This is a genomic window from Malaciobacter pacificus (assembly GCF_004214795.1).
Lineage (GTDB): Bacteria > Campylobacterota > Campylobacteria > Campylobacterales > Arcobacteraceae > Malaciobacter_A > Malaciobacter_A pacificus.
The window spans coordinates 2,076,175-2,133,845 of record NZ_CP035928.1 but is presented as its reverse complement, the minus strand read 5'-3'; the positions used below and the strand labels follow the sequence as shown (position 1 = coordinate 2,133,845).

At 27.9% G+C, this 57,671-nt stretch carries 60 protein-coding genes and 1 tRNA gene (2 of these 61 only partly in view); 43 read left to right on the top strand and 18 right to left on the bottom strand.

Annotated elements, in window-relative coordinates; translation table 11 throughout:
- The 21 genes from tuf to APAC_RS10690 all read left to right on the top strand — a co-directional run.
- Window positions 1-649, top strand: partial view of an elongation factor Tu gene (gene tuf, locus APAC_RS10790; RefSeq protein WP_130234113.1) — the 3' portion only. Its footprint begins 560 nt before the window's first position; only the last 649 of its 1,209 coding nucleotides appear in the window; the start codon falls outside the window, past its left edge; its stop codon occupies window positions 647-649.
- 19 nt (window positions 650-668) lie between these two features.
- A complete protein-coding gene (gene rpmG / locus APAC_RS10785) occupies window positions 669-827 on the top strand; it encodes a 50S ribosomal protein L33 (RefSeq protein WP_130234629.1) in 159 nt (52 codons plus the stop codon).
- A gap of 34 nt (window positions 828-861) precedes the next feature.
- Window positions 862-937, top strand: a tRNA-Trp gene (locus APAC_RS10780).
- Window positions 938-1,144: 207 nt separating this feature from the next.
- Window positions 1,145-1,327, top strand: coding sequence for a preprotein translocase subunit SecE (gene secE / locus APAC_RS10775; RefSeq protein WP_130234112.1), 183 nt, complete (start codon window positions 1,145-1,147; stop codon window positions 1,325-1,327).
- 12 nt (window positions 1,328-1,339) lie between these two features.
- Window positions 1,340-1,867 carry a transcription termination/antitermination protein NusG gene (gene nusG, locus APAC_RS10770; protein ID WP_130234111.1) on the top strand — a complete coding sequence of 176 codons (528 nt, stop codon included), beginning with the start codon at window positions 1,340-1,342 and terminating at the stop codon, window positions 1,865-1,867.
- A gap of 103 nt (window positions 1,868-1,970) precedes the next feature.
- Window positions 1,971-2,396, top strand: a complete 426-nt coding sequence (gene rplK / locus APAC_RS10765) for a 50S ribosomal protein L11 (RefSeq protein ID WP_130234110.1) — start codon at window positions 1,971-1,973, stop codon at window positions 2,394-2,396.
- Between the two features lie 78 nt (window positions 2,397-2,474).
- A complete protein-coding gene (gene rplA / locus APAC_RS10760) occupies window positions 2,475-3,173 on the top strand; it encodes a 50S ribosomal protein L1 (RefSeq protein ID WP_130234109.1) in 699 nt (232 codons plus the stop codon).
- A 166-nt stretch (window positions 3,174-3,339) separates the two neighbouring features.
- Window positions 3,340-3,828 (top strand): 50S ribosomal protein L10, encoded by a 489-nt coding sequence (gene rplJ, locus APAC_RS10755; RefSeq protein ID WP_130234108.1) that lies wholly within the window; start codon window positions 3,340-3,342, stop codon window positions 3,826-3,828.
- A gap of 52 nt (window positions 3,829-3,880) precedes the next feature.
- A complete protein-coding gene (gene rplL / locus APAC_RS10750) occupies window positions 3,881-4,255 on the top strand; it encodes a 50S ribosomal protein L7/L12 (RefSeq protein ID WP_130234107.1) in 375 nt (124 codons plus the stop codon).
- A 171-nt stretch (window positions 4,256-4,426) separates the two neighbouring features.
- Complete coding sequence (gene rpoB, locus APAC_RS10745) at window positions 4,427-8,575, top strand: DNA-directed RNA polymerase subunit beta (RefSeq protein ID WP_130234106.1); 4,149 nt, start codon at window positions 4,427-4,429, stop codon at window positions 8,573-8,575.
- Complete coding sequence (gene rpoC, locus APAC_RS10740) at window positions 8,565-13,094, top strand: DNA-directed RNA polymerase subunit beta' (RefSeq protein ID WP_130234105.1); 4,530 nt, start codon at window positions 8,565-8,567, stop codon at window positions 13,092-13,094. The genes rpoB and rpoC overlap by 11 nt, the downstream gene beginning before the upstream one ends.
- A 31-nt stretch (window positions 13,095-13,125) precedes the next feature.
- On the top strand, window positions 13,126-13,512 hold the full coding sequence (locus APAC_RS10735; RefSeq protein ID WP_130234104.1) for a hypothetical protein: 387 nt from the start codon (window positions 13,126-13,128) through the stop codon (window positions 13,510-13,512).
- A 60-nt stretch (window positions 13,513-13,572) separates the two neighbouring features.
- Window positions 13,573-13,866 carry a YciI family protein gene (locus APAC_RS10730; protein WP_130234103.1) on the top strand — a complete coding sequence of 98 codons (294 nt, stop codon included), beginning with the start codon at window positions 13,573-13,575 and terminating at the stop codon, window positions 13,864-13,866.
- Window positions 13,867-14,013: 147 nt separating this feature from the next.
- Window positions 14,014-15,240: a tyrosine-type recombinase/integrase gene (locus APAC_RS10725; RefSeq protein WP_130234102.1), complete on the top strand. Its 1,227-nt coding sequence runs from the start codon at window positions 14,014-14,016 to the stop codon at window positions 15,238-15,240.
- A gap of 57 nt (window positions 15,241-15,297) precedes the next feature.
- On the top strand, window positions 15,298-15,693 hold the full coding sequence (locus APAC_RS10720; RefSeq protein WP_130234101.1) for a hypothetical protein: 396 nt from the start codon (window positions 15,298-15,300) through the stop codon (window positions 15,691-15,693).
- Window positions 15,690-16,256 carry a hypothetical protein gene (locus tag APAC_RS10715; protein ID WP_130234100.1) on the top strand — a complete coding sequence of 189 codons (567 nt, stop codon included), beginning with the start codon at window positions 15,690-15,692 and terminating at the stop codon, window positions 16,254-16,256. Before APAC_RS10720 ends, APAC_RS10715 begins: the two co-directional genes overlap by 4 nt.
- Entirely contained in the window at window positions 16,257-16,745 is a 489-nt protein-coding gene (locus tag APAC_RS10710) for a hypothetical protein (protein ID WP_130234099.1), read from the top strand.
- Window positions 16,746-16,944: 199 nt separating this feature from the next.
- Window positions 16,945-17,586, top strand: coding sequence for a cache domain-containing protein (locus APAC_RS10705; protein WP_170170160.1), 642 nt, complete (start codon window positions 16,945-16,947; stop codon window positions 17,584-17,586).
- Between the two features lie 179 nt (window positions 17,587-17,765).
- Window positions 17,766-19,130 (top strand): IS4 family transposase, encoded by a 1,365-nt coding sequence (locus APAC_RS10700; protein ID WP_130232179.1) that lies wholly within the window; start codon window positions 17,766-17,768, stop codon window positions 19,128-19,130.
- A gap of 87 nt (window positions 19,131-19,217) precedes the next feature.
- Window positions 19,218-20,687 (top strand): sensor histidine kinase, encoded by a 1,470-nt coding sequence (locus APAC_RS10695; RefSeq protein WP_130234097.1) that lies wholly within the window; start codon window positions 19,218-19,220, stop codon window positions 20,685-20,687.
- 122 nt (window positions 20,688-20,809) lie between these two features.
- Entirely contained in the window at window positions 20,810-22,363 is a 1,554-nt protein-coding gene (locus APAC_RS10690) for an IS1182 family transposase (RefSeq protein WP_130234096.1), read from the top strand.
- Between the two features lie 220 nt (window positions 22,364-22,583).
- On the opposite strand, the gene APAC_RS10685 is transcribed toward APAC_RS10690, so the two are convergent.
- From APAC_RS10685 to APAC_RS10665, 5 genes are all read right to left on the bottom strand, one after another.
- Window positions 22,584-23,786: an IS256 family transposase gene (locus APAC_RS10685; protein ID WP_130234095.1), complete on the bottom strand. Its 1,203-nt coding sequence runs from the start codon at window positions 23,784-23,786 to the stop codon at window positions 22,584-22,586.
- A 134-nt stretch (window positions 23,787-23,920) separates the two neighbouring features.
- A complete protein-coding gene (locus APAC_RS10680) occupies window positions 23,921-24,568 on the bottom strand; it encodes a hypothetical protein (protein ID WP_130234094.1) in 648 nt (215 codons plus the stop codon).
- 41 nt (window positions 24,569-24,609) lie between these two features.
- Window positions 24,610-25,971, bottom strand: coding sequence for a PIN-like domain-containing protein (locus APAC_RS10675; RefSeq protein WP_130234093.1), 1,362 nt, complete (start codon window positions 25,969-25,971; stop codon window positions 24,610-24,612).
- 21 nt (window positions 25,972-25,992) lie between these two features.
- Entirely contained in the window at window positions 25,993-26,718 is a 726-nt protein-coding gene (locus tag APAC_RS10670; protein WP_130234092.1) for a toll/interleukin-1 receptor domain-containing protein, read from the bottom strand.
- Window positions 26,719-26,764: 46 nt separating this feature from the next.
- Window positions 26,765-28,495 carry an LPD7 domain-containing protein gene (locus APAC_RS10665; protein ID WP_130234091.1) on the bottom strand — a complete coding sequence of 577 codons (1,731 nt, stop codon included), beginning with the start codon at window positions 28,493-28,495 and terminating at the stop codon, window positions 26,765-26,767.
- 299 nt (window positions 28,496-28,794) lie between these two features.
- On the opposite strand from APAC_RS10665, the gene APAC_RS10660 reads away from it, so the two are divergent.
- From APAC_RS10660 to APAC_RS10630, 7 genes are all read left to right on the top strand, one after another.
- Window positions 28,795-29,160 (top strand): hypothetical protein, encoded by a 366-nt coding sequence (locus APAC_RS10660; RefSeq protein ID WP_130234090.1) that lies wholly within the window; start codon window positions 28,795-28,797, stop codon window positions 29,158-29,160.
- A 117-nt stretch (window positions 29,161-29,277) separates the two neighbouring features.
- Window positions 29,278-30,177, top strand: a complete 900-nt coding sequence (locus tag APAC_RS10655) for a zeta toxin family protein (protein WP_130234089.1) — start codon at window positions 29,278-29,280, stop codon at window positions 30,175-30,177.
- On the top strand, window positions 30,174-31,013 hold the full coding sequence (locus APAC_RS10650) for a metallophosphoesterase (RefSeq protein WP_130234088.1): 840 nt from the start codon (window positions 30,174-30,176) through the stop codon (window positions 31,011-31,013). Before APAC_RS10655 ends, APAC_RS10650 begins: the two co-directional genes overlap by 4 nt.
- A gap of 1 nt (window position 31,014) precedes the next feature.
- On the top strand, window positions 31,015-31,494 hold the full coding sequence (locus tag APAC_RS10645) for a hypothetical protein (RefSeq protein WP_130234087.1): 480 nt from the start codon (window positions 31,015-31,017) through the stop codon (window positions 31,492-31,494).
- Entirely contained in the window at window positions 31,495-32,211 is a 717-nt protein-coding gene (locus APAC_RS10640; RefSeq protein ID WP_130234086.1) for a metallophosphoesterase, read from the top strand. It begins immediately after the preceding gene.
- Window positions 32,212-32,230: 19 nt separating this feature from the next.
- Window positions 32,231-32,455 carry a hypothetical protein gene (locus APAC_RS10635; RefSeq protein ID WP_130234085.1) on the top strand — a complete coding sequence of 75 codons (225 nt, stop codon included), beginning with the start codon at window positions 32,231-32,233 and terminating at the stop codon, window positions 32,453-32,455.
- 236 nt (window positions 32,456-32,691) lie between these two features.
- Entirely contained in the window at window positions 32,692-32,883 is a 192-nt protein-coding gene (locus APAC_RS10630) for a hypothetical protein (RefSeq protein ID WP_130234084.1), read from the top strand.
- Window positions 32,884-32,892: 9 nt separating this feature from the next.
- Here APAC_RS10630 and APAC_RS10625 read toward each other — a convergent pair whose 3' ends face one another.
- From APAC_RS10625 to APAC_RS10575, 11 genes are all read right to left on the bottom strand, one after another.
- Window positions 32,893-33,897: a hypothetical protein gene (locus APAC_RS10625; RefSeq protein ID WP_130234083.1), complete on the bottom strand. Its 1,005-nt coding sequence runs from the start codon at window positions 33,895-33,897 to the stop codon at window positions 32,893-32,895.
- Between the two features lie 9 nt (window positions 33,898-33,906).
- Window positions 33,907-34,398, bottom strand: a complete 492-nt coding sequence (locus APAC_RS10620; protein WP_130234082.1) for an SHOCT domain-containing protein — start codon at window positions 34,396-34,398, stop codon at window positions 33,907-33,909.
- A 9-nt stretch (window positions 34,399-34,407) separates the two neighbouring features.
- Window positions 34,408-34,830, bottom strand: coding sequence for a hypothetical protein (locus tag APAC_RS10615; protein ID WP_130234081.1), 423 nt, complete (start codon window positions 34,828-34,830; stop codon window positions 34,408-34,410).
- Between the two features lie 37 nt (window positions 34,831-34,867).
- Entirely contained in the window at window positions 34,868-37,366 is a 2,499-nt protein-coding gene (locus tag APAC_RS10610) for an interferon alpha-inducible IFI6/IFI27 family protein (RefSeq protein ID WP_130234080.1), read from the bottom strand.
- Between the two features lies 1 nt (window position 37,367).
- A complete protein-coding gene (locus tag APAC_RS10605) occupies window positions 37,368-38,021 on the bottom strand; it encodes a hypothetical protein (RefSeq protein ID WP_130234079.1) in 654 nt (217 codons plus the stop codon).
- Entirely contained in the window at window positions 38,018-38,359 is a 342-nt protein-coding gene (locus APAC_RS10600) for a hypothetical protein (RefSeq protein ID WP_130234078.1), read from the bottom strand. Before APAC_RS10600 ends, APAC_RS10605 begins: the two co-directional genes overlap by 4 nt.
- Window positions 38,352-38,609, bottom strand: a complete 258-nt coding sequence (locus APAC_RS10595; protein ID WP_130234077.1) for a hypothetical protein — start codon at window positions 38,607-38,609, stop codon at window positions 38,352-38,354. Before APAC_RS10595 ends, APAC_RS10600 begins: the two co-directional genes overlap by 8 nt.
- A gap of 17 nt (window positions 38,610-38,626) precedes the next feature.
- Window positions 38,627-39,280, bottom strand: coding sequence for a hypothetical protein (locus APAC_RS10590; RefSeq protein ID WP_130234076.1), 654 nt, complete (start codon window positions 39,278-39,280; stop codon window positions 38,627-38,629).
- Window positions 39,277-40,092, bottom strand: coding sequence for a hypothetical protein (locus APAC_RS10585; protein ID WP_130234075.1), 816 nt, complete (start codon window positions 40,090-40,092; stop codon window positions 39,277-39,279). The genes APAC_RS10590 and APAC_RS10585 overlap by 4 nt, the downstream gene beginning before the upstream one ends.
- 122 nt (window positions 40,093-40,214) lie before the next feature.
- Window positions 40,215-40,706 carry a hypothetical protein gene (locus APAC_RS10580; protein WP_130234074.1) on the bottom strand — a complete coding sequence of 164 codons (492 nt, stop codon included), beginning with the start codon at window positions 40,704-40,706 and terminating at the stop codon, window positions 40,215-40,217.
- A 150-nt stretch (window positions 40,707-40,856) separates the two neighbouring features.
- Entirely contained in the window at window positions 40,857-41,093 is a 237-nt protein-coding gene (locus APAC_RS10575; RefSeq protein ID WP_130234073.1) for a hypothetical protein, read from the bottom strand.
- Window positions 41,094-41,312: 219 nt separating this feature from the next.
- Here APAC_RS10575 and APAC_RS10570 point away from each other — a divergent pair, with 219 nt between their 5' ends.
- Window positions 41,313-42,101: a helix-turn-helix domain-containing protein gene (locus tag APAC_RS10570; protein WP_130234072.1), complete on the top strand. Its 789-nt coding sequence runs from the start codon at window positions 41,313-41,315 to the stop codon at window positions 42,099-42,101.
- 270 nt (window positions 42,102-42,371) lie between these two features.
- Complete coding sequence (locus tag APAC_RS10565; RefSeq protein WP_130234071.1) at window positions 42,372-42,650, top strand: hypothetical protein; 279 nt, start codon at window positions 42,372-42,374, stop codon at window positions 42,648-42,650.
- Window position 42,651: 1 nt separating this feature from the next.
- On the opposite strand, the gene APAC_RS10560 is transcribed toward APAC_RS10565, so the two are convergent.
- Together APAC_RS10560 and APAC_RS10555 are read right to left on the bottom strand one after the other, a co-directional pair.
- On the bottom strand, window positions 42,652-42,915 hold the full coding sequence (locus tag APAC_RS10560) for a hypothetical protein (protein WP_130234070.1): 264 nt from the start codon (window positions 42,913-42,915) through the stop codon (window positions 42,652-42,654).
- Window position 42,916: 1 nt separating this feature from the next.
- Window positions 42,917-43,513, bottom strand: coding sequence for a nucleotide-binding protein (locus APAC_RS10555; RefSeq protein ID WP_130234069.1), 597 nt, complete (start codon window positions 43,511-43,513; stop codon window positions 42,917-42,919).
- 161 nt (window positions 43,514-43,674) lie between these two features.
- Between APAC_RS10555 and APAC_RS10550 the strand changes: the two genes are divergently transcribed.
- From APAC_RS10550 to glyQ, 13 genes are all read left to right on the top strand, one after another.
- Entirely contained in the window at window positions 43,675-44,490 is an 816-nt protein-coding gene (locus tag APAC_RS10550) for a DUF2971 domain-containing protein (protein WP_170170159.1), read from the top strand.
- A gap of 3 nt (window positions 44,491-44,493) precedes the next feature.
- Entirely contained in the window at window positions 44,494-44,940 is a 447-nt protein-coding gene (locus APAC_RS10545; RefSeq protein ID WP_130234067.1) for a YaiI/YqxD family protein, read from the top strand.
- A gap of 155 nt (window positions 44,941-45,095) precedes the next feature.
- A complete protein-coding gene (rpsL, locus tag APAC_RS10540; protein WP_130234066.1) occupies window positions 45,096-45,470 on the top strand; it encodes a 30S ribosomal protein S12 in 375 nt (124 codons plus the stop codon).
- Between the two features lie 16 nt (window positions 45,471-45,486).
- Window positions 45,487-45,954, top strand: a complete 468-nt coding sequence (rpsG, locus tag APAC_RS10535) for a 30S ribosomal protein S7 (RefSeq protein WP_130234065.1) — start codon at window positions 45,487-45,489, stop codon at window positions 45,952-45,954.
- A 115-nt stretch (window positions 45,955-46,069) separates the two neighbouring features.
- The gene (gene fusA, locus APAC_RS10530; protein WP_130234064.1) at window positions 46,070-48,178 is read left to right on the top strand and encodes an elongation factor G; all 2,109 of its coding nucleotides are present in this window, start codon (window positions 46,070-46,072) and stop codon (window positions 48,176-48,178) included.
- 128 nt (window positions 48,179-48,306) lie between these two features.
- Window positions 48,307-49,176: an NAD(+)/NADH kinase gene (locus APAC_RS10525; RefSeq protein ID WP_130234063.1), complete on the top strand. Its 870-nt coding sequence runs from the start codon at window positions 48,307-48,309 to the stop codon at window positions 49,174-49,176.
- On the top strand, window positions 49,177-50,706 hold the full coding sequence (locus APAC_RS10520; RefSeq protein WP_130234062.1) for an AAA family ATPase: 1,530 nt from the start codon (window positions 49,177-49,179) through the stop codon (window positions 50,704-50,706).
- 151 nt (window positions 50,707-50,857) lie between these two features.
- The gene (locus APAC_RS10515) at window positions 50,858-53,758 is read left to right on the top strand and encodes a methyl-accepting chemotaxis protein (protein WP_130234061.1); all 2,901 of its coding nucleotides are present in this window, start codon (window positions 50,858-50,860) and stop codon (window positions 53,756-53,758) included.
- Window positions 53,759-53,878: 120 nt separating this feature from the next.
- On the top strand, window positions 53,879-55,162 hold the full coding sequence (locus APAC_RS10510) for a peptidase U32 family protein (RefSeq protein WP_130234060.1): 1,284 nt from the start codon (window positions 53,879-53,881) through the stop codon (window positions 55,160-55,162).
- A 6-nt stretch (window positions 55,163-55,168) separates the two neighbouring features.
- A complete protein-coding gene (locus APAC_RS10505) occupies window positions 55,169-56,434 on the top strand; it encodes a glycosyltransferase family 9 protein (protein ID WP_130234059.1) in 1,266 nt (421 codons plus the stop codon).
- A gap of 41 nt (window positions 56,435-56,475) precedes the next feature.
- On the top strand, window positions 56,476-56,970 hold the full coding sequence (purE, locus tag APAC_RS10500; protein WP_130234058.1) for a 5-(carboxyamino)imidazole ribonucleotide mutase: 495 nt from the start codon (window positions 56,476-56,478) through the stop codon (window positions 56,968-56,970).
- Window positions 56,970-57,203, top strand: a complete 234-nt coding sequence (locus APAC_RS10495) for a glutaredoxin family protein (protein WP_130234057.1) — start codon at window positions 56,970-56,972, stop codon at window positions 57,201-57,203. The genes purE and APAC_RS10495 overlap by 1 nt, the downstream gene beginning before the upstream one ends.
- Window positions 57,204-57,671: the 5' portion of a glycine--tRNA ligase subunit alpha gene (gene glyQ, locus APAC_RS10490; RefSeq protein WP_130234056.1), read on the top strand. 414 nt of this gene lie beyond the right edge of the window; only the first 468 of its 882 coding nucleotides appear in the window; its start codon is at window positions 57,204-57,206; its stop codon lies beyond the right edge, outside the window.

Genomic DNA, 57,671 nt, shown 5'->3' with positions numbered 1-57,671 from the left:
TGGAGCTGCTGGTGAGTGGTCTGAAAAAATTTATAACTTAATGGCTGAAGTTGATGCTTACATTCCAACTCCAGAAAGAGATGCTGATCAAGATTTCTTAATGCCTGTAGAAGATGTATTTACTATTCAAGGTAGAGGTACTGTTGTAACTGGTAGAATTGAAAAAGGAACTATCAAACTAAACGAAGAGATTGAAATCGTTGGTATGAAAGACACTATGAAAACTACTGTAACTGGTATTGAAATGTTCAGAAAAGAAATGGACGAAGGTCAAGCTGGAGACAATGCTGGTATCTTATTAAGAGGTATTAAAAAAGAAGAAGTACAAAGAGGACAAGTTCTTGTTAAGCCAGGATCAATTACTCCACATACTGAATTTAAAGGTGAGGTTTATATCTTATCTAAAGAGGAAGGTGGTAGACATACTCCATTCTTCTCAGGATACAGACCACAATTTTATGTAAGAACAACTGACGTTACTGGTTCTTGTACATTACCAGAAGGTACTGAAATGGTTATGCCAGGTGATAACGTTGAGATGACAGTTTCATTAGTTGCTCCAATTGCTCTTGAAAAGGGAACTAAGTTCGCTATTAGAGAAGGTGGTAGAACTGTAGGTGCTGGAGTTGTTGCTGAAATTATCAAATAAGGATTAATTTATGGCAGGAATTAGAATTAAAATCGGACTAAAATGTGAAGAGAGTGGAGATATTAACTACACTACTTGGAAAAACCCAAAAACTCACACTGAGAAATTTGAGGTTAAAAAATATTGTCCAAGATTAAGAAAGCACACAAATCACAAAGAAGTGAAATTAAAATCATAAGAATTCGGGTTTAACCCGAATCTTATATTCCCACAGGTCAGTAGCTCCAATGGTAGAGCGCCGGATTCCAAATCCGATGGTTGGGGGTTCGAGTCCCTCCTGGCCTGCCACTACAAAAATCAAACCTCTATTTTTCAAATTTATCTAAATTTTTTTATTATAAGCATAATTAAAGCTTTTTTCGATATAATTCGTGTCCAAGTTAATCTATGCATAAGATCTATTTTATCTTGGTAATATCTGAAGTTTTTTTAAAAGAAGTTAAGGCTCTTTTTAAAAGAATTTATAGTATTTTGTAATAATTATTGGAGTCGATTGTGAGTAAATTAAGAAGTTATTATTCTAGTGTTAAAGCAGAACTTGGTAAAGTTATTTTTCCTATTAAAGAGCAAATAAGATCAGCATATTTATCTGTATTTATTGTTGTTACAGTAATAACTTTGTTTTTAGCACTAATTGATACAATCATGTCTTTAACACTATCTTCAGTAATAAACTAAGGAACTAAAAAAATGGCACAAAAATGGTATGCAATACAAACTTATTCTGGTAGTGAGTTATCAGTAAAAAGAGCACTACTTCAATTATCAGAAGAAATGGCTGATGGAAGAATTTCAGAAGTATTAGTTCCTACAGAAGATTTAATTGAAATAAAAAAAGGTAAAAAAGTTATTGTTGAAAGACCTTTATATCCAGCTTATGCATTTGCAAAGATTGATTTAGATACTGCTTTATGGCATAGGATTCAATCAATGCCTAAAGTTGGAAGATTTATTGGTGAATCAAAAAAGCCAACTGCATTATCTGATAAAGATATTAACATGATATTAGAAAAAGTTCAAAATAGGGCTGCAGCTAAACCAAAAGTATCTTTTGATGAAGGTGAGATGGTAAGAATTAATGAAGGACCATTTGCAAACTTTAACGGTGTGGTAGAAGACTTTGATATGGCTTCTGGATTGTTGAAATTAAATGTTTCTATATTTGGAAGAAATACTCCTGTAGAAATTTCATATACTCAAGTAGAAAGAGTAGTTTAAATTATTTATTTAGGCATTAGACAAGTAAAACTAGCTTCTTTTATAGTTTATTTGTCTAATGCCTAAAAATCATTAACAACAATATATTTTAGAAAGGAAAAACATGGCAAAAAAAGTAACTGGTTACTTAAAATTACAAATTCCTGCTGGTGCTGCTAACCCATCACCTCCAGTTGGTCCAGCTCTTGGTCAAAGAGGTCTTAACATTATGGAATTCTGTAAGGCATTCAACGAAAAAACTAAAGATAAAGGTGGATTTAACATTCCTGTAGAAATTACTATCTATTCAGATAAGAGTTTTACATTTGTTACAAAGCAACCACCAATGACTGATTTAATTAAAAAGATTTCAGGAGTTAAAAAAGGTTCTGATAATCCATTAAAAAATAAGATTGGTAAATTGACTAAAGATCAAATTATGGAAATCGTAGATATGAAAATCTCTGATTTAAATACTGATGATAAAGAACAAGCTGCTAAGATTGTTGCAGGTTCTGCTAGATCAATGGGTGTTGACGTAGAATTATAATATTCTAAATCAATAAATAGTCTAACCACCAGACTTAAAAGGCGGTAGCAAAATATATAATAAATTGCGGAGAAAAAAATGGCAAAAGTTTCAAAAAGATATAAAGAATTAGCACAAAAAATTGAAGACAAGCAATATGCATTAAATGAAGCTTGTTCAAAAATTAAAGATTTAAAATCTGCTAAATTTGACGAAAGTGTAGAAGTAGCGTTAAACTTAAATGTAGATCCTAGACATGCTGACCAAATGATTAGAGGTGCAGTTGTTCTTCCAAATGGTACTGGTAAAACTGTAAGAGTTGCAGTATTTGCAAAGGGAACAAAAATGGACGAAGCTAAAGCAGCAGGTGCTGATATTGTTGGTAATGATGATTTAGCAGCTGAAATTCAAGCTGGAAACATTAATTTTGATGTTTTAATAGCAACTCCAGACTGTATGGGTGTAGTTGGTAAAGTTGGTAGAATTTTAGGGCCAAAAGGTTTAATGCCAAATCCAAAAACTGGAACTGTAACTATGGACGTAACAAAAGCAGTTAGTGATGCTAAAGGTGGTCAAGTTACTTATAGAGTTGATAAAAAAGGTAATATGCAAGCAGCAGTTGGAAAAATTTCATTTACTGAACAAGCAATTGAAGAGAATGTAAAGGCTTTCGTAGCAGCTATTAATAAAGCAAAACCTGCATCTGCAAAAGGTAGATATATTACTAATGCAGCAATTTCATTAACAATGTCTCCATCTATTAAATTAGATAATTTAGAGTTAATGGACATTAAATAAGGATACTTTCCTTATTTAATATAAAACATTCAAAAGTGTTGATTTTAATCAATATTTTTGAGTGTTAATCAAAGCACTGAAATAAAACTGAAGACAGCTGGTTAGAAACACCTCCGTTTCTAGTAAGTCCCGCCTAAGTCGATGTTTTGAAGGGAGGAAAAGATAAATGACTAAACAACAAAAAGCTGAAATCATTGATTTTTTAACTGGTGAATTTAAAGGTTCACAAGCAGTAGTAGTATGTGATTATAAAGGTCTTTCTCATAAAGAGTTAGAGTCTTTAAGAAAAGATGCAAAAGCGAATAATACTAAAGTTCAAGTTGCTAAAAACACATTAGTTACAGTTGCAGTTAAAAATGCTGAATTAGGTGATATTGAATTAAATGGTACAAATATTTTCTTATGGTCTGAAGATCAAATCTCTGCTTGTAAAGTAGCTGATAAATTCGCAATGGCTAATAAAGATAAATTCTCAATTAAATCAGGAATTATCGAAGGTGAAATTTCTGATGTTAATAGAGTTATGGCATTTGCTAAATTACCATCTAGAGAAGAGCTTCTTGGTATGCTTGCAGCTACTTGGATGGCTCCTGTTGCTAACTTCACAATTGGGCTTGATGCTCTTAGAAGAAAAAAAGAAGAAGAGGCTGCTTAATAATATAAGCAATTTTAATAAATATAAATAAAAATAATTTAAGGAAAATGAAATGGCAATTTCTAAAGAAGACGTATTAGAATACATCTCTGGTTTATCTGTATTAGAGTTATCTGAATTAGTAAAAGAATTCGAAGAAAAATTTGGTGTATCTGCACAACCTGTAGCTGTAGCTGGTGCAGTTGCTGGTGGAGCTGCTGAAGCTGCTGAAGAAAAAACTGAGTTCGATGTAATCTTAAAAGATGCTGGAGCTAAGAAAATTAATGTTATTAAAGTAATTAGAGCATTAACTGGTTTAGGATTAAAAGAAGCTAAAGCAATGGCTGAAGAAGCTGGTGCAAAAGTAAAAGAAGGTATCTCAAAAGAAGATGCAGAAGCTGCAAAAGCTGAATTAGAAGGTGCTGGAGCAGTTGTAGAATTAGCATAATTCTCCTCCCACTTTTTCATGTACGCAGGGTATAAACCCCCCTGTGTAACGACTAGCATCTTTGAAGGTTAAGGTTAGAATTCATAGGAATTTTAACCCTATCCTTTATGGATGCTTTTGTGCTTTCTACTGAAAAGCAAAATTAAACCAAATTTTATAACAAGGCCTGAAATGTTAAACTCTTTAAAATCTGGTAATAGACTTAGAGTTGATTTTGCAAAAAATCCACAACAAATTGAAATTCCAAACTTATTACAATTACAACAAAATTCGTATGATTCATTTTTAATGATTGGACAAAATGAAAGAACTGATGCTGGTATAGAAAAAGTATTCAAGTCAATTTTTCCAATTCATGATACTCAAAATAGAATCACTTTAGATTACTTAGGCTCAGAAGTAGGAAAACCTAAATATGATGTTAGGGAATCTATGGTTAGAGGTCTAACTTATTCAATTCCTTTAAAAATCAATATTAGATTAACTTTATGGGATTTAGACGAAAAGACTGGTGAAAAAATTGGTGTTAAAGATATGAAAGAACAATCTTTATTCATCAGAGAAATTCCACTTATGACTGAAAGAACATCATTTATCGTAAATGGTGTTGAAAGAGTTGTTGTTAATCAATTACATAGATCTCCGGGTGTTATCTTTAAAGAAGAAGAATCAAATACATCTGATAATAAATTAATCTATACTGGTCAAATTATTCCAGATAGAGGTTCTTGGTTATACTTTGAATATGATGCAAAAGATGTATTATATGTAAGAATTAATAAAAGAAGAAAAGTTCCTGTAACTATTTTATTTAGAGCATTAGGATATTCTAAAGAAGATATTATAAAAATGTTCTACCCAGTATTAAACATTAAAATTAAGAACAACAAGTTTTTAACTGAATTTAATCCAGATGATTTTACAGGTAGAGTTGAATTTGATATTAAAGATGATAAAGGTAATTTAGTTATTGCTGCAGGTAAAAGATTAACTGCAAGAAAAGCTAAAGCTTTAGTTGATGGTGGTTTAAAATTAATTGAATATCCACTTGAACTATTAATGGATAGATCTACTGCTAATACTATTTTTGATCCAGAATCTGGTGAAGTATTATTTGATTCATTAACTAATTTAGATGAATTAAAATTAAAAAAACTTTTAGATTTAGGATTCGATTCATTTGATATAGCAAATGATTTAGCTTCTGGAGTTGATAATTCAATTATTAATGCATTTAAAGCTGATGCTGAGTCATTAAAACTTCTTAAACAAACTGAAGGTATTGATGATGAAAATGATTTATCTGCAATCAGAATTTATAAAGTTATGAGACCGGGTGAACCTGTAACTAAAGAAGCTGCTAAAGAGTTTGTTAAAAAATTATTCTTTGATCCAGAAAGATATGACTTAACTAAAGTTGGTAGAATGAAAATGAACCACAAGTTAGGTGTAAATGTTCCTGAGTATGTTACTACATTAACTTATGAAGATGTTATTAAAACAGTTCAATACTTAGTAAAAGTAAAAGCGGGTCATGGTCATATTGATGATAGAGACCACTTAGGAAACAGAAGAATTAGAGCAATTGGTGAACTATTAGCAAATGAGTTACACTCTGGTTTAATCAAAATGCAAAAAGCAATTAGAGATAAAATGACTACTTTATCTGGTACATTAGAAGATATTATGCCACATGATTTAGTTAACTCTAAAATGATCACTTCAACAATTACTGAGTTCTTTACATCTGGTCAATTATCACAATTTATGGATCAAACTAACCCATTATCAGAAGTTACTCATAAAAGAAGACTTTCTGCACTTGGTGAAGGTGGTTTAGTAAAAGAGAGAGCTGGATTTGAAGTAAGGGACGTTCACCCAACTCACTATGGTAGAATTTGTCCAGTTGAAACTCCAGAGGGGCAAAATATTGGTCTTATCAATACTTTATCTACATTTGCAAAGGTAAATGATTTAGGATTTATTGAAGCTCCATATAAAAAAGTTGTTGATGGAATTGTAAGTAATGAAATTTCATACTATACTGCAACTCAAGAAGAGGGATTAGTAATTGCTCCAGGTTCAACTAAAGTTGATGAAAATGGAAAAATTGTTGAGCCATTAATTGAAGCTAGATTAGATGGTGAAATTCTACTTATGGAAAGATCTAAAGTTGATTTAATTGATATCTCTTCACAAATGGTTATGGGTGTTGCTGCATCTTTAATTCCATTCTTAGAACATGATGATGCCAACAGAGCACTTATGGGATCGAATATGATGAGACAAGCGGTTCCATTATTAAGACCAAGTGCTCCTGTTGTTGGAACTGGTTTAGAAAAAATCGTTGCAAGAGATGCATGGGAAGCAATTAAAGCTGATAGAGCTGGTGTAATTGAAAAAGCAGATGCAAAAAATATTTATGTAAGAGGTGAAGATGAAAACGGTGCTTTCATTGACCACTATACAGTAAATAAAAATGTTAGAACAAACAATAATACTTCATTTGGACAAAGAATTGCTGTTAAAGAGGGTGATATTGTTGAAAAAGGTCAAGTAATCGCTGATGGTCCATCTATGGATAAAGGTGAATTAGGTGTTGGTATCAATGCAATGGTTGCCTTCATGCCTTGGAATGGATATAACTATGAAGATGCGATTGTTTTATCTGAAAGATTAATTGAGGAAGATGCATTTACTTCTGTTCATATTTATGAAAAAGATGTTGAATGTAGAGAGTTAAAACATGGTAATGAAGAAATTACTAGAGACTTACCAGGTGTTAAAGAAGAATCAATTACTCACTTAGATAACTCAGGTATTGTAAAAGTTGGTACATTCGTTAAACCAGGTATGATTTTAGTTGGAAAAGTTACTCCAAAAGGTGAAATTAAACCAACTCCTGAAGAGAGACTTTTAAGAGCAATTTTCGGTGAAAAAGCAGGTCACGTTATTAACAAATCTTTAGTATGTCCAACTTCAATGGAAGGTACTGTTGTTGATGTTAAAGTATTCACTAAAAAAGGATACGAAAAAGATGAAAGAGCTATTGCTGAAATAGAAGCAGAAAAAGCTGAATTAGATGTTAAACATCATGATAAATTATTAATGTTAGATAGAGAAGAAATCTTAAAAATTAATGATTTATTATCTAAATCACCTTTAGATAAAGATGTAGAAGTTGATGAAGTAACATACAAAAAAGGTGAAACTATTCCTTTTGATGTTTTAACAAATGTTAATAGATTTGCTATGAAAAAAGTAGTTTCATCTTATTCAAAAGAAGTTGAGAAAAAATATAATGAAATTAAAGAGCACTTCATTAAAGAAAAAGCAACTTTAAGAGATGAGCATGAAGAAAAACTTCAAGTTTTAGAGCATGATGATATCTTACCAAGTGGTGTAATTAAACAAGTTAAAGTTTATATTGCAACTAAGAGAAAAATTAAAGTTGGGGATAAAATGGCTGGACGACACGGAAACAAAGGTATTGTTTCTAATATCGTTCCTAAAGTAGATATGCCTTACTTAAATGATGGTCAAACTGTTGATGTTATTCTTAACCCATTAGGGGTACCTTCAAGGATGAATATCGGACAAATCTTAGAAGTTCACTTAGGATTAGTTGGTAAAAAACTTGGAGCACAAATTCAAGATATTTTTGAAGCAAAAAGAGAAGAGTTTGTATCAGAATTAAGAGCTAAAATGATTGAAATTGCAGATGTTGCAAAATTAATGAATGGTAAAGAATTCTTAGAATCATTAAGTGATGAAGAATTAATTAAATATGGTCAAGATTGGACAACAGGTGTAAGATTTGCTACTCCAATTTTTGATGGTGTTAAAGAAGAAGAGTTTGCAAAACTATTTGAATTAGCAAAAATAGATTCAGATGGTAAAACTCAACTTTATGATGGAACTACAGGTGAACCTATGAAAGAAAGAGTAAACGTAGGTTATATGTATATGCTTAAACTTCACCACTTAGTTGATGAAAAAGTTCACGCAAGATCTACTGGTCCTTATTCTTTAGTTACTCAACAACCAGTTGGTGGTAAAGCATTATTTGGTGGTCAAAGATTTGGAGAAATGGAAGTATGGGCTTTAGAAGCATATGGTGCAACTTCTGTGCTTAAAGAGATGCTTACAACTAAATCTGATGATGTTGAAGGTAGAACAAGAGCTTATAGAGCGATTGCAAATGGTGAAAATGTACCAAGATCTGGTGTTCCAGAAACATTCTTCGTATTAACTAAAGAGCTTAAAGCTCTTGGATTAGATGTTGAGATTTTTGAAGAGGTAGAAAACGATGAGCAATAATGAAAAAATTTTATCACCAATAGAAATTAAAGAGTTAGAAAGACCGCAAGATTTTGCTGCTTTCCAATTAAGATTAGCAAGTCCAGAAAAAATACTTTCATGGTCTTGTGGTGAAGTTAAAAAACCAGAAACTATTAACTATAGAACATTAAAACCTGAAAGAGATGGTTTATTTTGTGCTAAAATTTTTGGACCAGTAAAAGATTACGAATGTCTTTGTGGTAAATACAAAAAGATGAGATACAAAGGTGTTGTATGTGAAAAATGTGGTGTTGAAGTAACTTCTTCTAAAGTTAGAAGACACAGAATGGGTCACATTGACTTAGTATCTCCAGTTGCTCACATTTGGATGGTATCTTCATTACCTACAAGAATTGGTACATTACTAGGTGTTAAATTAAAAGATTTAGAAAGAGTATTATATTACGAAGCATATATTGTATCAGAACCAGGTGAAGCTTTTTATGATAATGAAAAAACTAAAAAAGTTGAAAAATTTGATATTTTAAATGAAGAACAATATAGAACTATTTCTGATTTATTTGAACACACTGGATTTTCTGCAAATATGGGTGGAGATGTAGTTAGAGAACTACTAGAAACTTTAGACTTATTTGAATTATTAACTGTTCTTAAAGAAGAAATGGCTGGGACTAAATCTGAAGCAAAAAGAAAAACTATTGTTAAAAGATTAAAAGTTGTAGAGAACTTTATTAACTCTGGAAATAGACCAGAATGGATGATGTTAACACAACTTCCAGTTCTTCCTCCAGATTTAAGACCACTTGTATCATTAGATGGTGGTAAGTTTGCAGTTTCTGATGTTAATGACCTTTATAGAAGAGTTATTAACAGAAATAATAGACTAAAAAGACTTACTGAACTTGATGCACCTGAAATTATTATTAGAAATGAAAAAAGAATGCTTCAAGAGGCAGTTGATGCTTTATTTGATAACGGTAAAACAGCAAATGCAGTTAAAGGTGCAAATAAAAGACCTTTAAAATCTTTATCTGAAATCATTAAAGGTAAGCAAGGTAGATTTAGACAGAACTTACTTGGTAAAAGGGTTGACTTCTCAGGAAGATCTGTTATTGTTGTTGGACCTACATTAAATATGGATCAATGTGGTATTCCTAAGAAAATGGCTTTAGAGTTATTTAAACCACACTTAATGGCTAAGTTAGAAGAAAAAGGTTATGCAACAACTTTAAAATCTGCAAAGAGATTAATTGAATCACAAACAAATGAAGTTTGGGAATGTTTAAATGAGATTGTTGATGAGTATCCTGTATTACTAAATAGAGCTCCAACTCTTCACAAACTTTCTATTCAAGCTTTCCACCCAGTACTAATTGATGGAAAAGCTATTAGATTACACCCATTAGTTTGTGCTGCATTTAATGCCGACTTCGATGGTGACCAAATGGCGGTACACGTGCCATTATCACAAGAGGCTGTTGCTGAAGCTAAGATTTTAATGATGTCATCTATGAATATTCTTTTACCTGCTTCTGGTAGAGCTATTGCTGTACCATCACAGGATATGATTTTAGGTATTTACTACTTATCATTAGAAAAAGATGGTGTTCAAGGTGAACATAAACTATTTACAGATGTAAATGAGGTAAAAATTGCATTAGAGTCTGGAAAAATTGACTTACATGCAAAAATTAGATCTAAAGTAGATAATAAAGTAATTCATACAACTGTTGGTAGATTAATTATTAAAGAGATTTTACCTCCATTTGTTCCAGTTGAATTATGGAATAAAATTTTAAAGAAAAAAGATATTGGTACATTAGTTGACTATATCTATAAGCATGGTGGTTATGAAGTAACTCCTAAATTCTTAGATAACTTAAAGAACTTAGGTTTCAAATATGCTACACAAGCTGGTATTTCAATCTCTATTGATGATATTAGAGTTCCTGATTCAAAAGAAGGGCACATTGCTAAATCTAAAAAAGAAGTTATTGAAGTTCAAAAACAATTTGGTCAAGGTTTATTAACTGAGCAAGAAAGATACAATAAAATTATTGATATCTGGACAGAAGTTAATAATAAACTTGGAACAGAGATGATGCAACTTGTTGAGTCTGATAAAGGTGGATTTAACTCTATATATATGATGGCTGACTCAGGGGCTAGAGGTTCTTCTGCTCAGATTAGACAGTTATCAGGTATGAGGGGTCTTATGGCTAAGCCTGATGGTACTATTATTGAAACACCAATTATCTCGAACTTTAGAGAAGGTCTAAATGTACTTGAGTACTTTATTTCTACTCACGGTGCGAGAAAAGGACTTGCCGATACAGCACTTAAGACAGCAAATGCTGGTTACTTAACAAGAAAGCTTATTGATGTTTCTCAAAATGTTAGAATTACTAATGAAGATTGTGGAACTCATGAAGGTGTTGAAATTACAGATATCTCTTCTGGTAATGAACTAATTGAGTCATTAGAAGAAAGAATCACTGGTAGAGTTATTGCTGAAGATATTATTGATCCAATTTCAAATGAAATTTTATTTACTGAAGGTTCATTAATTTCTGAAGAAGATGCAAAAGTTGTTGCTGATGCTGAAGTAAAAGCTGTTACTATTAGAACACCATTAACTTGTAAAGAAGAGCATGGTTTATGTGCTAAATGTTATGGTCTTAACCTTGGTGAGCAAAGAAAAGTAACTCCTGGTGAAGCTGTTGGGGTTGTTGCTGCGCAATCTATTGGTGAGCCAGGTACTCAGCTTACACTTAGAACATTCCACGTTGGGGGAACTGCAAGTGCAACTCAAACTGAGAGAGAATTAAGAGCTGATAAAGAAGGTTTCATTAGATACTACAATATTAAAACATATATTGATAGAAATGGAAAAGCTATTGTAGCAAACAGAAGAAATGCTGGTATTTTATTAGTTGAACCAAAAATTAATGCACCATTTAAAGGTAAAGTAACTGTTGAAACTATTCACGAAGAGACTATTTTAACAATTACTAATGGTACTGATACTAAAAAATATTACTTAAGAAAGAATGACGTTGCAAGAGCTAATGAGCTTGCTGGTGTTTCTGGAAAAATTGAAGGTAAATTATACTTACCATACACTGATGGTGTTGAAGTTGAACAAAATGAGTCTATCGTTGAGATGATTAAAGATGGATGGAATGTTCCTAACAGAATTCCTTTTGCATCTGTATTAAGAGTTGAAGATGGTGCTCCAATTACTTCTGAGATTGTTTCAGGAGCTAAGGGTGTTGTTAAATACTACAAATTACATGGTGATTATTTAGAAAGAAGAGAAGACTTCAAAGCTGGTGATGTTGTAAATGACAAAGGTGTATTTGCTGTTGTTGTTGATGCTGAAGATAGAGAAGCATTAAGACACTATATTGCAAGAGGTTCTGTTGTAGAATTTGATGATAATTCTGAAATTGAAAATAATTCAGTATTAGCAAAACCAGCATCTGGTGAGCAAGTTGTTATTGCTGAGTGGGATCCATATTCAAACCCAACAATTGCAGAAAAAGCAGGAACAATTACATTTGAAGATGTAGTTCCAGGTGTTACTGTTTCTGAGCAATTTGATGAATTAACAGGAACTTCTAAATTGGTTGTTAATGAATATATCCCAAGTGGATATAAACCAACAGTTATATTAGCAACTGAAGCAAAAGAGTTAATTAGATATTCATTAGAGCCTAAAACATCTATTAATGTTTCTGAAGGTCAAAAAGTAGAGATTGCAGATATTATTGGTAAAACACCAAAAGCTACTCAAAAATCTAAAGATATTACTGGAGGTCTTCCAAGAGTATCTGAGTTATTTGAAGCTAGAAGACCAAAATCAATTGCTGTTTTAGCATCATTTGATGGTATGGTTTCATTTGGTAAACCACTAAGAAATAAACAAAGATTAATTGTTACTGATGAAAATGGTGTTAAAGCTGAGTATTTAGTAGAAAAATCTAAACAAATTTTAGTACATGAAGGTGAGTTTGTTCACGCTGGTGAAGCATTAACAGATGGTCAAGTTTCTCCTCATGATGTATTAAAAATTCTTGGTGAAAAAGCACTTCATTACTTCATTGTTTCTGAAGTACAACAAGTATATAGATCTCAAGGGGTTAATATTGCCGATAAACATATTGAGGTTATTACATCTCAAATGTTAAGACAAGTATCTATTATTGATGGTGGAGATACTAAGTTTATCATTGGTGATATGGTTTCTAAGAAAAGATTTAAAATTGAGAATGAAAGAATTATTAAACTTGGTGGACAACCTGCAATTGCTGAGCCATTATTACTTGGTATTACAAGAGCAGCTGTTACATCAGATTCTATTATCTCTGCTGCATCTTTCCAAGAGACTACAAAAGTATTAACAGAAGCTGCAATTAGTGCAAAAATGGATATGCTTGAAGACTTAAAAGAAAACGTTGTTATTGGTAGAACTATTCCTGTTGGAACTGGTCTATACAAAGACAAAAAAGTTAAATTTGCTGATTATGAGCAATAATCAATAAGGCTTTTGCCTTATTGAAACTTTTATGGATTTAATTTTATTACTTATAATTTTTATCTCACTTGAGCTTTTTGAATCAAATTGGCAAAAAGCTGACTCTTTACATAGCCTAATTTTAAATAATTTTTATTTATATCAAAAGAATCTTCTTTTATATTTTACATTTCATGCAAGTTTTATATACACAATTTTTTTATGTTTTTATCTAAATAACTTTGGTTTTTGGATGAGTTCTATTTTAATAATTAAATTTTTAGATATCAGTTTTAAACTTTCAATGATGAAAAAACTATCTAATGGTGAAGAGCTTATAAATGTTATGCCTATGAATATTAAAATGACCCCAATATTTAGATATATGAATGTTTTAATATATCCTATATCTTTCTTTTTTGCAGTTAATCTTTTTTAATCTAATTTTATCATTTGGATATTATGATAAAATATTATAATAAAAACAAAAAGGATAATAATGCAATATTTAGTAATAGCTTATGATTATGATAATGCACTAGATAAAAGAATGGAAAATAGACCAGCACATGTTGAAGGAACTCAAAAATTAATGGCCGAAGGTAAAATTATTTCTGCTTGTGCTTTAATTGAAGAAGAAAAAATGGTTGGATCTTCAGTGTTAACTAACTTTGAAGATGACAATGAATTTGATGAGTGGTTGGAAAATGAACCATACGTGACAGGTGGTGTTTGGAATATGGATGAAATCCAAGTCGTTCCTGTTAAGGTTATGCCAAATCCAAGTAAATAAAATCAAATAAGCCCTTTTTGTAGGGCTTTGTTAAACTTCTTAATCTCAAATCTAATCATATAAAATCAAATAAAATCAGGTCAAATCAAGTTTTTTTGCGGTATTATTTGCGGTAACTTTAAAATATAAAAAAGGCATTACCGTAAAATGGCGAAACTTGTTAAACCTTTATCTGACATAGTAATCAAAAAAGCTGAAATTAAAGATAAAGATTATAAATTAAGCGATGGTCAAGGATTATGTTTAATTGTAAGAGCAAATGGAACAAAATATTTTAGATTCGATTTTGTTTATGGTTCTAAAAGAAAATCTACCAGTTTTGGAGTTTATCCTGAAGTTACTTTAAAAGAAGCTAGAGAAAAGAGAGAAGAAGCTAGACAATTATTGGCTAATAATATTAATCCTATCTCGCAAAAAAGAATTAAAAAAGCTTCAGAATCATTGACTTTAGGAAATGTTATTGATGAATGGATAGAACTTAGAAAAAAAAGTGCAAGTGTAGCAACTGTTACTCAAAATAAAAGAATGTTTAAAAATATTACTGATTGGTTAGGTACCATTGCTATTAAAGATATTAAGCGAGTTAATATCATAAATATTTTAGAAAAAGTGCAAAATAGGGGAACTATTGAAACTGCACATAGACTATTATCATTAATAAATAAAGTATATATGTATGCGGTAACAAAAGAATATATTGAACATAATATAATTGCAGATATAGATAAAAAAGCTGTTTTAGTACCAAATAAAAAAGATTCACATTTAGCAGCTATTACAGAAATAAAGGATATTAAACAGTTGTTAAATGATATCAATACTTTAGGGGATAGATTTAGAAGTGATATCAGTACAGTATTTATTTTCAAAATAATACCTTATGTATTTGTAAGAAGTGAAAACATTAGGTTAATGGAATGGGATGAATTAGATTTAGATAATGCAATTTGGGATATTCCAAAAGATAAAATGAAAATGAATGTAGATTTTGTTTTCCCTTTACCTAAACAGGCAGTCAAAATAATTAGAGAAATAGAACCATATTCAAGACCTAGAAGTAAGTATGTATTTCCTTCTAATATAAGAATAAATCAAGGTGTTTCAAGAGCAGTATTATCTGATACATTAAAAAGATTAGGTTATCAAGATGTGCATTCATTTCATGGTTTTAGAAGTATGTTCTCAACAATTGCAAATGAATTATATAAGGAACATGGTTTTCATTCAGATATTATTGAAGCCTGTTTAGCTCATAAGGAAAAAAATAAAGTAAGAGCTGCTTATAATAGAGAATCAAAATATAAATATTTTGAAGAAAAGAAAGAATTGATTCAATGGTACGCTGATTGGTTGGATAAGTTAATTGAAATTTAATAATAACTACAGTTTTATTTTACTAAAATCATAATTAAGAAATAATAGGTGATATAGTTGATAGAGTATAAATATGATCTGACTGGAAGTTGTCCAGATGAAAAAAAAGTAAGTATTTCATATGATAATTATTATAGAATAACAAAAAATAAAGAATTAAATAATGAAGATTTTATACCACAATACTGGACTCAGCCACATCATAGAGCTGTAAAGTTTAAAGGTAAAGAATGTGAGTATCAGGGGTTATCTTGTTTTGCTACATTTGAAGAAGCAAAAAATATGCTTGATAGATATGGTGCTTTAGGTAATCATATTTACAAAGCTGAAAATTTGGAAAGATATGCTACTATCAAAGATATAGGAAAAGGAAAATATCCTACTCATGTAAATGTTTATGTTTATAAAAACGTAGAAGAAGCAAAAGACATTGTTTGGGAATTAAAAGAATGAAAATAGAAAAAACATATTTAGAAATTGATCATAAAAAAATAAATACTTATTTAACAGTTTATTTTGAAGGGAATAAAGAAGAAATTTCTTTAGAAAATAAAACGATTTATCTTTGTTGTGGAGAAGAAGATACCTTTGAGTATTGGATAAAAATACATAATATAGATGAAGATATGTTTCTTAAGTATATTAGCAATGAAGAAAAATTATATAACGTTATTAAAAATTCAGAAATTTTATTATATAAAAGATTTTATGAATCTTATCATCTTTTAATATTTTCAGAAGATTTAAGATTTGATGAGTTATATAAAAAAGAAGAACTTATTTTACCAAATGAATTTGCTACTTTAGGCTATAACTTTTATAATTTATATAGAAAACAAGAGGCAGAATTATATGATATTTTCAAGACTGTAATTAATCAAGAATACAATCAAACAATAATTAGTAAAAAAAGAGAAATGTCAGGTACTATAAATGTCAATAAAACAATTAATTATAATAGTTTTAATAGTGTAACATTATATAGTAGTAATTTTGATTTTAAAAGAGTAGCTTAAATGAATGAAAAAAAATTTGAATGTAAAGAAGAGTTTGATAAGTTTATATCAAAAATTAATTTAGAAGATGTAGTTCTTTTAGAGAGTAGTAGTAAAGTAATATCTATTTCAGGACGAATAGAAAAGCACTTAGAGTCTGATATTTCTTTAACTGAAATGGATGTTGATGTAATACATAATCCTGAAAATAAGAAAGATTTTTTACTTATTTGTACAATGGGATGTAATTTTACTATAAAAAAAGAAACTGAAGATTTTTTGAATGTTTTTGCTAAAGTTCAAGCTGTTTATAAAGTATTGGATTTAAATTTATTGGATGATTGTATAAAAGAAACTGTAAGTACATTTGCCTCTGATTCTGCTTTTACTCACATTATATCTTATTTAAGAGTTTATATTATGGATGTTGTTAATAAAAGTGGTTTCCCTCGATATACAATGCCTTTATTTAAACAATTAAAAGATTCTGAATTTATAGAACAAAGGTAAGTTAATATTTCTAAGTATATCTTGTATTAATGAGACTGTTCAGAGTTTTGTGTCAGTAACTGATAGTTCTTAGAATTTTAGCATATTTAATCTTACTAATCCTAATTTGCGCCAAAAACTACAGGATGTGGGACTATTTATTTAAGCTAAATAATAATTAAGATACAATAATTAAAGTTAAATAAGAGGTACTCTTTTCTTGAAAATAAAAAATATTATATTATTAATATTACTTTTTATATCTATAAATACCATAGTATATTTCATTACAGAGATAAACTCAAAACAAAGAATAGATTTAGTTCTAAAAGAAGATTTAAACAAACTACAAATCCATTTTGAAATTTTAAATACAACACAAAAAAACATTGCTTATGCTATTTCTCAATCAATAATGAGAAATACAGATGCTATTAAATTTTTAAGTGAGTCCTATACAGCAACTGAAGAGCAAAATAACATCAATAGAGAAAAACTAAATACCCAACTACAAGAACAGTACAGAATCGCTAAAAAACAAGGTGTATTGCAACTACAATTTGTAAATAGAGATAATATATCTTTTTTAAGAGTACATAAACCATCAAAGTTTGGTGATGATTTAACTGAAATAAGAGAAGACTATAAAATAGCAAATGAAACAAAAGAACCTATTAGAGGTTTTACTCAAGGAAGAACTGCTCATGGATTTAGAAATACTTTTCCTTTATTTGATAAAAATAATATCCATATAGGTGCAATGGAAATCTCTTTTTCTAGTGCAAAATATCAAATTTACTTAAATAATGTAAGTAATATGCATTCTCATTTTTTAGTAAATAACTTAACTTTCGCACGTTAAATTGATTAAAATTGTAGCTAAATCTCCCTAAAACATTACTCCTTTAGTTAATAATCTTATCCTTGTTGACATAAAAATAATTTAGTTGTTTTTCTATGATATTTTTCTATTTTGAACTCTCAATAAAGCCCTTAAATAGGCACTTTTAGCTATAATATCTATTATATTAAAGGGTAAGAATGCAGATAGAATCCAAGATCATCGGTATTATAAACGATAAGTTAAAAAATCCAATCTATGAAACATTACGTTTGTTAAATATGAAAACTATTTTAACCAAGAGCAATTTTTCTAAAAAAGAGGGAGTTGCTGTTCATATGGTTGTATTACATTTTGTATATATGCTGGTTATGAATAAAAAAATATCAACCTTTATGGATCAAAGTAATGATAGTTTCAAAAAAGATGTATATTATCGATTACTTTCCAATACTTCTTATAATTGGAGAAAACTATTATCTCTTAGTTCTTTAAAGATCTTATCACTACTTCATAAAGTGCAAGATTCAAAGCTAGTAAGAGTTCTTATACTTGATGATACTGTTGAAGATAAAGTTGGTAAAAATATAGAGGGAAGTTGTGACAACCTTTGGAGCAATAAAGCAAAGAGAAAAATCAGAGGTGTAAATGTTGTATCACTAAACTATAGTGATGGTTATTCAAATTTTATGTTGGACTTTGCAATTGCTATGAACAGTTATGCAAGGGTAAAGATAGAAGAGTTTACAAATATTATTGATCATCGAACCAATGCACATAAGCGAAGATTGGAAAGCTTAAAAGGGAAATCACAAATTGCTATAGAGATGATTAAAAGAGCAGTAGCTAGTGGTATATATGCAGATTATCTGCTTGTAGATAGCTGGTATTCTAAACCTGTATTTATAGAAACTATGAATGAACTTGGATTGCAAGTCATTTCAAGAATGGTAAACAATGACAGGATATGGAATTTTACAGGAGAGAAAAAGACCCTTGATGGCATCTATAACAAATTTAAAAAGCTTAAATCTATCAAGATGGGTCAATATGGCAAAAAGATAAAGTTTGAGTATTTTTCAACCATAGTTGAACATAAAAAAGCTGGTAAATTAAAAATTGTTTTTATAAAAACAAAAGAGAATTTAATACCAATCGTATCAACCAATCTTATACTTAGTGATGAAGAGATTATAGATATTTATAAAAGACGATGGGATATAGAACAAGGGTATAAAGAACTTCGTGAACACTTTGGATTCGGAAAAGAAGAGAATCGAATCTATGAAGCTTTGATAGCCAGAATTACACTATCTTTTTTTACATACAATGTTGTTAGCTATATAAATCGTATCAGCAATGAACCTAAAACAATTGGTGGATTGTTTAAAGATTTAGAATGTGAACTTCATACTCTAGCAATAGCTATGCAAGCATTTTTAGCTATTTTAGATGAGATTGCAAAAATTGAAGAAGTTGTCAATAGAAATGAGGATTTTACAGCTATCATTGATCTATTAAGAGATGTGACTGGAAAATTGCTTGGTTTTAGGTGCGAAAGTTAAGTAAATAAACATATATTTGATATAAAAGCTTGGGAAACAAAAAATTTAGTAATAAACTATGAACAATCTGCTGAAGATGAAGATTTTATGCTTAACTTAGGTCCATTTCATTCAAAACAACTATGTATAGTAGAAAATAAAAAGAAACTTGAACCAATGAGAGAAATAATACATACTAATACTCAAAAAGGTGAGAAGTTTAATTTTTATATTAAAAATAATAAAAATATTGAAATCATCTCTTTTTTACCAATCAAAAACTTATCAAATAAAACAGTAGCTTATATTGTCTCCCACTCAAAATCAGATATTATAAAATCATCACTAACTAGTACTATGACTATTAGAATATTATCTTTCTTTATATCACTAGTGATAATATATCTCATCTATAGACAAATCAAATCAAATATTCAAATTAAAATTGAAAAAGAAAAGCTTCAATACAAAACAAATGAACAGACTATCTTACTTTCATTATTTGACCAAGGAGATTCAGTACTTTTTAAATGGAATAATGATGATAATTGGAGTATTAATTATGTATCACAAAGTGTATCAAGACTCTTAGGATATACACAAGATGAGTTTTTAAATGGTGAAGTTCATTATGCTGATTGTATTGATAAGCAAGATTTACAAACTGTAATAAGTGAAGTTGAAGAGGGAAGTAAATCAGATAGCAAATTTTTCCAACACAAACCATATAGGCTTATAGCAAAAGATGGTAAGTCAAAATGGGTATTAGATTATACTGTGGTATTAAGAGATGATAATGGAAATACTACACACTATTTAGGATATATAACAGATATAACTGAACAAAAAGAGAATGAAAGATTAATTGCAGAACAATCAAAGCTTGTAGCAATGGGTGAGATGATAGGGAATATTGCACATCAATGGAGACAACCACTATCAGTTATATCAACTGCATCTACAGGGTTAAAACTTCAAAAAGAATATAATACACTTACAGATGAAATATTTATAAGAACCTGTGATTCAATAAATGATAACGCACAGTATCTATCAAAAACTATAGATGACTTTAGAAACTTTATAAAGGGTGACCGAAAAGTAGTTGAGTTTAAATTGGCTGATACTATTGAAAGCTTTTTACATCTTGTAGAGGGTAGTATAAAGAGTAATGATATAGAAATTATAAAAGATATAGATGAGAATATAATTATAAATGGCTATCCAAATGAATTGGTTCAATGTTTCATCAATATATTCAATAACTCAAAAGATGCTTTTAAAAATAAAGAAGATGATAAGCTTATTTTTATATCTACAGAACTAAAAGAAGATAAAGTTACTATTATATTTAAGGATAATGCAGGAGGTATACGTGATGATATACTTCCTAAGGTTTTTGAACCATACTTTACAACAAAACATCAATCTCAAGGGACAGGTCTTGGACTTCATATGACTTACAACTTAATAGTAGATGGGATGAATGGAACTATTGAAGCTCATAATATAAATTATAAGTACAATGGAAAAGAGTATTCTGGAGCTGAATTTAAAATAATCTTACCATTAAAGTAAATATTTTTTATAGTTCATGTTAAATGTGTCACAACCTCTAGAGACTGTGAAAGAACTAAAGCCGTTGATAACAGAAAATTAGCTAAAATATAGATATCATAGATTAATAAAAAGGCTTTACAATGCCGAACTACAAAGAAGGTTTAGACCGTAATCAACAACTTCTTTTTCCTCCTAGTTTAGATGAATATGTTGATGAAAATAATCCAGTAAGAGCTATTGATAGTTATGTTGATAGTATTGATTTAGCTTCTTTAGGAGTATTTACTAATAATGGTGGTTTGGAAGGTCAACCAGCATATCATCCAGCACTACTTTTAAAAATTTATCTCTATGGATATCTAAATAGTATTAGAAGTTCTAGAAAGCTTGAGCGTGAGATTAAACGTAATGTTGAAATGATGTGGCTATGTGAAGGATTAACTCCTGGATATAAAACTATTGCTAACTTTCGTAAAGATAATCCTTCAGTGTTAAAACAACTATTTCGTGACTTTGTAATATTATGTCGTTCTGTTGATTTAATTGATGGAGAAGTTGTTGCTATTGATGGAGCTTTTTTAAGAGCTAATGCCTCAAAGAATCAACTTATCTCTGAAAAAATGACTCTTAAAGATATGGAATCAGTTGATGAGAAAATAACAGAGTATCTAAATTCCCTAGAATACAGTGATAGTTGTGAGAATAAAGAAACTAAACCTCTTGTTTGTAAGCAACATATTGACCGACTTAAAAAGCGTAAAGCCAAACTAAATGATGATCTGAATATTCTCAAAGAACATCAAGTAAAACAGTATTGTAAAAGTGATCCTGATGCGACCTTAATGACTAAACCAGCACATCACTTGGTAGCTTATAATTCTCAAATTGCTGTTGATGGAAAATATAAGTTCATAGTTGCTACTGATATTTCTAGTAAAGGGGTAGACCACGATCAACTTTATCCAATGGCAACACAAGCTAAAGAAGTTATTGATAATGAACAAATGAAAGTAGCAGCTGATGCAGGTTATTATAATTCCAAAGAGATCAAGCGATGTAGTGATGAAGGGATTGATGTTTATATTCCTGAACCAGACAAGCAAAAGAAGCAAAAAGATAAAGGGAAGTTTCCAAGAGATTCATTCACTTATGATGAAATCAATGACTGTTATATTTGTCCAAATGAAAAAGTGATGAAGCGGAAAAAAACTACTTTTGAGCAAAATGGTATAAAACGCTTTATGTATTTTGGTACTGGTTCTGTATGTAAAGTTTGTCCAATACGTTCACAATGTATTCCTGAAAAAACTCCTGCAAAACGTCTTTGGCGTTGGGAACATGAAGAAGTTGTCACTGCACACCGTGCAAAGATGAATACACAAGAAGCTAAAGTGATGATTCAACAGCGTGCAGAATTAGTTGAACACCCATTTGGGACAATCAAACAAAATCTTGGCTGGAGTCATTTTCTAGTACGGGGTAAAATAAAAGTTGCTGGAGAGAATGCTCTTATTATGCTTACCTATAATTTTAGAAGATTATTAAATCTAATTGGTATTACACTGTTTAAAAAGCTAATAAAAGCCAGTAAAAGTGGCAATATTGAAGATATAAAACAAGAAATAGCAGAGTACATTGCAGTTCTAGTCTTTTTTAAAGCTTTTTATCATCGAAAAATGAGTTTATACATTTAAATATTGAAAAATATTCTTTAACTCGATTCTTTTTACTTACATAGGAGTTAGTTCTTTCACAGTCTCTCTAGATTTTGGAACAAAATTAGAAAATCTAACTTATTGGCTTTATAACCTTTGTTTAGAGATATAATTTGTTCCAAAAAGTGTTCAAGAAGTAGAATTTAGTGATTCTCTCAAATCCTAAGGACTTTTTGAACAACAAAAATCACTTTTTAAGTCATAAGTTTAAAGATTCATCTAGTCTGCCCTCAAATAATATTGCCAACTGTGAAATAGTTAAAGACCAATTCCAAATAGGCATTGTCCATTTTTTAGAAGCATTCTGAATACCCATATACAAAAGTTTGAGAAGACTATTTTCATTTGGGAAAGCACCTTTAGTTTTAGTAAGTTTTCTAAACTGTCTGTGAACTGATTCAATAATATTAGTGGTGTAGATGATGCGTCTAATCTCTTCAGTATATTTAAAATATGCAGATAGATGTTCCCATTTGTTCCTCCACGACTTAATTACAATAGGATATTTTTTACCCCACTTAGACTCAAGATTGTCAAGTTCCATTTCAGCAGCTTCTTTGGAGATAGCTTGATAGATAAGCTTCAAATCTTTCATAAACTCTTTTTGGTTTTTAGAAGCTACATAGCGTATTGAATTTCTAATTTGATGTACGATACACAATTGAACTTCAGTATTTGGAAATATTGCATTTATAGCTTCAGGAAAGCCTTTTAAACCATCAACTGAAGCAATAAGTATATCTTGTACACCTCGATTATTTAAATCAGTTAAAACTTGTAGCCAAAAATTTGCTCCTTCATTTTCAGATAAATAAAGTCCAAGTATCTCTTTTTTACCGTTTAGTCCTACTCCTAAAATAGTGTAGACAGCTTTTGAAATATATTTGCCATTCTCTTTTATTTTATAATGTATTGCATCAAGCCATACAAATGGATAGATTGATTCTAACGGTCTTTGTTGCCACTCTTTGAGTAATGGTATAATTTTGTCTGTAACAGCACTTATTGTTGCTTTAGAAAACTCAATACCATATAACTCTTGAATATGTTCAGATATTTGAGAGTAGCTATTACCAAGAGCATATAAAGATAAAATCTTTTCCTCAATATGGTCTGATATATGGGTTTGATGTTTTTTAACTATTTGTGGTTCATAAGAACCGTTCCTATCTCTTGGAATTTCAAGTTCAAATTCTCCAACACTACTTTTCATAGTTTTAGTAGATTTACCATTTTTACGATTTTTATTTATCTCTGTTGTAAGATGAGATTCAAGTTCTGCTTGTAATGCAGCTTCGGTTAGTTGTTTGATAAGTGGAGCTAAAACTCCATCCTTACCATCTATTTTTGCACCAGCTTTAATCTGATTAAGTGCATCTGTTAAATCAAGTGTTTGATTCATTGTTCAATCCTTTAGAATAAATTCTATCAGACTGACACAAAATTTCTAACACTCCCGTATTAATTAAAGAGGGTATTTCACTTTCTTTAATTTTTACAAATTATAATTTTCATTTTGTTTATTCTTATATTTAATTAATATGTAAAATTTATTTTTAAATGGGAAAAATCAATATTATATTTTTTACCAAGTGACTCAAGAAGTGAATACATTTTACTATAAGATTCTTCTATTGATTTGACTAAATCTTCTTTATTTGGATATTCTTTTTTATTTAAATATCGATCTGTATAATTTATATTCATTTCCATAAAAACAATATACTGTCTAATTTCTTTATCATTTAATGCTTTAATCTCATTATCATTTAATATTAATTTTAAATATTCTTCCAATTTTATTTTAAAATCTTCCATTAAATCATCATCTAATATAGTTTTAAAATCTTCAATATACATTTGTATATAACTTTGAACAAGATTTAAATAAAATGATATTTTATTTTTTTTCAATTCTAATTCATTTGTTTTCTTCTTCTGTTCAATTTTATTTGTATTTTGAATTGATTTCATTAAACTTGTTGAAGCTAATAATGCAGACAAAGTAATTCCTAATGCAGGTAACATTTGAATAATTATTTTATGGTTTTCTTCTTTTAAATTAGAATCTATAACTCCTAATATAAATGATATAACTATTATTATTGAAATTAGTGAAATATAAAATAATATACTATATATATAAGTGAAGCTTTTTTCAAAATATTCAAATAAGTTTTTCATTAAATTACCTTTGTTGTTTTAACTTTTATTAATTTATAATATCAATCATTATGATGTTTATTTTGTGGATTAATTTCATGATTTGGACATATATATCCAACATCTTCCATATATATCATATTATCTCTATCACATTCTGAACCACAAATATCACATTCAATTTCTTCTCGTTCTTCTTCATTAAAAAAGTTTATCGTAAAATGGAAAGAATCAATTAAATCTCCTCCATACAATTCTATAGAATCATAGTTATGAATACCTACTGGATATTCCCATACTGTAAATATAGCTTCTATATTATTTCCACAATCACATTCAAAATATTCCCTTGCTTCATATTGATTTTCAGAACCCATATTACGATCATCACTAGCAACACATTCAAAATCTAAATCCAAATCATTTTTATATACTGTATTTATGCTATTACACTGTGAACATTTATAACGTAAAAAACTTTCTCTCTTATTTCTTTGAGAAAGCATTAATAAAGCATTTTGAATACTTGTTTTTTCAATAGTTGATTGTAGGTACTTATTAGCTTTATATAAAAAATTAGGTTGACTATAAATCCAAAATTCAACTTTTGAAGAATCATATAATTCTTTAATTAACTCTTCTCTTGGACTAATTATTTTTTTATTTTTATCTAAATAGCACCAATCATCATCTTTAGAAATATCATTTGTTATAAAAATAATTGGTAATTTTTTTTCTTTGCTGTATTCAATTATTTGCTTCCAAATTATCAAATCACCAAAAATCTGAATTCCTTTTTTTTCTTTTTTATAATAATCACCGTATCCTGGAGGGATTTTAAATTCATAACGATGTTTTCCTTCTGTTGTAATTTCCATAATTTGATTAAAGGTGAATTCAGGTCCTATTTTAAAATATTTTTTGATAGCTTCAAAAATATCATCATTATCTTCCACACTTAAAACATCATTTTTTGCAGATTCAACCTGAATAAGAAATTCTTTTTCAAAATCTTTAGATTTTTGAATAAATTTATTTATTTCATCAACAAAAATAGAAATTTTTGTTTGTTCTACATGAGGATGCTTATCATCTTTTTTTGTTTTATCTACAATAGAAGTTACATGCTTCAATATATCATTAACTTTAGTTGCTGTTCTCTTAACTTCATCTTCAAGCGGAATAAATTTTTCTGCAATAGGTTTTTTAATAATTTTTTCTCTATTTTTTAAATATTCAAATTGAACATGAGCTGGAATCCAAAATCTATCAGGTATTTTTTCAAAAACTTCATTGTAAAGTTTTTTTCGTGTTTTTTGGGGTAAATAATATAAATCAAGAAGAGCTGATGAATCAAAAACAAATATTGCTTTTCCCCACAATTCTTCTTCCCTTTTTTCTGTCATTTTATAATTATCAATCATACTAACCCTTTAAAAGAATTTTTATAATAATTCTTCAATTCTTAATGCTAACTTGTTCCATAGAAGTTCACTCTCGTGTTCATCCATGCTTGATATAGGATTACTTGGAGGGTTTAATGCTTGGAATTGAGATAATTCTTTTTCTCTATCAAATCTTGAGACTTTTAGAATAACTGGTAAAATTGTAGTACCCTTATCTTTTACATTATTTAATAATGGAGGGAGTTCATTTTCTATGATAAAATCTGACGCTAAGAAATCTGCACTAATAAGTAAAATTGCAATAACAGAATTTTCTAGAGCAATCGATATTTCTTTTTTCCATAAATCACCTGTTTGAATTCTTGTATCATCCCATAGTTCAATTAAACCCTGCTTTTCAAGAGGTTTTAAATGTACTTTTAATCTATCTAAATATTTTGAATCCTTATGTGAATAGCTTATAAAAATATTTTTTTTAGAAGATATTTCTGAATTACTCATTTGATTATATACTTGAGATACTTCCTTATTAACTCCTAATCCCATTTTTTTTACAGCATCAAGTGATTTTTGATAATCTTCAAAATCAATATCTTTTACAGCTAATAAACTTTTATAAAAAGGAGTATCTGTCTTCCCATCTCTTTCTAATATTTCAATTGTTTTTTGAATATTTATTTTTTTTACCTGGTTTACCTTTTCTTGAAATTCATTTAAATCTGTATTTGAAATTATGTCTAAAGCTTTTTCAAAATTATTTTCCATTATTAATTGCCTATTATCAAATTTTTATATAGTATCGAAAAATATTTTATATTTCACAATCCTCATTTTGTTTACTTTCAGATTTAATCAACTCTCTTAAATTATCTGCAGCTTCTTTTTTATTATTAACATTTAATGCTTCTTTTTCATTTTCAATTGATACTTGCCTTTTTACTTCATTAATAAATTGCTCTGTACCTCTAATATGTAAATTATTTAAATCCCATCCTTTAGCTTTTGCAACTTCTAACATCAATTTAACATTTTCAACTAAATTTACATTACTTTTATTTGATTTAATTCTTTGACCTTCATCTGTAATATGAATGTCTTTTTTCTTGTTGATAAACTCTATGTGTCCTTGCTCTATTTTTTTAATATAATAGTTTTCAAGATTTATATCTGGTACTATATTGTAAATTTTATAAAATATTTTTTCCTGATAAGTTTTCTTTTTTAATGGTACATAAAAATTGATTTTTGCTTCATAACTATAAAAATTGATTTTATCTTCAATATTCTCTTTTTGACTATTTTGTTTATATGCATCCGTGAAATTCTGATATGTTAAATTTAAATTTGAAAAATATACTGTATAAGATTCATTGTCTTTCTCAAATGTAAATCCTACTCTTGATCTTTTTCTATTAATTGTTTTTGCTTTAAATTTAATATTTTGATATCCAATATCATTCATCAACTCTAAAAAGTTTTTATCATTTTTACATATTTTTAAAACACTATTTATATCCTCTGAAACATGATAATTTAAACTTAATTTATATTTATCTTTTTTATCAATCTTTTTTTCAATTTCAACTTTTGTATCATTTAAATTAAGATCTAACTTTTTAAATATATTTCCTCTCTTTTCAAGCTCTTTTATAACAGGATTATTAAATCCATAGTTAAATTCAATATATGCTCTAGTTAATTTATTAGATCTATCTTTTATTAATGGTTTTATTAACTCCTGATCTCCAGTATTTATAATGTCTAAATATTTAATCTGTTCCTGGTTTAAATACAGTGGAAAATGTTCAGTTCTTAAATTTTTACCTTCATGGTGAAAATCAATATTTTGTCTAATAAGTCTTTGTTGAAAGTCTGTCATACCTTTTATATAGTATTGTATATTTTCAGTTTTTTTATATTGTGAAATAAAATCTTTAATATATTTATTAACTTTTCCATTTTCGATTGATGACTTAAAATGATTATCATCTACTTTTTTTGTAAACCAGGTAAATTTTGTTGCTTTTTGTTTTAAAATTTTATCTTTTTCACTATCTACATTCTCATCAAAATTAAATACTAGGTTATGATTAGTAGCAACTTCACCAATCATTCTTCTAAGGTTTAAATATCCAATTCCAAGTTTTGTACTCTTGCCATATTTATTTTTTAATTTAGCGGGTACTAATAAATGAAAATGCGGTTCCACTTCATAGTTTTTTGAGTTTATAGAATCACTATCTGTATTATGATAAGCAGCTAATACTTGTGATAAATCTAAACTCATTTTTCTTTTAGGTCTTGTTTTACCTTGTGATTCTTCAAATTTATATTCATAACTAACTAAATCATCAAAAAAAGATTGCATAACTCTATCTATATCTTTTTGATTCTTGCAATTGTGATTAATTATTAGTTGGCTCTTATCTACTGAAAAAGTAAAATGTACATTTTTATCATCTGATAGATTAAATGTATCAGGTAAGTTATTACTTACAATAGCTGCATGATCTAAAATATGACTCTCAAGATTCCAACTCATAAAATTCTCCAAAGTGTGCGAAGCACACTAAAATATGAAGTATTTTATCAATTTCAAGCCCTCAAGTCAAGTGAGGGCAATGGCTCATTTATATTTTATTCTTATACTCACAATTTATTCATATTTAATTAACATTTAATACACTATAAATCACTTTTAATTATCATAATGTATCAATCAATCATTATATGTAACAATTAAGTATTTATTAATCACAATAATGTAACAATTAATATAAATAATAAAATTCCATAGAGAACGAGCCTCTGCTTCGCTTCTCTATTCTCTATAGGATTAAAATGGATAAAGAATTAGAAGAATTTGCAAAAAAAAATAGAAAAAGAGCTAGTGTTTTTGATGCATATAAAAAAGAAATAATATACTTAGTTCAACAAAAAGTATCTCAAGAAAATATTATTGTTTATCTTCAAAAAAAGACAAAATTAAAAACTGGACTTACAAGATCTAATTTATCAAGATATATAGCTAGATTAAAAAAACAAGTAAGACAAAAAAGAGAATTAGAGCAAATGAATTCAGAGACTGAAACTAAAAGCAGCTCCTTAAACAATAATATAAATGCATCAAATGAAACTGCTAGTGAGGACACAGTTTCAGTTTATGGAAAAATTAAACAAATAAGTAAAAATAAACCTTTTGGATAAAAATATTGCATTTTGATATATTTCTTAATTTCTGAAAAATATTAGTGTAGAATTGATTGTAAATCAAAACTTAAATACATACAATTTTTCACTAATTTGCAACAGGAATACAATCAAATGAAAGAAAAAGATTTAATTAATTATGCAAAAACTTTATTAAATAATACTTTAGAACTTGATGATAATAAAATAAGTGAATTTGCATATGAAGAAATAAAATCAAAAAAAGCAATTTTAGAAGATGTCTTCCTAAGATTTAAGAATCAAGATAAAAAAGCATTCTTTTTATTTGGTAATCCAGGTTCTGGCAAAACAGAGTTTGCAGCTGCATTAAAAAAGTTTTATAAAATAGATTTTATAGAAGTAGATGAAATAAAAAGATATTGTAAATATTATAATGGTCAAAATTCTGATTTATTTAAAAAAGCAAGTTTAGAGGGTGTTAATATTCTTATGAATACTGTTTTAGATAAAGAGTACTCATTTATTTTAGATGGTAAATTTTTTGAGTTTATAGATAGTGCTTTAAAAAAGAATTATGATATTGAAATAAATTTTGTATATAGCCCTTTAAATAGTGAATTCATAAGTTCTATAAATACAGTAAATAAAATAAAAGAAAAATACTCAAATGTAAGAGTAAATTTTTATGACCTACATAATGATTTAGTTTTGAAAAATATAAAGAACTTAGATATGTTAAGAATCATGATTAAACATTTTGGAATTAAAATTATCATGGATGAAGAAAAAATTATAAATGATAATAAATATGATTTGGATTTAGTATATAAAGAGATAGATAGACTTGCAGAATTTGCAGGAATGAAAAAAATAGATAAATATAACTATATTTCTAAAAATGACTCGCCAAGTGATTTAGGTTGCTTTGCATTAACTAATCTTGAAGAGCATAAGTGGTTTATGGAAAATATAAAAGAGTGGTTGTGGTTCACTCCAGAAGACGGAGTAATAGATATAATAGAATTTATAAAAAATAGAAAGAAAGTTTTATGAAAATAGATATATTAAGTGATTTGCATATAGATTTTTATTTCAATCCAAAACTAAAAATTAAAGATGAACAAATAAAAAAACTATATGATCCAATTGTTACTGAAAATAATAGAGAAATTGGTGATGTTCTAGTTGTTGCAGGAGATATAGGACACTACAATCATCAAAATATAAGAATACTAAAGTATTTAAAAGAACATTACTATAAGCATATAATTTGTGTACTTGGAAATCATGATTATTATTTAGTTGATAAAGATTCAAAAAAACAATTTAAAGACTCTTTTGAAAGAGTTGAAGATATGAGACTTAGAATTAATAAAGAAGAGGATATGTACTGTTTAAATGGTGATTTTGCATTAATAGATGGGATTGTATTTGGTGGTTGTGATTCCTGGTACAATGATGGATACTTTGCAAGACAATATCCAACTAAAAATTTTCCTACAAAATCTACAAATATACAATGGAAAAATACAATGTATGATGGAGAGATGATTTTAGGAGTAGAAAACTATGATGATATTTGGCATATAGAAAAACCAAAAATAGAAGCAGTATATGAACAATGTGATGTGATGATTACTCATATAAGTCCATCATGTAAAGATGAACACTTTTCTCCAAGATTTCAAAATTCTCCTTCTAATATATTTTTCTCTTTTGAAGGTGAAAAGTATTTAAAAGATGGTTTTATGAAATATTGGATATTTGGACATACTCATGAAGAAATAGAGTATGAAGAACATGATGTTAAATGCATCTGTAATCCATTTGGATATCCCAGTGAGAGTGGTAATGGACAATGGGTTAAGATGAAGCAAATAGAGGTTTAAAATGAATAAAAAAGAGATGAAAGAACTATTTGGAGAAGATTTAGAGTTTTTAAAAACTAATAAAAATTTAAAAAACTTGCTTGATAATTTATGCCCATATAGAGCAAAATATTTAATGAAAAAAGCTAATAAACAAACTTTTCTAAGATTTTTAGAAAATGAAAAATATTTTGATTCACAACTTGATTTTGAAAAAGAGTTATATCCTCTTTTATTAGATAGAGATACTAAAATTTGGAAAAAATTAGCAAATGATAAAACTCTTTCAAAACAAGCAAGAATGAGAAGTGCATATTTATATACATACCTTGCAAAAAAATTTATAGAATTAGATTTTGATATAGAAGAAATAAGAGATCAATTTGCTTTTTATCATGGAAATAGATGTGCAGATGGTGATGGATTTGCTTATAACTTTGGTTTAAAAAGTGGATTAGATAGTAGAAGATTTCATCAGTTTAAAAATACAGGTGGGTTTTAAATGAAGGATTCAAAAGAACCAATTTATATAATTGGTGATGTTCATGGTTGTTATAAAACTTTATTAGCTTTAATAGAACAGTTTCCAAATAAACAAAACTCTAAAATTTGTTTTGTTGGTGATTTAATTGATAGAGGTTCTAACTCTAAAGCTGTAATTGATTTTGTAAGAGATAATAAATATGATTGCGTATTAGGTAATCATGAAAAATACTTTATTGAATATTCTCAATATTTAGAGAAAAAATTATCATATTTTGATATAAAAAATTGGTTTGGTAAAAATGGTGGAAAAGAAACTATTAATTCGTATAGAGTAAATGGAATATTAGATGAAGTAACACTTTTAGATCATTCAAAATGGTTACAATCATTACCTTTATATCTTGAATACAAAGATATGAAAATTAAAAATAGATACTTAGTAGTTTCTCACTCTCATGTTTTTGATAAATGGAAATATAAGGATTATCCAAGAGATTCAAAAGAGTATATATCTTTTGAAAATACTGTTTTAAATTCAAGATTTAAAAATTATGATAATTTAGAAATATTTAATATCTACGGTCATACTCCTACACAAAATCCAATATTAGAAGATCATAAAGCTAGTATTGATTTAGGTTGCTGTTATAAAGATATAGATGCCAATGCTAAGTTATGTGCTTTAGAGTTCCCATCTATGAAGATTTTTACTCAAAGTAATATAGAAGATTAAAATAAAAAAAGGTTTATTTATGGATGAAGAATTAGAAGCAAATTATGAAATACAAGTTTTTAGAAAAAGTGATAATAAATTTATAGATAGTTATTATCTTTACAGTGATGATAAATCAACTGCATTAAATGAAGGAATTAACCATTATAAAAATTTATATCCTATTAGTGATTATAATTTTGTAGTTGAATATTGGGGTGAATTTAAAAATGATAGAGGGTTTGAGATGTCTCTTGATTCTTAACTTACATAGTGATATTGATACTAAAAAATTATTATTGATAAAAAAATAAGAATAAAAACAATAAAAAGATAATCTATTAATTCTAACTTTAGATTCATTGATTTGCTTATCCCAATTTAATATCTTATTATGATATCAAACAAATGACTCACAAATGACTCATTTTTTTATTTTTAAGTAAATATATAGTTATTTAAAAAAATCTTGATGATATAATTAAAATAAAGGATTCAATTATGCAACTTAACATAGAAAAATTATCAAATTTATTAAATGATTTATCTAAAAACTCATCAATTGCAAACGATTTAAAATTTGTAAATGAAAAAATTATTGAGATTAAAAACTCTAATTTATCAGCTCAAGAAAAAGAGTTTCAAATAAAAGTTTTAAATGAGACTATTGAAAATCTTAGAGAACTTCAATAGCCTTTTTTATTAAAGCTCTAAATCTTTAGTCTGATTTTCAGATTTAATCAGCTCTCTTAAATCATTTGTTGCTGTTTTAACTTCATCTAGATTTAAAACTTCATCTGGTTCTAAAACATCTCTAAATATATCTGGATTTAAAAATAGATTTCCATTTCCTATTCTAAATCTTTCCATTTCCTTTTCTAATTCTGCTGCTTCATTTGGATTTTTAATTTTATTTATACCTTTTTTCATTGTATATAAAAAGTAATCTCCCATTTTGTCAACATCTCTAAACATTTCGATATCAAAAGTTTTTGGAATATCATACCCAATAATCCAATCAGGACATTGTTCTTCAGTATAATAAGGCCTATCTTCTTCATCCATATATAATGGAGCATAACCTGTTTTTTTAAATTTTTCTCCAATATGAGATAAAACTTTTATATGATCTTTATTAAAATAATCATCAACATTGATTTTATCTTTAATGGAAAGAAAATTTATAGAAAGATGTAATATCGTATCAATTTTGTCATCCCAATCTTCATCAATATCAAACTTTTCATATCTTTCTGATAAAAATTGTATTTTATCTATTTGGCTAATCATTTCATCTAAAACTGCATAAAAAGTATTAGTTTGAAGTTCTTTTGCTGCCTTTATAGCTTCATCAAATGTTGCATAGAATCCGTGATTTGTTGATCTATCCCACGCTCCACCATCTAAACATCTTAAGTTATATCTAAAACCATCAGGATACTCTTTATACCAATTTTCTTTTTCTCCTTTCAAGTGTTTATTCCATTCTTCTTTAGAACCAATCTTTTCATCGCTCCAATCATAAGACTTTAATCTATGATAATGCTCTTCCCAAGATTCTTGTTCTAATTCATCTATAAGAATATATGGTTTATCCCACCAATTATTAATCTCTTCTTCACTTCTTTCATCATTTGGAGTAATATCAAAATTTTCTGGTAACTCTGGATTGATAATCACTCCATCTATTTCAAATGTATGTCTCATATTCGGTCCTTATTTTAAATTTAATAATTCTTTCTTCTTCTCTTCATACTCTTCTTGAGTAATTGCACCTTTTTCTTTTAATTCAAAATAGTAATTTATATCTTTTTTGATAGTTATATTATTTTTGAAATTAACACTTGCATTGTTTTTTAATTCAGCTTTTTTAATAACCTCTAACTGTAACAGTTCCTCTGAAATATCTTTATAAATAGGTAAATCTAATTTTCTTCTATTTGCTCTAATTCTCCACTCTAAAAGTAAAAGAGGAGCTATTATTATGCATATAATTATAATTCCATCAATATCTCCATTTCCCGTAAATGGTGGATTTGATTTTGGATCGATTGTTAAAGCAATAATTGCAACAATAAAAAAGAATCCAAATGTAAAAAGATAAACTAGTGATCTAATAAAGAAATTAGCTATAAACAACCAGTGATGATTGTAATAAGTGAAATTATGATGTAATCTAGGATTGAATTTTTTAATATTTGAATACATTTTAAGCCTTTATTTTAAATCTAATAATTCATTCTTTTTAACTTCATACTCTTTTTGAGTAATCGCACCTTTTTCTTTTAAATCAAAGTAATAATTCAAGTCTTTTTTTGTTTCATTATTATAATTTGGATTATAATATTTGTTAAAAATCTCTTGTGCTACATTTGAATAAATTGGTAACCCCTGTTTTCTTCTATATCTTCTAACTAAAAGTTCTAAAATTATAAGGGGTACTAAAAGTGAAGAATATATAATTATATTATCAGTTACAAAATCTCCAGTGATAATAAGTTCAAGTTTATTTGTATTAAAAAATCTTATAAAAGTTAATACCCCTCCAAAAAATAAGTAAGCGTAAATATATAAAAATATTCTTGCAACAATATTGGCTACATATACTCCATGTTTTTTTTCTACTTCTTGTAAAGTCATATTTATTCCTTATTTTATTTTTAAAATGAAGTAGTAGTTACATTCTACTACCCCATCCAGTCGATTCATTTTTCATAGACTCAATTGCATTGTCAAGTTCTTTGCTCCCTTGAACTTCAATAATCTCAAATAATGTACTATGTAATGAAACAATGATTTTATATATGATGATAATGCTGAATATGGCTACTGAAATTTCAATGAAACCATCAAAAAAATAGATTTTCATTTTGTCAATCCAACTATAGATAAAATTAGATTGTTGTAATGCATTATTTTCAAGCATACCCATAATGATCTTTTTACCAAATACATCACCAATTGTATGAATTAATGAACTTGCTGTAATTGCTAACCATACAGATAATACAAATATAGGAAGCTCTAACATAGTTGCAAATATTTTCATTGTAAATCGTGCTATTGCTTGTATGTTTTCTCTTGCGAACATTATAGGCATCATAAATAGACTTGCAAAGTGAAAACTAAATATCTTAACCATGATAATTACAAATCGTAAAAGTCCAATAATTACTATCCCAACTATAGGAGTAATTCCTAAAACAGTTTGAGCAGCTTTATATGCAAATGCTAAAGCAATTGCACTTTTTGCTGCAACACCTGCAATAACTCCAGTAGCTGCTCCAATTGCACCCGTAAACCATGAAGCAAATCCACCACCTGCAATAGTTCCTGATGTAGTTCCAATTGCTGCTGCAATTTTTACTGAATTATCTTCTACTATTTTGTAAACTGATCCTGCACCTGGTAAAAACATATAAGGGATAGAACTCATAATCATGTGAGTACCCCATGAGTCTTCTTTTACTTGATCATTTAATTTGTCTAATACTTCACTTCTTCTAGTCTCATAAAGTCCACCGATATACTCTGTTTGTAATTTTGTAACAGGTAATCCAAGAACTGCTAAATAACCCCAATCTCTATAAAGCTCATACTGGAATTTAACTAAACCTTCTAATTGAGGTATTTTATTAGCACTATTTAATCCAGTTCCCGTTAATTGATCTTGTTTACTAATTAAATCTTTTAATTTATTCGAGTTCTTTTGATGCTCATAGTAAACATTACCACACGCACTTAATGAATATTCAGGATAATAACTATCTAAAGGATTAGTTGAATTAACCTTTTGTAAAACATTGGGTGAGTATGCACTATCGCCTTTTACTTCACCATCTTTAACTGAATAGTATAAACTTGAAGTATTAGAACCTAATTTAGAATTTACGTACGCCCATTTCTCGTTAAGTGGAAATGGTTGATTAGGATCTTTTGAATATTGATGTTTTCCATCACTATTAAACAATCCTGAATAGTTATACATCTCGTTCCTACATAAATGCCATAGTTTATTGTTAGTATTAGCTAAAGATAAATACTGAGTTATTAATGCTTGATTTTGTATTATTTGATCTTTAGTAGTAACTCCAGATTTTTCAACAATTGCATCCATCTCTGAATCTATAATTACTTTAGCTGCTGCATCAGCCCAATCAGTAAATAAATAATAACCTGCTTTTTCCCACTCTTGATATTCAGTTTTCATCATGTTGTATTCTGCTACTACTGAACCATTTTGATTTGTGATTTGTTCCTTAAAACCTGTTGGAAAGAAGAAAAGAATACCTGCAATAATTCCACCAATGTATGGTGTTACTTTTTCATGGTTTTGTTTATCTTCTGCCTTAGAAGTAAAGTGAGATAAAACTTTGCTACCAAGTCCATATATTGCAAAGAATGCTATTAAGATTACAAAATAAGTCATTGAAACATCAGATAAACCCGTATACACATTGAATATAGTTTCTGCATCAGCTAACAGATACTCTTTATTGTCTATAAACTCCCTGCTGTTTACATCATAGTATTTTGATACAAAACTGTTTTTTAGTTGCAATTTATCAGAAGATTGAGTTGCTTGCACATCAATAATATCTGTATCAGTCAAAATTGCTGCTGTTAATAACTCAGGGATAGTTAAATACTGTCCTGTTTGATTTGTTGTAGTTGATGTATTAATATTATCTTTAATCTTTTTCAAGGGTGAAAATTGTAAATCAGCTGCTGCAATTTCACTCTGTTTTGCTTGTTCTGCTTTTTTTAGGTCTAACTCATAAGCTTTTTTCATATTTGGATAATGAGTTTGAAATAAACCTAAAGGGTTATATAAATCACCTTTTTTAGAGATCATACAAGTAACATTACCGTTTGCTAGATCCATACTATAAATAGTAGCTGTGTACTCATCACCAACAAAGCTACAAGTAACGTGTGTCTTAATATCATATATTGATAAAGTATCAGGAATAAATCTCTCTAGCTCATCCTCTTTATTGATGATTTTTTGGCTTATTAAAGCACTGGTATTGAAATAAGATAAATTATCGTATTTATATTTATCCATATTCCCTTTTTTATAATCTTCTTGCACCGTTGAAGTATTAATTTCTGTGAATGCATAAGAAAAATTGCTAAAAAATAAAAATAGAATAAGTGAATAAAAGTATTTCATCTTATTCTCCTGTATTAGTTTTTGTTTCCTGAGGAAACTTTTGATTTTTAGCTTTTATTTTTTTTCTTACAAAATAATCTAAAATGGTAATAGATATAAGATAAATAGCTGTAAAGTACTTAATCGTTAAATCATAATCAATCAAGAATTTAATATAAATCTCTTTACTTGGAGTCTCACCATAAACACTAAAAAATGAACTGATTAGAATATCCTCAAATAATAGATATAAAAAACACCAAATACCTAAATAAATAACTACTCTCAATAGGATATTCATATTTCTAAGTCTAAATTTTTGCAGTTTCTTTTTTTTGATAAATTCTTCTTTTTGTTTTTGCTCTTTCAGATATTTATTTATATCTAAATTATAAATTGACTCATACGAGAAAATACCAATTGTAAAAATAATAGTTAAAAACTTTACCCCTAAACCTAAAACAATTAGTAAGTTTTGAATAAAGATAGGAATATCATAAGCTCTAATATTAATTATTGCTTCAAATTTAAGTATTACAAAACATAGAGCTAATACAAGAGATATATAAAATGAATATCTGAAAATTGTATTTAATCCTTTAAGACTTCTGAACAGAAACAATGACTTATCAAATGTTGTAAGCCATGTTAAGGCTAATTTTTGTGTTAAACTCATTTTTGAACTCCTTTTAATAGCTCATATTTCTTTTTATTTTTTAAGACAAAATCTTGCCAATAATTAAGGCTCTCTATTTTTATTTGTAACTCACTTGGATCGTTTACATTTGCAATTGAAACTTTTAATCTTGCTACTGCTTCGATCCCATCTTCAAAATCTTGCATGAACTTTATATTCGTTAATTTTTGATAGTTTTCCTCGTTTATTTTGCTAAACATTGAAGTTGGATTAGAGATAATATGATTAAAACTAATCACAAAAGTAATAGCTAAAACGATAACTACTGCAATACCTATATTTATTTTTAGTTTTTGCATATTAATATTTTTAATCACGGGAAACTCCTATCTTTTGTATTTGCAAATATAGTAGAGGTAATCGCTCTACCATATTTAATTTTTTTTGAGTCGGATTTAAAGAGCTCTCTAAATATTTTTTTATGTTTGATAACGTATTTAGTAAGTCTTTTTGTCTTTTTATATTTGGTTTTTTACACTCTTCTACTTTTTTGATATTGATATTTAAAGTTTCAATCTCATCCAAAATTATTAGCTGTGCGTTTAAAAAACTTGGTTTAATTTGCATCACCATTTTCGACTCCTTTAGTTAAAAAAATAAAAAAATAAAGATGTTAAAATAACACCACCTATAAAACTCAAGAGTGTAAATAAGATTTTATTTTCTCTTTGACTTTGAGTAAGTTTTAATTTAAACTGATCTAGTTGAGATAATGAGCTAGAAACTAGACGATTAGAACCATCCAATAATCTTAAATCAACACCTTTAAGTTTAGAGTTAATTTCTTCATTTATTTTTTGAATTTGAGTATCTACATCTGTTAAAAGTTTTGATTTTAACTCTTGTAAATCTTGTTCAAATTTACCATTTATAATTGTTGATTCTAATTCTATTTTTTCCTTTAAATTTTTTACTTTTTGAGTTTGAAGCTCCAACATTTGCTCATTTTTTGACTCAAAATCTTTAAATTGATTAAAAATTTGATTTAAAATCTCAACATTGTCTTTTATATTTTTTTGTGCATTTACAATCTCATTTTTTACTAGTTCAGCATTTTTTACAGTTTTATTTAAATTTGTTTGTGCTAAATCAGCTGCAGCGATTACAATTTTAAGATTTGGTATTAATTTATTTTCAAGTCTGTTTAAAACTTGAGTATCCAGGACTCTTAACTCATTGATTAAATGCGTTATATTAGTTGTATCTGCGATTGCTATATTATTTTTATCTTTACTCATCTTGTCACCTCAAATCTTATTTTTTTAAAAAATTCTAGAAAATCATAAGAAATATCATAAAGCATCATTGCATCATTGATTGCTTGATCTCCACTATTAAGTGCTTCCAATCTGTACTCAATCCAGTTATTGACTATATACTCTGAATTAATATAAAAATCTAATGTAGATTCTCCCGTTTCAGTCGCTGCATTATCAAGCAATGAAGAAATATCATCGTATACAACTATTTCATCTTTTATATATTTATCAACTTCATCAAATCTACTTTTTAAGTCCCATTTTTGATTCCCAAAAAATGCATGAAATTCTTCATTCGCATTATTAACAACCTTGTTATATACAAGTGTAGATTGGCAATTAAACAAATTATGTATTAACTCAAGTGTAGCTTTAGTACTATCAAAAATAAATCTAGTACGATTAGTAGGTACGATAAAATGAAGATTAAATATTTCATCAAGTCTCATTTTTGCAATGTGTTCAAGTAGTGATTTTGTTTTATCATATCCACCACCAAGATCTAAAATCTCGATAATATTTGAATCTGAATAAGTTCGTTGTATTTCAACAATTGCATCTTTATAGTCAAAAACTTCAAATTTTTTATATCTAATTCTTTCACTTTTCCAGGTGATTTCTGTTTTTGTATCATCAATCTCTACGATGTTAAATTTTAAGTCATTTTTACTTTCTTCCTTTGCTAGTTTGTATTTAATAACAGTTAGAATCGCAGAAGCAATAGTTGTTTTTCCAACTCCTCCTTTAAGAGCAGTTGTAATGTATAAATCTTTTTTTTGTAACTCTTTCACTTTTATTCCTTTTATTTTTAAACTCTGAAACCAAGATTTCTTTACTAAGGCCACAAAGCAGAGTTTAAACCGTACGAAGTAGGTTTAAAAAGCTTTGGGGTAACAAGCGAGAGCGCGTTAGGCTAACCAATTACTCTTGGCTTATTAATATAAGAACGCGGCTTCTTTTTCTTTTCTTCTTGAACTTCATACATCATTTGAAAATAATCTAAATTTGATGGCTCCGTAACTATGTTATTATATGTACTGCTTTTCAGGTCGTCCTGAAATGGTACCCCGTTAGATACGGGATGCCCTTTTGGTACCTCGTCAACTTTATATATTTTTTCAAATTGATTTAAAATCTCATTTTTATAATTTTGATCGATAAATTCACTATCAAAGATCCAGATTGTTTTAAATTTACTATTTTCATCTAGAATTTGAAATCTAAATAAATAATTATGAAAAACAAGCTCTTTGCATGCTGCTTTAATTGCTTTTGTTCCATCCGTGCTTTTATCTGTTAATGTCTGTAAACATATTTCAAAATTATCACTATAACACTCTAGTATTGCTCCTAATCCTTTTGCTTTAAGTGATAAAGTAGAATTAAAGAGTAATCTTTTGTGCACCTGTGCGTAATCTTTTTCTTTTTTACGTAATTTTATTTGCATGTTTTTGTTTTTATTTTTGATTGAATAATCGATAAGCAGTTAATATATTTATATTAGATATAATGCAGCCGATTAAAAACTTTTAGTAGTATTTTAATTACTCTCTAATCAATTGGTCGCCAAACTTACTTGCTTAGGGAGTTTTCTTTTTTCTCGTTGTTCCTTCATCCATTCATTTAATTCTTGAAGTGAATAAAGAGGATCTTTAAATCCATCAATCATTAGTGGTTGTATAAGTTTTCCTGTCCTTATTAACTCATCTAACTTTGTTTCACCAATTTTGACATAATTTAATAATTCTTTTTTTTTGATAAATGTATCCAATGTAATATCATCATTTTTCATTTTTATCCTTTAATTAATTTCTTTGATATTTAATGTTTCTCAGATTTTTAAAGTTAACAGTGTATTTTAAAATAACTCCTCATAGTAGAATATATTTCTATATATATTTAATCAAATGAGTTCATATAGAATTATATTCCATTAAATTTAATTTTTGCTTAATATGGTATAATTTTCTACTAAAAAATTAAAAATCTTAAAAAGTAGAAATATATGCTTATGAAAAATGATAATATTGAACATGGATTTAAACAAGTAGCTTGTGAACTATTAGATATTAGTACTAGAAGTTATTCTAATTTTTCTAAACAAAATCGTCCAATTATTAAATTACTTGAAAAATATTTTTTAAAAGATGAATTAGAAGAATTTTTGAAAACTGGTAAAATAAAATCACAAGAAAAAAATGCTGGATATAAATTTATTTCATTTCATTATTTAAATATTTTTAGAATGTATTTAGAAGAATTTATAAAACCTGGTATTCCAATCGATTGCAATCATCCATTATTTATTTTCTTTAAATCAATAGATTTTATTTCATTAGATTCAAAACACAAGTACTTTTCAGATGAAGAGTATGTTAGTTTTATTGAAAAAATATACGCAGATTTTATTGTAGTTCAAAATATAGAACCTCTTTATATAAAAAAACTGTTAAATGTTGATGTAATGATTCTCTCACAACTTTTTAATAGTAATATATCTATTGAAGAGTTATTAAAAGATTCAAAACTAAAAGTGTATTACATATTTTACAAGACATTAGTTTCTTTTAAAGAATATAATTTATCTAACTATATTGTAGAAAATAATTTAACATTAAAAGATATAAAAATTGATGAAACTATTAATATTGAAAATCAGAATATTGATTTTTTTATAATGTCTTTTAATGAAGCTTATTTAAATATAAATGAATTTAAAAATAAATATACAGATAAAGATTTAGATAAGAATAGATTAGAAATTGTTAATATGATTATATCTAGTTTAGATAAGTTGTAAATTCTTTCAGGTACTATAAGTAGAATTATTTAACGGTAAATAATACGGTAATTTTATAAATTAACTTCTATAATATACTATTTTTAGGTGCATATAAGACTTTATTGTATTCCAAGTCGTTCCTGTTAAGGTTATGCCAAAATCATAAGTAATAGTTTTAACTATTACTTATTTAAATAAAGTTATTTCATCTAATTTATATTATAATGATTTTAGTAATATTATATGGTTTTTAGTATATAATAATACATATAAATTAAGGATTCATATATGACTTTTGTAGACTTTAAGAAATTATTATTGGATGCTGAAATTAGTTTACCAAAATTTGCTCAGTTAATAAAGGTTAGTGAAAAAAATATTCAAGCTTGTAAAAAAAAGGGTGAAGTACCTAATAGCATAGCAGTTAATGCGAAATGTTTTGCATTGTTGAATAGTATGGGTATTAATTATACTGATGAAATAAATTCTTTAGAATTAATTAAAAAAAGTAAAAAATCTGGATTTGCTTCTAAAAGTAATGAAAAAAAATCTAATGATGATAATTGAATTATTCATCATTAGGCATATCTTTTAATAAAACCATTCTCATCCAAGCTGAAGTGGTAATTTTAACACCAATTTCTTTAGATAATTTTTTAGCTTGATTTTCAATCCAATTTTTCTCAAATTTATTAAGAGCAACTGGAATAGCTGTATTTCTTATCTCTTCAAGAGGTTTTTTTGGCCTTCCACTCTTTTTTTTATCTTCTAAAACTTTTTCACTAGTTTTTATTTTTGAAGTATTTTGTTTTAATTTATCCGCATAACTCATTTTATTTCTCCAATATATTTCTTAGCTGTATCATGTCTTCAATTGCATTTCTATAAATATGTCTTTTAAATCTATTATTTCCAGCTTTATCTTCAATATATTCACAATCAAAAAGTGAATCTTCTAAAACTGACGAATCTCTTACAAAAATTATTGGAATAAAAATACTGTTGAATTGTTTATTTATCTCTTCTGTTAAATACTCTTTTAACTCAACAGCTTTATTATTGTTTTTTGTTCTATTGATTACTATTATGATATTTTTATTTACGTTTATAACATCTTTTAGTGTTGCAAGTGTTGCTTGAACGTCAACAATAGATGTAAGTGTTGGAATAACTACTTTATTGACTTTAGTTAGAATATCTTTTATTCTTTCATCCTTGAATCCCCCAAAGTCATAAACCACATTTTCATCAAAAGGTATCTCCTTATATTCATCTTTTGAAACTAAAAATCCTTTTTCTTCTGGCATTAAATTATGTGCTGATGAGTGAGAATCATTTGTAACATAAGTAAAATCTAACATTTGTGAGATTTGAACTGAAAGTGTCGTTTTCCCAACTCCACCTTTAATACTATAAACAACGTATGACATTAAAAAATCCTATATTAAAATATATATTATATAAGATTATTATAACATATATAAAATAAAATATAATATATATTTAATTATAATTTTATATATAAATATATAGAAAAAACTAATCTGGAAAAAATAAAAATCTTTTAGTATAATGACTAAAAGGAGTTATTGTGGGAAAAATAATATATCATTACTGTAATGTAGAATCATTTAGAGCAATAATCCAAAATAAAACTCTATGGTTAAGTTCAGTTTATAATCTAAATGATTATAAAGAAATTCATTGGATAAAAGAGAAAGTATTAAAAAAAATAGAGAAAAACACTACAAAAAATAGTTTTGATAAATATAGTGCTTTTGAAAAAATTTATAATCAAAAATTACCAAATGTTTATATTGCATCATTTTCACAAGGTAATGATTTGTTAAGTCAATGGAGAGCTTATGCAAATGATGGGCATGGTGTTGCAATAGGATTTAATACTGATTATTTTAAAGAAAATAGATTAATTACCACTAGTGTAGTATTATATGATGAATCAAAACAAGAAGAGTTAATTGATAATATTTTAGAACCAATTAATTTATTAGATGACAATATAGATGTGAAAAGTACAAAATTTATAAATATTTGTGAAACAGTTATAAATGATATAAATAATCTATCAGCAAAATCAAAAAATGAGTTGTTTAAAGAAGAGCAAGAAGTAAGATTAATTCATAGTCCAACAATTATAGATAATCCTATAAATAGACAGTTCGTATTTAAAGACAATATTTCACAAATGAAATTTAGAGCTGTTTGTGGGAATCTTATTCCCTATTTTGAACTAAAATTTGAAAAAATGATAACAAAAACTCCTGCTATTGTAGAAATAATAAAAGGTCCTAAAAATAGATTTATAGACCAAGAGATAAAAATATTTTTATCAATAAATGGTTTTTATGATGTTAAAATAAAAAAATCAAAATCTTCATACAGGTAAAACATGAAACTATTTATAGATGGTGATGCATTCCCAAATCTTTTAAAGCCAATTACTCTAAAAGCTATAGAAAAAAAATCTATTGAAACTTATGTAATTTCTAATAAGAAAATCAATGTTGGTAAAAGTAGTTATATCACTTATGTGATTGTAGAATTAGGTGCTGATGAAGCAGATAATAAAATAGTTGAATTAATAAATGAAAATGATTTAGCAATAACAGCTGATATACCACTTGCTAATAGAATATTAGAAAAAAATGCCCATGCAATTGATCATAGAGGAGAACTTTATACTCAAGATAATATTAAAGAGTATTTAGCATATAGAAATTTAATGCAAGAATTAAGGGATGCAGGGGAGTTAACAAAAGGCCCAAAGCCCTTTGATAAAAAAGATGCACAAAAGTTTGCAAATACATTGAACTCTTTTATTCAAAAATATGTTTAAAGACAAATTAAGTTTAAATTAAGTAAAATTGCAAACTTTTTTAGAAAACTTACTGTTTCCTAGAATGGTAGTATCGTTTCAACAGTATGTTGAAGTTAGACGAGAAGCATGAGCATTGCTTTAATTGCTCAAACCAATTTAATTAAAGGGAAAAAATGCCTACTATTAATCAGCTTGTTAGAAAAGAGCGAAAAAAGGTGATTAAAAAATCTAAATCACCAGCATTAAAAGATTGTCCACAAAGAAGAGGTGTATGTACAAGAGTATATACTACTACTCCTAAGAAACCAAACTCGGCTTTAAGAAAAGTTGCAAAAGTTAGATTAACTACTGGATTTGAAGTTATTTCATACATCGGTGGTGAGGGTCACAACTTACAAGAGCACTCTATCGTATTAGTTAGAGGGGGAAGAGTTAAGGATTTACCTGGTGTTAAGTACCACATCGTAAGAGGTGCGTTAGATACTGCTGGTGTTGCAAATAGAACTGTTGCAAGATCTAAATACGGTACTAAAAGACCTAAGAAATAAGTAGAAGGATAGAAAAATGAGAAGAAGAAAAGCTCCAGTTAGAGAAATTATGGCTGATCCTATCTACAATAGTAAAGTGATCACAAAATTTGTTAATGCAATTATGTTAGATGGTAAAAAATCTGTTGCAGAAAAAATTATGTATGGTGCAATTGCAAACTTAGATGCAAGAGGAGAAGAAGCTGGTTTCGATTTATTTGAAAAAGCTATTGAAAATGTTAAACCACTTTTAGAAGTAAAATCTAGAAGAGTTGGTGGAGCTACTTACCAAGTACCAGTTGAAGTTAGAGCTGTAAGAAGACAAACTTTAGCATTAAGATGGATAGTTGACAATGCTAGAAAAAGAAACGAAAGAACTATGGTTGAGAGATTAGCTAACGAATTATTCGAAGCTGCAAATGAAAGAGGAGCTTCTTTCAAGAAGAAAGAAGACATGCATAGAATGGCAGAAGCTAATAAAGCATTTGCTCACTATAGATGGTAATCAATCTGTAATAATATTTATATCAGATATGAAAAGGGTGTTTAACACCCTTTTTTTTTAGTGTTTTTTTGATACAATCACGAAAACTTTACAAAATTTAAAAGGAAAACTTAAGATGGCAAGAAAAACTCCTCTTAATAGAGTTAGAAATATTGGTATTGCTGCTCACATTGATGCAGGTAAGACTACAACTACTGAAAGAATTTTATTCTATACTGGTGTATCTCATAAAATTGGTGAGGTTCATGAAGGTGCTGCTACTATGGACTGGATGGAACAAGAGCAAGAAAGAGGTATTACAATTACTTCTGCTGCAACTACTTGTTTCTGGCCTCACCCAAAAACTAATGAGCAATTACAAGTAAATATCATTGACACTCCAGGTCACGTTGACTTCACAATTGAAGTTGAGAGATCTATGAGAGTTTTAGATGGTGCTGTTGCAGTATTCTGTTCAGTTGGTGGAGTTCAACCACAATCTGAAACTGTTTGGAGACAAGCTAATAAGTATAAAGTACCAAGAATGATTTTTGTTAATAAAATGGATAGAACGGGTGCTGATTTCTTCAACGTTGAAAAACAAGTTGCTGAAAGATTAGGTGCTAACCCTGTTCCTGTTCAATTACCAATTGGTGCTGAAGAAAACTTTAGAGGTATTATTGACTTAGTTAAAATGAAAGCTATTGTATGGGATGAAGATGCTGCTATGGGTTCTGCTTACCATGAAGAAGAAATTCCTGCTGAGTTATTAGACCAAGCTGAAGAATACAGAGAAAAAATGATTGAAGCTGCTGCTGAGTCATCTGAAGAATTAATGGAAAAATATTTTGAAGAGGGTGAATTATCTGAAGATGAAATTATTGCTGGACTTAAAAAACAATGTTTAGCAATGGCAATTACTCCAATGACTTGTGGTACTGCATTTAAAAATAAAGGTGTTCAAACTTTACTTGACGCTGTTGCTATGTACTTACCAGCTCCTACTGAAGTTGCTGATATTAGAGGTGAAACTCAAGATGGTGAAGCTGTTATCGTTCCTTCTTCTGATGAAGGTGAAGTAGCTGCACTTGCATTTAAAATTATGACTGACCCATTTGTTGGACAATTAACATTTACAAGAGTTTATAGAGGACAATTAGAGTCTGGAACTTATGTAATGAACTCAACTAAAATGAAAAAAGAGAGAATCGGAAGATTACTTAAAATGCATGCAAATAATAGAGAAGAAGTTTCTCAATTATACGCTGGTGAAATTGGTGCAGTTGTTGGTTTAAAATCTACAATCACTGGTGATACATTAGCTTCTGATAAAGATCCAGTAATTTTAGAAAGAATGGAATTCCCAGAACCAGTTATTTCTGTTGCAGTTGAGCCAAAAACTAAAGCTGACCAAGAAAAAATGGGTATTGCATTAGGAAAATTAGCAGAAGAAGATCCATCATTCAGAGTTAATACTGATGAAGAGTCTGGACAAACTATTATTTCAGGAATGGGTGAATTACACCTTGAAATTCTTGTAGATAGAATGAAAAGAGAATTTAAAGTAGAAGCTGAAGTTGGTGCTCCACAAGTTGCTTATAGAGAAACTATTAAAAATGCTGTTAAACAAGAGTACAAATATGCTAAACAATCTGGTGGTAAAGGTCAATACGGTCACGTTTACTTAAATATTGAGCCATTACCAGCTGGTGGCGAAGATAACTTCTTATTCCACAATGAAATTAAAGGTGGGGTTGTACCAAAAGAGTATGTTCCTGCAGTTCAAAAAGGTTGTGAAGAAGCAATGGCAGGTGGTATCTTAGCAGGTTACCCAATGGTTGATATTCAAGTTACATTATATGATGGTTCATACCACGACGTTGACTCATCTGAAATGGCGTTTAAATTAGCTGCTTCTATGGGATTCAAACAAGGTTGTAGATCTGCAGCTGCTGGTGCAGTAATCTTAGAGCCAATGATGAAAGTTGAAATTGAAACTCCTGAAGAGTACATGGGAGATGTAATCGGTGATTGTAACAAAAGAAGAGGACAAGTTCAATCTATGGATGACAGAGCTGGTGTTAAATTAGTTACTGCAATGATTCCATTATCTGAAATGTTCGGATACTCTACAGACTTAAGATCTATGTCTCAAGGTAGAGCTACATATTCTATGTTATTTGATTCATACCAAGAAGTTCCTAAAAACGTTTCTGAAGAAATTATCGCTAAGAGAAACGGTTAATTTATTAATAAATAAATTAATTTTTAAAAAGGGATATGCATTTGCATATCCCTTTTTTATTGTATTATATATGTTATTTCTATTTAATTTGCTACAATAATTTATATAATTTAATAAAAAGAGATAATTTGAAAGTAGAAAAAAATAGCCAAAAGTTAAAATCTATTAATACTGCTGGTGTCATCTTAAAGCCTTCAAGTCCTGAATTAAAAGATGAGTATTTGAATATAAAAGAATTATTTGAAAATATGGATATAAAAATACTTATTGAGATAAATTCTGCAAAGATGATAGGTTTAAATGATGGATTAACATTAGATGAACTTTGCAATAAAGTCGACTTTTTAGTATCAGTTGGTGGTGATGGTACTTTACTTTCTGTATCAAGAAAATCTTTTAAATCAAATATCCCTGTACTTGGGATAAATTTAGGTACTTTAGGTTTTTTAACTGATATTAATATGGATGAATTACCTAAGTTTTTAAATGATTTAAAATCTGACAATTATAAAATTGATGAAAGAATGATGGTAGAAGGAAGCGTAAACTTAAATAAGTTTGTGGCTTTTAATGATATTGTGATTACAAGAAAATCAATTTCATCAATGATTAAAATAAATGCAAAGATTGATGGAAAGCCTTTTAATTCTTATTTTGGAGATGGAGTTATTATTTCAACTCCAACTGGCTCAACTGCATATAATCTATCTGTTGGAGGTCCAATTGTTTATCCATTAACTGAAGCGTTTATTATAACTCCTGTTGCACCACACTCTTTAACTCAAAGACCATTAGTTATGCCTGCAGATTTTGAAATAGAATTTAAAATATCTGATAGTCAAGGTGCTGTTGTAATTGTTGATGGACAAGATATCTATGAAGTAGAACAAAATGAATCTATAAAAATTAAAATAGCGTCACAGAAAGCAAAAATGCTTCATAGATGTGAGAGAAACTTTTTTGAAGTATTAAATGAAAAATTAGCATGGGGAAATTAGTTGATTAGTAGAATTTATTTAAAAGATTGTTTATCGTTTGATGAAGTTAATTTAGAGTTTAACAAAGGTTTAAATGTTTTTACTGGACCTAGTGGTGCTGGTAAATCAATTTTGATGCAAGCTATTTTATCTCTATTCTCACTAAGTGAAGTAAAAGCAAGTCTTGGAGAGGTTGAATTAATTGATAGTCTTGTTAAAAATGAAGCTTATGATATTGATAAAGATGATGATATTGTTATAAAATCAATAAAAAAAGAGAAGGTTAGATATTTTTTAAATAATCAAACTATTTCTAAAAAAAACCTAACTGAATTTTCTACAAATCTAATTAAACATTTAAATTTAAAAGATACAAGTGATTTTGAGTCTGTTAAATTACTGAATTTTTTAGATAAGTTAACTTTAAAAAATGAGCCTAAATATGAAAAATTAAAATCTGAGTTTGATGATTCTTATAAAGAATATATTGATTCGAAAAGAGAGCTTAATAAACTTATTGAGGATGAAAACAAACTTGAAGATTTAAAAGAGTTTGCAAAATTTGAAATTGAAAAAATTGAAGCAATTAATCCTAGCGTTGATGAATATGAGGAATTAAGTGAACTAAAGAAAAGATTAAGTAAGAAAGAAAAAATTGAAGAGTCTATAAAAAAAGCTAATCCTATTTTTGAGTATGTTCAAAGCGTTTCAAATGCATTGGAAGTATTAGAAGAGGATTCTACTTTTTTTGATGATGCTATAAATGAGTTAAATAATATTTTTGAAAAGTTTAATGATTCTTTATATGAATTAGAAGATATTGACATAGAAACTGTATTAGATAGAATTGAAAAACTATCAGCCCTGCAAAAAAGATTTGGTTCAATTAGTCAAGCTTTAGAGTATAAAGAAGAAAAGAAAAAAGAGTTAGATGGATATGAAAATATATCTTTTGAGAAATCTAAATTAGAAAAAAAAGTTAAAGAATTAGAAACTATATTAGAGCCTTTGGCTCAAAAAATTAGTAAATATAGAAAAAACTCTGCATCCGTGTTAGAAAAAAAAATTAACCATTATCTAAAATTTTTGTATTTAAGCAATGCCAAAATTATAGTAAAAGAAAAAAAACTAGATGCATCAGGTATAGATGAAATTGAATTTGAATTAAATGGTGTTAACTTAGATACCATAAGTTCAGGTGAGTTTAATAGATTAAGATTATCTTTATTAACTAGTATGAGTGAATATCAAATTGTTGATAATGGTATCCTTTTTTTAGATGAAATCGATGCAAATTTAAGTGGGAAAGAGAGTGAAGCTATTGCAAAAGTACTTGAGCAATTATCCCTTTCATATCAAATTTTTGCAATATCACATCAGCCCCAATTAACTTCAACGGCACATCAACATTTTTTAGTTGATAAAAATCAAGGAAAGTCTATAGTAAGACAATTATCAAAAGATGAAAAAATAAATGAAATTGCAAGAATGATTAGTGGAGAAGAATTAACAACACAAGCTTTAGAGTTTGCAAAACAAATTTTAGAATAGTTAGTAAAATAACTTTTAAATATTACTGAGTAAAACATCATTTTTTCTATACTTTAAGTTAAATATAGGTTAAAAAAAGACTAAAAATAATTTGACAATTTAAATAAATAACTGATATACTAAATTAGAGATTACTAATGGAGATTAAATTATGGTGTCAAATTTGTCAATTAAGGCTAAACTTTTAATTTTAGCCCTTGTAACAATTGTTGTTGTTTCTATTTCAATTACAATTGATTCAATATATTCAATAAATAAATTATCGAAAGAGAATATATTGAAATATGAAAAAGAAGCATATGCTAAGAAAGAAAAAGAGCTTGAAAATTATATTTCTTTAGCTTATGAAACAATTGAATCTTATTATGCAAGAACTGCTATAGATAAGATTAAAATTGAAGTTCAATCAGATCTAAAAAGTCAAACAGACTTCTTATTTTCAATAATAAACGCTGAATATGAGAAACTAAAAGATACTTTATCTACTGAAGCATTACAGTATAGACTAAAATCAATAATAAATGCATCAAGATATGGTAACAATGGTTATTTTTGGGTAAATGATACAAATGCGGTAATTGTTACTCACCCGATTAAACCGGCTTTAAATGGTAGAGATATGATGGAGTATAAAGATAAAGGTGGTAAACAAATTTTTAAAGAATTTGCTGCGGTTGCAAAAGCAAATGGAGACGGATTTGTTGACTATGTTTGGCCGAAACCAGGCTTTGAAACTCCTCAGCCAAAAGTTTCTTATGTGAAATTATTTAAACCATTTAATTGGGTTATTGGTACAGGTGAATATGTTGATGATGTAACATCTAAATTACAAGAAGAAGCAAAAGAAGCAATTAAAAATATGAGATATGGTAATGATGGGTATTTTTGGATCAATGATTCTTATCCTAAAATGGTTATGCACCCATTAAAACCAGCATTAGATGGTAAAGATTTATCTCAAAGCAAAGATGCTGCAGGAAAAAAACTTTTTGTTGAAATGTCAAGTAAAGCCAATGCTTCAAAAAATGGTGCTTTAGTTGAATATATGTGGGATAAGCCTGGCAAGGCAGGTGATCCTAAAAAGAAATTCTCTTATGTTAGAAAATTTGGACCTTGGGATTGGATAGTTAGTACGGGAGCTTATGTTGATGACATTCAAGAAGATATTTCTTTAATGGAATCAAAGACAAAAGAAGATATCAATGCAATTATTATGTACATATCTATTTTTGCGCTTATAGCAATAATTATTTCATATTTAATTTACAGTTTTTTAATTAATAAAGCAATAATAAAGCCAATTGATAATCTTAAAAGAGCAGTTGATGATATTACAAATAGCAAAAATACAGCTAAAGAAATTCAAAAAATTACAGATGATGAAATAGGAAGTTTAGTAGATAGTTTTAATGCTTACGTAAATAAATTAAAAGATGGTTATGAACAAGATGCAAAAGTTATAGAAGAGGTTGACAGTGTTATTGAAAAAGTAAATGCTGGATTCTATATTTATAAAATCAATAAAACATCAGATAATCCACAAATTATGAGATTAAGAGATTCTATTAATACAATGATTGAGAAAACTAATGACAATCTTACAAAATTAAATAATGTATTAATTGAATACGGTAATTCAAATTTTACTTCAAATGATAATGTTAGAGGTGACCAAGTAAATGGTATTATTTCTTCTATTGTTTCAAGCACAAATTTAGTTGGATCTTCAGTTTCTAATTTCTTATCTATGATTATTGAAAGTGGAAGAAAATTAAATGATGATACAAAGATTTTATCTGAATCATCTAGTAGTTTATCAAGTTCAGCAAATCAGCAAGCAGCATCTTTAGAAGAAACAGCCGCTGCAGTTGAAGAGATTACTTCAATTGTAAAATCTAATGTTCAAAACATCGCAAGAATGTCACAATTAGCGAATGAATTAAATAGTTCTTCAAAAGAGGGTGAAACTTTAGCTTCGAAGACTACGGTTGCAATGGATGAAATTGATGAGCAAGTTAAATCAATTAATGAAGCGATTACTGTAATTGATCAAATTGCATTCCAAACAAATATTTTATCACTAAATGCAGCTGTTGAAGCTGCAACAGCAGGAGAAGCAGGAAAAGGATTTGCAGTAGTTGCACAAGAAGTTAGAAACCTAGCTAGCAGATCTGCTGAAGCAGCAAAAGAGATTAAAGATATTGTAGAGAACGCAACAAATAAAGCTAATGAAGGTAAAATTATTGCCAATAATATGATTGGTGGATATACAACATTAAATGAAAAAATCAATGAAACAATTGGTTTAATTGAGAATGTTAATCAAGCAAGTAGTGAAGAAGAGAAAGGTATTATTCAAATTAATGATGCAATAAATGCACTTGATCAAGCAACTCAGGTAAATGCAAGCTCAGCTACTACAATTAGTAATTTAGCCTCTGAAGTTTCAACTCTTTCTGATAATTTAATTCAAGTTGCAGATAGAGCTAAATTTAATATTATGAGTAAAGAATCTATAAAAGATATTGACTTAGTATTTAAAATCTCTAAGTTAAAATCTGATCATATTAAATTCAAGAATGATAATTTTAATAAGTTAGCAACAACTAATACTTCATGGAAGGTAAAAGCTTGTACAGAGTGTGATTTAGGTAAATGGATTAATGAACAAGAAAATTTAGGGAAAGAGTTTACTAAAACATCAAATTGGAGAGCATTAAAAGAGAAACATGAGTTAGTTCATAATAATGTACAATCATATATTGATGAAGATTGTAAAGGTAATGTTAATTCATCACTTTTAAATGAGTATTCTAGAAAATTAGATCAAGTTACTTTAGAATTATTTGATCATTTAGAACAAGTTAAAATTGAAAATGTTATGGAGAAAAAACAGGTAATTGATGTTAAGCCTCAGCCTATAAAAAGTAGTCACGTTAGTGCTCCTTCAAAACCAAAAGAGATAAAAACAGAGATTAAAAAACAGACTACACCTATTGAAAATAAAGTATTTACTTCAAATAGTAGTGATGATGAGTGGGAAAGCTTTTAGAAGCTTTTCTTCTCTTAATAAAAACTAGACAAAAAATATCCTCTTTTATATTTATGAAAAACTAGCTATAATTCCAAAAAAATTAAATATATATGACTATGAAAAGATCAAAGGAAATTTATGAACGATAAAAAAGTAGAGTTATTATCACCTGCTGGAAATTTAGAGAAATTAAAAATTGCAATTAAATATGGTGCAGATGCAGTATATGCAGGTGTTAGTCACTTTAGTTTAAGAATTAGAGCAGGAAAAGAATTCACATTTGAAACATTCAAAGAAGGAATTGATTATGCTCATGCAAGAGGAAAAAGAGTTTATGCAACTATTAATGGTTTCCCTTTTAACTCTCAAATAGATTTATTAAAAAAACATATTTTAAAAATGGCAGAGTTAGAACCAGATGCATTTATTGTAGCAGCTCCTGGTGTTGTTAGACTTTGTAGAGAACTTGCTCCTCAAATTCCTATTCACTTATCTACTCAAGCAAATGTGTTAAACTATATGGATGCTCAAGTATTTTGGGATATGGGTGTAAAAAGAATTGTTGTTGCTAGAGAAATCTCGCTTAAAGATGTAAAAGAGATTAAAAAACATTTACCAGAAATGGAAATAGAGATTTTTGCACATGGTTCTATGTGTTTTGCATATTCAGGAAGATGTCTAGTAAGTGCTGTACAAATGGGAAGAGTTCCAAATAGAGGGTCTTGTGCAAATGATTGTAGATTTGAATATACATTATATGCAGCAAATGAAGACCATAGCACACTATTTAGACTAGAAGAAGAACCAGGTGTTGGAACATATATTTTCAATTCAAAAGATTTAAACTTAGCTTCTCATATTCAAGAAATTTTAGATTCAGGTGCAGTTAATGCTCTAAAAATTGAAGGTAGAACTAAGTCACCTTATTATGCAGCAGTAACAGCTAAGACATATAGAACTGCAATTGATGATTATTATGATAATAAATTCGATGCTGATAAGTATCAAAGGGAGTTACATACAACAAAAAATAGAGGCTTTACGGATGCATATTTAATTCATAGACCATTTGAGAAAACTGATTCTCAAAACCATGATTACGCATTAAGTAAAGGATCTTATGAAGTTAGTGGACTAGTAACAGAAGATGAACAACACTTTATGTGTAAATATAAAACTTATCCAAATGAAGATATTGAAATCTTTACTCCAAATGGTGAAGTTTTAGAAGAGTGTGATAATGAAATTGGAAAAATTTATAAAGCAGATGATGGTTTATATTACATCAATTTTAAGAAAATTTTAACTGAGACAGACAAAGAGTTAGAATCAGTTCACAGTGGTAACACAAATAAGATTAAGTTACCAGGTAAACTTCCATACTTAACTATGTTTAGAATAGAAAATAAAGAAGAAAATTAATAATAGATGATATTTTTTAGAGTATCTTGCAATATTAATATTAAAGCAACAGATGGATCTATGGTTAGTTATTATAAGTTCCGTAGACCATCGGAACTTAATAATGAAACTGCTTATATAACTACCTATGAAGATTTTCTTGATTTAGAAAGTGTATTTAATAGAATTGACAAAGAAAAATACTTTGCAAAACTTTTGAATGAAGAAAATATAAGAAGTATTGAAGAATTTCCATTAGAACTAGGCATTCCAAATAAGAATGAATATTTATATAAGAATAATTATAAAATTGATGAATATTTTTTTGAAAATACAAAAGTAGATATTTTCCAACAGCTTAAAAAAAATAAAAATGACGAAATTAATTTAGTTATTATTGGTGGTTTAGGTAAAACAATTAGTGAAATGATTGCTTCAACTACTGCTCTTAGAATTTTATACAATAAACTTTGTGAAATTTATAAAAGTGTAAAAATTGATATTTATTTAAATGCTTCAAATAATAGCTTTTATAGTAGAGATAAATCTATATATAAAAAATTAAATTTTTTAAATAATATATATCCATTAAGTATTAGTGTAAAAAACTTTACACAATATGACTATTTTATCGATACAAGTTCTTTTATAAATACCACATATTTTAGAGAATTAAACTATGTTGATGCATGGCTTTATAAATTTGGCATTGATTATAAGAGTGTAGATGCTAAATTAAAATATAATGAATTAGATATTTCAAGTTTAGATATTAAAAAGAGTTTAATTGATACTATAAATAATGCTAGAAAAAAAGGCAAATTACTTTTATATCATCCATATTCTGCAAATGCTAAGAAATCTATTCCTCAAACTTATGCTTTAAGTTTATTAAGAGATATTCTTCAAAAAAATGATGATTATGTGGTTATTAGTACATTAAGTCTTGATTCTAAATTTAAAGATGATAGATTTATTGACTTAACTAAAGAATCAAAAACTTTAAATGACTTTATGTTTATTATTTCACAGATGGATGGAATTCTTACAGCTGATACAGCAACATTTCACATAAGTGATGCTTTTATGATTCCCACAGTTGCTATATTTACAATTGAAGATTATGAAAAAGAGATTAAGTATTATAATTTTGTAAAATCAATTTTTATAAAAGATGAATCAAAAAATCTTTCAAAATTTATTTTTGATAATGAAGATTTGACTTTTTATAGGTTTGAATCTTGGAAAAAACTTAAAGCTAAACAGATTATAAAACTATTAGAATCTTTTTGATATAATCGCTCTCATTTAAGATTTAAAGAAGGAAATTAACATTGAAGTTTATTTCAATTTTAATGGGTAGTAAATCAGACTACGAGATAATGAAACATTGTGTAGATACATTTGAGAAATTTAATGTTAAATACGAACTTATTATTTCATCAGCCCATAGAAGTCCACAAAGAACAAGAAATTATGTAAAAGAAGCAGAAGAAAAAGGTGCAATAGTATTTATTGCAGCTGCTGGTATGGCTGCTCATTTAGCAGGTACTATTACTGCTGTTACCACTAAACCTGTAATTGGAGTTCCTATGAAAGGTGGTGCAATGGATGGAATGGATGCTATGCTTTCAACGGTACAAATGCCTGCTGGTATGCCTGTTGGGACAGTTGCTTTAGGTAAAAATGGCGCAATTAATGCTGCCTATTTATCAATGCAAATTTTAGCTATTAGTGATGCAGAATTAGCTATAAAATTAAAAGAAGATAGGATTGTTCAATCTAAAAAAGTTGAAAATGATTCAAAAGATATTGAAGTAATCTTATAATGAAGCCAGTTGCACTATTTGTTCTTCCTAATTGTAAATGGTGTGAACAAGCAAAAGTTTACTTTAAATCTAAAAACATAAGATACAATTTAGTAGATGTATCAAAAAATAAACAAGCATTAAAAGATTGTCAAAAACATGGATGTAAAGGTGCACCTGTTGTATTAATAGGTAACCGATGGATTTGTGGTTTTGATAAAAATAAAATAAATAAAGAGTTAGGAATTAAATAGATGGTTACATTTTCACAAATTCTATTAAAATTACAAGAGTTTTGGACAAAACAAGGATGTAATATTGTACAACCTTATGATATCCCAGCAGGTGCAGGTACATTTCACCCTGCAACTCTATTAAGAAGTTTAGATTCTACTCCTTGGAGTACAGCTTATGTAGCACCAAGTAGAAGACCAACTGATGGTAGATATGGTGAAAACCCAAATAGACTTGGAGCTTATTATCAATTTCAAACATTAATTAAACCAAGTCCAGATAATATTCAAGATTTATATTTACAATCTTTAGAGTATTTAGGATTAGATTTATCTAAACATGATATTAGATTTGTAGAAGACAACTGGGAGTCTCCAACACTTGGAGCTTGGGGTCTTGGATGGGAAGTATGGCTAGATGGTATGGAAGTTACTCAATTTACTTACTTCCAACAAGTAGGAGGTCTTCCTTGTGATCCTGTTGCAGTT

Coding starts and splice junctions, on each gene's coding strand:
- APAC_RS10725 (WP_130234102.1), top strand. CDS start 14,014: ATGGCGAAACTTGTTAAACCTTTATCTGACATAGTAATCAAAAAAGCT.
- APAC_RS10565 (WP_130234071.1), top strand. CDS start 42,372: ATGACTTTTGTAGACTTTAAGAAATTATTATTGGATGCTGAAATTAGT.
- rpsL (WP_130234066.1), top strand. CDS start 45,096: ATGCCTACTATTAATCAGCTTGTTAGAAAAGAGCGAAAAAAGGTGATT.
- rplA (WP_130234109.1), top strand. CDS start 2,475: ATGGCAAAAGTTTCAAAAAGATATAAAGAATTAGCACAAAAAATTGAA.
- rplL (WP_130234107.1), top strand. CDS start 3,881: ATGGCAATTTCTAAAGAAGACGTATTAGAATACATCTCTGGTTTATCT.
- APAC_RS10650 (WP_130234088.1), top strand. CDS start 30,174: ATGAAAATAGATATATTAAGTGATTTGCATATAGATTTTTATTTCAAT.
- APAC_RS10715 (WP_130234100.1), top strand. CDS start 15,690: ATGAAAATAGAAAAAACATATTTAGAAATTGATCATAAAAAAATAAAT.
- APAC_RS10695 (WP_130234097.1), top strand. CDS start 19,218: ATGCTTAACTTAGGTCCATTTCATTCAAAACAACTATGTATAGTAGAA.
- APAC_RS10505 (WP_130234059.1), top strand. CDS start 55,169: ATGATATTTTTTAGAGTATCTTGCAATATTAATATTAAAGCAACAGAT.
- APAC_RS10690 (WP_130234096.1), top strand. CDS start 20,810: ATGCCGAACTACAAAGAAGGTTTAGACCGTAATCAACAACTTCTTTTT.
- APAC_RS10655 (WP_130234089.1), top strand. CDS start 29,278: ATGAAAGAAAAAGATTTAATTAATTATGCAAAAACTTTATTAAATAAT.
- APAC_RS10595 (WP_130234077.1), bottom strand. CDS start 38,609: ATGCAAATTAAACCAAGTTTTTTAAACGCACAGCTAATAATTTTGGAT.
- APAC_RS10670 (WP_130234092.1), bottom strand. CDS start 26,718: ATGGAAAATAATTTTGAAAAAGCTTTAGACATAATTTCAAATACAGAT.
- rpoB (WP_130234106.1), top strand. CDS start 4,427: ATGTTAAACTCTTTAAAATCTGGTAATAGACTTAGAGTTGATTTTGCA.
- APAC_RS10630 (WP_130234084.1), top strand. CDS start 32,692: ATGCAACTTAACATAGAAAAATTATCAAATTTATTAAATGATTTATCT.
- APAC_RS10645 (WP_130234087.1), top strand. CDS start 31,015: ATGAATAAAAAAGAGATGAAAGAACTATTTGGAGAAGATTTAGAGTTT.
- APAC_RS10515 (WP_130234061.1), top strand. CDS start 50,858: ATGGTGTCAAATTTGTCAATTAAGGCTAAACTTTTAATTTTAGCCCTT.
- APAC_RS10590 (WP_130234076.1), bottom strand. CDS start 39,280: ATGAGTAAAGATAAAAATAATATAGCAATCGCAGATACAACTAATATA.
- APAC_RS10675 (WP_130234093.1), bottom strand. CDS start 25,971: ATGATTGATAATTATAAAATGACAGAAAAAAGGGAAGAAGAATTGTGG.
- APAC_RS10625 (WP_130234083.1), bottom strand. CDS start 33,897: ATGAGACATACATTTGAAATAGATGGAGTGATTATCAATCCAGAGTTA.
- APAC_RS10560 (WP_130234070.1), bottom strand. CDS start 42,915: ATGAGTTATGCGGATAAATTAAAACAAAATACTTCAAAAATAAAAACT.
- APAC_RS10700 (WP_130232179.1), top strand. CDS start 17,766: ATGCAGATAGAATCCAAGATCATCGGTATTATAAACGATAAGTTAAAA.
- APAC_RS10620 (WP_130234082.1), bottom strand. CDS start 34,398: ATGTATTCAAATATTAAAAAATTCAATCCTAGATTACATCATAATTTC.
- rplK (WP_130234110.1), top strand. CDS start 1,971: ATGGCAAAAAAAGTAACTGGTTACTTAAAATTACAAATTCCTGCTGGT.
- APAC_RS10660 (WP_130234090.1), top strand. CDS start 28,795: ATGGATAAAGAATTAGAAGAATTTGCAAAAAAAAATAGAAAAAGAGCT.
- fusA (WP_130234064.1), top strand. CDS start 46,070: ATGGCAAGAAAAACTCCTCTTAATAGAGTTAGAAATATTGGTATTGCT.
- APAC_RS10545 (WP_130234067.1), top strand. CDS start 44,494: ATGAAACTATTTATAGATGGTGATGCATTCCCAAATCTTTTAAAGCCA.
- nusG (WP_130234111.1), top strand. CDS start 1,340: ATGGCACAAAAATGGTATGCAATACAAACTTATTCTGGTAGTGAGTTA.
- APAC_RS10710 (WP_130234099.1), top strand. CDS start 16,257: ATGAATGAAAAAAAATTTGAATGTAAAGAAGAGTTTGATAAGTTTATA.
- rpoC (WP_130234105.1), top strand. CDS start 8,565: ATGAGCAATAATGAAAAAATTTTATCACCAATAGAAATTAAAGAGTTA.
- rpsG (WP_130234065.1), top strand. CDS start 45,487: ATGAGAAGAAGAAAAGCTCCAGTTAGAGAAATTATGGCTGATCCTATC.
- APAC_RS10605 (WP_130234079.1), bottom strand. CDS start 38,021: ATGAGTTTAACACAAAAATTAGCCTTAACATGGCTTACAACATTTGAT.
- APAC_RS10635 (WP_130234085.1), top strand. CDS start 32,231: ATGGATGAAGAATTAGAAGCAAATTATGAAATACAAGTTTTTAGAAAA.
- APAC_RS10495 (WP_130234057.1), top strand. CDS start 56,970: ATGAAGCCAGTTGCACTATTTGTTCTTCCTAATTGTAAATGGTGTGAA.
- APAC_RS10615 (WP_130234081.1), bottom strand. CDS start 34,830: ATGACTTTACAAGAAGTAGAAAAAAAACATGGAGTATATGTAGCCAAT.
- APAC_RS10640 (WP_130234086.1), top strand. CDS start 31,495: ATGAAGGATTCAAAAGAACCAATTTATATAATTGGTGATGTTCATGGT.
- APAC_RS10685 (WP_130234095.1), bottom strand. CDS start 23,786: ATGAATCAAACACTTGATTTAACAGATGCACTTAATCAGATTAAAGCT.
- APAC_RS10575 (WP_130234073.1), bottom strand. CDS start 41,093: ATGAAAAATGATGATATTACATTGGATACATTTATCAAAAAAAAAGAA.
- APAC_RS10610 (WP_130234080.1), bottom strand. CDS start 37,366: ATGAAATACTTTTATTCACTTATTCTATTTTTATTTTTTAGCAATTTT.
- APAC_RS10510 (WP_130234060.1), top strand. CDS start 53,879: ATGAACGATAAAAAAGTAGAGTTATTATCACCTGCTGGAAATTTAGAG.
- APAC_RS10730 (WP_130234103.1), top strand. CDS start 13,573: ATGCAATATTTAGTAATAGCTTATGATTATGATAATGCACTAGATAAA.
- rplJ (WP_130234108.1), top strand. CDS start 3,340: ATGACTAAACAACAAAAAGCTGAAATCATTGATTTTTTAACTGGTGAA.
- APAC_RS10570 (WP_130234072.1), top strand. CDS start 41,313: ATGAAAAATGATAATATTGAACATGGATTTAAACAAGTAGCTTGTGAA.
- APAC_RS10555 (WP_130234069.1), bottom strand. CDS start 43,513: ATGTCATACGTTGTTTATAGTATTAAAGGTGGAGTTGGGAAAACGACA.
- APAC_RS10680 (WP_130234094.1), bottom strand. CDS start 24,568: ATGAAAAACTTATTTGAATATTTTGAAAAAAGCTTCACTTATATATAT.
- APAC_RS10665 (WP_130234091.1), bottom strand. CDS start 28,495: ATGAGTTGGAATCTTGAGAGTCATATTTTAGATCATGCAGCTATTGTA.
- APAC_RS10735 (WP_130234104.1), top strand. CDS start 13,126: ATGGATTTAATTTTATTACTTATAATTTTTATCTCACTTGAGCTTTTT.